Origin of the sequence: Bacillus sp. bc15, assembly GCF_900142585.1 — a bacterium.
GTDB lineage: Bacteria > Bacillota > Bacilli > Bacillales > Bacillaceae_G > Bacillus_A > Bacillus_A cereus.
On sequence record NZ_FRBJ01000001.1, the window covers coordinates 1 to 56,802 of the forward strand.

The following is a 56,802-nucleotide window of genomic DNA, read 5'->3' on the forward strand; positions in this document are numbered from 1 at the left end:
AAAGTAGATGAAGCGAGTAAGCCCGAAGAAAAGGGTGAAACGAAGAAAGCAGATGAAGTGCAAGTTGCGCAAAAAGAGTTTGAACGACGTTTCCCAGAAACGAAAAATGAGGCCGCTGATACGTGGGGATTAACGAAGAAGTATAATATTCAAAAAATACGTTCTTCCAATGAAGGGAAGTATGAGGATATTATTGATCGAGTAAGTCGTACATACGGAATTCCGAAAACGTTAATTCAAAAAATGATTGAAGTGGAGTCTAATTTTAATCCGAAAACGGTGTCACATGCCGGTGCGATGGGACTTATGCAACTTATGCCAGCAAATGTGAAGGAGATGGGTGTGAAGAATCCCTTTTCACCAGCTGAAAGTATTGAAGGTGGCGTGAAGGAGTTAAGCGGTTATTTAAAGAAAAATAACGGCGACTTAGTATTGGCACTTGCTTCTTATAATGCTGGTCCTGGTAATGTGAGAAAGTACGGAGGCGTACCGCCATTTAAAGAAACGCAAGGATATATTAAAAAAATATTAAATATCGACGTTTCAAAATAAGAAGTTTCATATATAGAGAGAACATGAAATTTTCGTGAACATGATATGGGAGTTGGCTAGATTTGAAATTACAAGATGATATTCCGTTAACAATTTATTTTGAAATCGGAAATACGAAAAAGAAAATTGAAGATCTGCTTCATATTACGAAAGGTACATTGTATCGTCTTGAAAATTCAACGAAAAATACGGTGCGTCTTATGCTTGAGAATGAAGAGATTGGAACCGGAAAGATTTTGACGAAGAATGGAAAGATGTACGTTGAAATCGTTGAATTAAAAAGGTAGGGAAGGGGATTGTCATGAGTGGCGAAAAGTTAAGCCAAGAGCAAATTGATGCCCTGCTGAAGGCGGTAAATGAAGGCGAGGAAATGCCAGCTTTCGCACAAGAAGCAGGAAAGCAAGAGAAATTTCAAGAGTATGATTTTAATAGACCAGAGAAGTTCGGTGTTGAGCATTTACGTAGTTTGCAAGCGATTGCTTCTACGTTTGGGAAACAGACGTCACAGACGTTATCAGCGCGTATGCGTATTCCAATTGAACTAGAGCCTTCAACAGTTGAGCAAGTTCCATTTACGAGTGAGTATGTGGAGAAAATGCCGAAAGATTATTATTTATATTGTGTAATTGATCTCGGTTTACCAGAGCTTGGAGAAATTGTTATTGAGATTGATTTAGCATTCGTTATTTATATTCATGAATGTTGGCTTGGCGGAGATAGTAAGCGTAACTTTACGATGCGCAGACCGTTAACAGCATTTGAGTTTTTAACGCTTGATAATATATTCTTGCTTCTTTGTAAAAATTTAGAGCAATCATTCGAAAGTGTTGTTGCGATTGAACCGAAATTTGTAACGACGGAAACAGATCCGAATGCACTAAAGATTACGACAGCGAGCGATATCATTTCATTACTTAATGTAAATATGAAAACAGATTTCTGGAATACGACGGTGCGTATCGGGATTCCGTTCTTATCTGTTGAAGAAATTATGGATAAGTTAACGTCTGAAAATATTGTCGAACATTCTTCGGATAAACGTAGGAAGTATACGTCTGAAGTGGAAGTGAAAGTAAATCAAGTGCACAAACCTGTTCATGTTGCGATTGGTGAGCAGAAAATGACAATGAGTGAGATTGAACAAATTGAAGAAGGCGATATTATTCCGCTTCATACGAAAGTTTCGGATGAATTACTTGGTTATGTAGATGGAAAGCATAAATTTAATTGTTTTATTGGAAAAGATGGAACGCGTAAGGCGCTCCTATTTAAAAGTTTTGTAGAGTAGGAGGATCCATATGAAGCATGAAGTATCTCCTGTGTCATTAATGGGATTAGAAGATTTTGCAGGAAAGCGAAATGAAGCAGGTAAAGCACATATTGATACTGTTTCAGATATTTCGATTGAACTTGGTGTAAAGCTTGGAAAGTCATCTATTACGCTCGGTGATGTAAAGCAGTTAAAAGTTGGCGATGTTCTTGAAGTAGAGAAAAACTTAGGACATAAAGTAGATGTGTATTTAAGTAATATGAAAGTCGGCATCGGTGAAGCAATTGTAATGGACGAGAAATTCGGTATTATCATTTCTGAAATTGAAGCTGATAAGAAACAAGCGGCGCTTATGAAAGCGCAAAGTCAAATGCAAGATAAAGAGTAGAGGAGGAGTCATATGTCGTATATGACGACCTTATTTCAAGTCGTTTTACTGTTTGGTGCGCTCGGTTACGGTGCATATTATATGACGAAAAAGACGCGCAAACAGCAGTTTTTTAAGCAGGGTGAAAATGGCCATATTCAAGTAAAAGACGGCGTGTATTTAAATCATCAAACGAGTGCCTTTTTATTTGAAGTGGACGGAAAGCAAGTGTTCACTGTTATTAGTAATAACGGTGTACAGTCTGTGCAATTAACCGGAACAGGAAATCAGTTTCAACAAGCACTAGAAGACGCGGTGAAGACTGAAACGAAAAAAGTAGAGGATCCATCATGAGAATAAAGAAACAGTTATCATTATTAGTCGTTATTTTCGTATTTTCTATCGTTTTTTCAATTATTTTTGTAAATCCAGCGTATGCGGCCCCGAACGGTTTTATTAATTTCGAAAATGGAAAAGAGTTTACGAGTAATTCAAGTGTACAACTATTTGCGCTCGTTACCCTTTTATCATTATCTTCTTCTATCGTTCTATTATTTACACATTTTACTTATTTTATGATCGTTCTTGGGATTACACGTCAAGGACTTGGGGTAATGAATTTACCACCAAACCAAGTGCTTGTTGGACTTGCATTATTTTTATCACTCTTTACGATGCAGCCTGTACTCGGGCAACTGAAGAGCGATGTGTGGGATCCGATGACGAAAGAGAAAATAACAGTAAGTCAAGCTGCGGAAACGACAGCTCCTATTATGAAAGAATATATGTCAAAGCATACGTATAAGCATGATTTGAAAATGATGCTGAAAGTACGCGGAGAAGAGTTGCCGAAAGATTTGAAAGATCTTTCCTTATTTACACTTGTACCATCCTTTACGTTAACGCAAATTCAAAAAGGTTTACTAACAGGGATGTTCATTTATTTAGCGTTTGTATTTATAGATTTGATTATTAGTACACTTTTAATGTACCTCGGGATGATGATGGTACCGCCGATGATTTTAAGTTTACCGTTTAAAATACTCGTTTTCGTATATTTAGGTGGATATACAAAAATCGTCGATATTATGTTTAAGACGGTCGCCTGAAGCGCTTGATGCTATGTGATAGGAGTCATATAAATGAATACGTCACCAATTATAGATATTTTCCAAACCTTTTTTTATAAAGGGGTTATGATTTTAATGCCGATTGCCGTTGTAAGTCTGATTGTCGTTATTATTATCGCGGTTATTATGGCAATGATGCAAATTCAAGAGCAAACGCTGACGTTTTTACCGAAAATGGCGAGTATTGTGCTCGTTATTATCATTTTAGGTCCGTGGATGTTCCAAGAGCTAACGATGCTTATTTTAGATTTATTTGATAAAATCCCATCGCTATTGCGTTCGTACTAAGATAGGTGAACTGAAATGAATATGGAATTATGGGCGGCGACGTTTTTTGCGTTTTGTCGCATTACTTCATTTTTATATTTTCTACCGTTTTTCTCAGGCCGATCCATTCCAGCAATGGCGAAGGTTACAGTTGGACTTGCTCTTTCAATTACAGTGGCCGATCAAGTGGATGTCTCTCAAATCAAGACAGTTTGGGACGTTGCAGCTTATGCAGCAACGCAAATTGTAATTGGTTTATCACTTTCAAAAATTGTAGAGATGCTGTGGAACATTCCGAAAATGGCAGGGCATATTTTAGACTTTGATATCGGTTTATCACAAGCAAGTTTGTTTGATGTAAATGCGGGCTCACAGTCTACTTTACTATCAACCATTTTTGATATATTTTTTCTCATTATTTTTATTTCACTTGGCGGCATTAACTATTTCGTTGCCACGATTTTAAAGTCGTTTCAATATACAGAGGCGATTTCAAAATTGTTGACGACTAGTTTTTTAGATAGTCTACTCGCAACGTTATTATTTGCGATCACATCAGCGGTTGAAATTGCTCTGCCGCTTATGGGAAGTTTATTCATCATTAACTTTGTTCTTATTTTAATTGCAAAAAATGCTCCGCAATTAAACGTTTTTATGAATGCATACGTAATTAAAATTACATGTGGTATTTTGTTTATTGCGATGAGTGTACCGATGCTCGGTTATGTGTTTAAAAATATGACGGATGTATTACTTGAAGAGTATACGAAACTATTTAACTTTTTCTTAACGAAGTAGGGGGACGCGCATGGCAAAGGATAATAAAACAGAAAAGGCCACCCCGCAGAAGCGTAAAAAATCGCGTGAAGAAGGGAATATTGCCCGAAGTAAAGATTTAAATAATTTATTTTCCATTCTCGTATTAGCAGTTGTCGTTTACTTTTTCGGAGATTGGCTAGGGTTTGAGATTGCGAATTCCGTAGCGGTGCTGTTTGATCAAATTGGAAAAAATACAGATTCAACCGAGTATTTTTATTTAATGGGGATTTTATTACTGAAAGTATCGGCTCCGATATTAATACTCGTATATGCTTTTCATTTATTCAATTATATGATTCAAGTCGGCTTCCTATTTTCTTCTAAAGTCATTAAACCGAAAGCGTCACGTATTAATCCGAAAAACTATTTTACGAGATTGTTTAGTCGTAAAAGTGTAGTAGATATTTTGAAATCACTGTTTTATATGGGATTAATCGGTTACGTTTCGTACGTTCTTTTTAAAAAGAATTTAGAGAAAATCGTCAGTATGATTGGATTTAACTGGACTGCGTCACTTACTGAAATTATTAGGCAAATTAAATTTATCTTCTTAGCAATTTTAATTATTTTAATCGTTCTTTCTATTATCGATTTCATTTATCAAAAATGGGAGTATGAACAAGATATTAAGATGAAAAAAGAAGAAGTGAAACAAGAGCATAAAGATAATGAAGGGGACCCGCAAGTAAAGGGGAAACGAAAAAACTTTATGCATGCGATCTTGCAAGGGACAATCGCGAAGAAGATGGATGGTGCAACGTTTATTGTAAACAACCCGACGCATATTTCAGTGGTGCTTCGGTACAATAAACAAGTTGATGCGGCGCCTATTGTCGTTGCAAAAGGGGAAGATGAGCTCGCATTATATATACGAACGCTTGCCCGTGAACATGAAATACCAATGGTGGAAAACCGTCCGCTTGCTCGTTCTTTATATTATCAAGTCGAGGAAGATGAGACAATTCCTGAAGATTTATACGTAGCTGTAATTGAAGTTATGCGCTATTTAATTCAAACGAATGAACTTGAAGTATAATAGCGCGTTTGGAGGGGATCTCTTTGTTTAAGATGGATTCTGCAAGAACCTATTTTTCTATCTTTTTAGCAGCGTCATTCGTTGTGGCGCTCTTAATTCCACTTCCACCATTTATACTTGATATCGTTATCGTTTTTCTACTAAGTATGTCAGTGCTTATTTATATGCGAGCGACAAGTATTAACGAGTGGGATGAGTTAAAGTCATTTCCGACGATGTTGTTATTAATCGGGATTTTCCGCGTATCGATTAACGTTTCGACGACGCGAGCGATTTTAACAGACGGAAATGCGGGTCATGTTATTGAAGAGTTTGGCCAGTTCGTAATTGGCGGGAACTTATTAATTGGTATCGTTATTTTTATAGTTTTAATCATATTCCAGTTTATCGTTGCAAACGGTGCATCTCGTACAGCTGAAGTAGCAGCTCGTTTTACACTTGATTCTTTACCAGGGAAACAAATGTCTATCGATGCTGATTTAAACCAGCGTATTATTTCAGAAAAAGATGCACAGGCAAAACGTAAAAAATTAAATATGGAAACAGAGTTTTACGGAGCGATGGATGGTGCCGGGAAGTTCATTAAAGGGGACGTTATTTTCGGGATTGTCATTTTATTCGTAAACATTATTTTCGGTTTAATTGTCGGCATGATGCAGCAAAGAATGAGCTTTGCAGATGCAGCTCTTCATTATACACAGTTAACTGTCGGTGACGGAATCGTAAACCAAATCGGTTCATTAATGCTTGCAATTTCAACAGGTATTATCGTAACGCGTGTATTTGACGGCTCACCGGATACAGTAACAGAAGGTATCTTTAAAGAGTTATTAGCGCATGAAGTCGTTGTATATGCACTAGGTGGTTTATTTATCGCAATGGGTATTTTTACTCCGCTACCGTTTCTACCATTCGCACTCGTTGGTGGAACGATTATCTTCTTAGGCATTCGTAATAAAAATCGAATAAAGAAAGAAAAAGAAGACGAGCTTCAAAAAGAATTAGAAATGATTCAAGGCGAAGATGAGCAATTACAACAAGTGGAAGATTCATTCGGAGTATTTACGGATAAATATCCGATTATTGTAGAACTCGGTTTAGATTTAGCAGCACTTGTAAAGCAGAAAATTAACGGGGAAACAGCTCGTGATAAAGTTGTTCTTATGAGGAAGTCAATTATTACTGACCTCGGTATTAACGTTCCTGGAATTAACTTTAAAGATAATACGAGCTTTAGACCACGTGGTCGTTACATTATTCGTATTAAAGGTGCTAAGGCGGCTGAAGGTGTTTTAAAATCAGGTTATTTATTAGCACTAAAAACACCGAACGTAATGGCTGATTTAGATGCAGAACCAGCGAAAGATCCAATTTTCGGCGAAGATGGATATTGGATTTTAGAGCATATGGTGCAAGATGCACAAATGAAAGGCTATCAAGTGTTAGAGCCACTTAGCATATTAATTACACATTTAGATGTTGTCGTAAGGCGTAATCTGCATGAATTAATTCAGCGCCAACATGTAAAAGACTTAATTAACTCGCTTGAAAATGATAATGGCATTCTATTAGAAGAGATTAAGAAGAAAGAAATTGATTTATCACTCGTTCAAAATGTTATTAAACAACTTCTAAAAGAAGGTATTTCTATTCGTGATTTACCAACAATTATTGAAGGTATTATTGACGGAAAAGAAGTGTATCAAAATCACGTTGATGGTGTGACATCATTTGTTCGTGAATGTATTTCAAAAGTTATTTGTGAAAATGCGAAAAATCCGGACGGAAAAATTTATGCAGCGCTCTTCTCTGATTCAATTGAGTTAGATGCGGATGTTGTGAATAATTCATATCAAGGTTACTTGTTAAACTGGGATTTAGATTTAGAAACACGTGTCGTTGAGCAAGTGCAGCGCGTCTTTAAGCAAGCACGTTTAATGGGAAGAGAACCAGTGTTATTAACACGTAGAAAAGATTTTAGATTTGCAATTGTAAGACTGCTAGAACGTTATCAAGTAGAAGCACAAGTACTTTGTATTAGCGAATTAGCACCAGAAATTGTTGTGGATCAAATTGCCTATATTGAATAGTAGGGGGTGAAGTAATGGAAAGTACAGAAAAGAAAGAAGCGTTAATGCGAATAAAAGCAGCTTCGAAAAATGAATTGTATCGAAAGTTATTTGACCAATATGGTACAGATTATTATTACGTTGTCGATGAAAGTGTAAAACGAAATATACCGTTTTTCTGGAAAAAGGATTATGAAATGTTAGTTGCTTTTCCAGAAGACAAACAGGAAGAAGTGAATGAAGGTACAGCTCAATTTCATGAACAGTTAATGGATGTTGTGAATGATCCTTCAGAACAAATTGTGAAGGCGAATGGAATTCAATCAGTACTGCACAATTTAGAAAACGTAACGACTTCTATGTCATACGCGGCAATGCAAACAGGAAATAGTGAAGAATGGGCAAGAAAAAAAGAAAAACTATTAAAGCTGTTTGAAAAAGGAATTGTCGTGGTGAAACAGACGAAAGAAACGAAAGTACCGAAAAAGAAAAAAGTTGTGAAACAAGTCGTTCCGGTAAAGAAAGAAGAAGTAGTTCCAAAGAAAGAAAATCAAGAATCTGTACCGTTTATTATTCAAAAAGTAATTCGGATGCTAGAACAAAACGATGTGGAACAATATTTCATTTATGCATATGCTGAAAAGTTAAAAATAAAGTTTGAAAATGCAACGATGATTACGGAAGAAGAAGTTATCAGGTACATATTGGAAGATATGAAATCTCATTTCAATACGGAAAACGTCTTTGAAAAAGAAGTACAAACAATTGCATTAATCGGTCCAACTGGCGTTGGTAAAACGACGACGCTTGCAAAAATGGCATGGCAATTTCACGGTAAGAACAAAACAGTTGGTTTTATAACGACAGATCATTCACGCATAGGGACAGTGCAGCAATTGCAAGATAACGTAAAGACAATTGGATCTGAAGTAATTGCTGTGCGTGATGAAGCTGCAATGACAAGAGCGCTTACGTATTTTAAAGAAGAAGCACGCGTCGATTATATTTTAATTGATACAGCAGGGAAAAATTATCGTACGTCAGAAACAGTGGAAGAAATGATTGAAACGATGGGACAAGTAGAACCAGATTATATTTGTTTAACGTTATCAGCTTCAATGAAAAGTAAAGATATGATTGAAATTATTACAAACTTTAAAGATATTCATATAGATGGTATTGTGTTTACGAAATTTGATGAAACAGCAAGTAGTGGCGAATTGTTGAAAATTCCAGCAGTATCATCAGCTCCTATTGTATTAATGACAGATGGCCAAGACATAAAGAAAAATATACATATCGCTACAGCTGAACATTTAGCAAAACAAATGTTACAAACATCGTAGAAAAGAGGTGAAGAATAAGGCGCTTGCCTTATTCAAACGAATATGAACGGTCTTTATATAGGTTCTATGGGCATGATGAATTACATGCAGCGCATTAATGTTCATTCGAATAACGTTGCAAATGCTCAAACGACAGGATTTAAAGCAGAAAATATGACGTCTAAAGTATTTGATGTACAAGACACATATCGCCGCGGAGATGGGGCGGTAACAAATATCGGTTCGGTCGATTACGCTGTAGTACCAGCTGCAACGCATGTGAATTTAGTACAAGGAAATATACAAATGACAAATAGCGCTACAGATTTCTTTTTAGATGACGGCGCGGCCGGCACAACATCATTTTTCGTTACTTCTAAAAATGATGAAACGTTTTTAACGAGAGATGGTAGTTTCACATTAAATAGTGATCGTTATTTACAAACGTCATCTGGTGCTTTCGTAATGGGGGAGAATAATGAGCGTATTCGTATTCCAGAAGGAGCAAAGGTTGCTGTACAAGCAGACGGTACATTATATGATGAAGTAACACAAAATAATATTGCTCGTTTACAAACAAAAACAGTAGATGCAGAAACGAATGCTCGTCTCGTACAACGTGAAAATAAAAGCTTTACACTAGCAGAAGGAAACATTGCTAATTTACCGAACGGAACAGGAATAGTAAAAAATCATATGCTAGAAAATTCAAATGTTGATATGACGAAAGAGATGGCAGATCTTATGACAGATCAAAAGATGATTCAAGCATCACAGCGTGTTATGACGTCATTTGATAAAATTTATGAAAAAGAAGCGAATGAAATATTGAGATAAAGGACTTCCAAAAGTGGGAGTCTTTTTTGTTATTGCTTTTATTACAGTTACATCATAAAATGATAATGATTATCAATATCACCTTATCTGTTTTCATAAGAATAGAATTTCATAATGACAGCAACATTTGTTTAACTAAGTGAATTAAAAACAAGGGGATGGTGTATATATGTCTACAAATAATCAACTTTGCATTGGATTATGTTTAATTTCTAGAAAGAAAGAACAAGAGAATGAGTTTAATTCCGGAATTGATGAACAAGTAGAGTTGGCACTACAGGCAGAAAAGGCTAAGTTAGATTTTGTTTTTAAAGCCGATTATTTAGTGGCGCACCCAGATTTAATTGCTCGTAATAAAGGGAGTGTCATTTTAGACCCGACGTTACTGTTTACTGCTATTGCTTATGCGACAGAAAAAATTGGAGTCGTTACAACTGCTTCAATTTCGTTTTATCCACCATATATATTAGCAAGGCAATTACAATCGTTACACTGGATTAGTAACGGCCGAGTAGGGTGGAATATTGTTACATCCATTGACGGTGCTGAAAACTTTGGTGAGGAAGGGATGCCATCATCTGAGGAACGATACGCGAAAGCGGCAGAATGTACAGAGTTAGTAAGAAAACTTTGGAGGAGTCACCCTAATGAAGTATTGAAAGTAGATAATCCTGATGTTATTAGAGAGATGGTAAAGCCTATTGAGCATAATGGTGAGTACTTTAAGGTAAAAGGTCCACTTAATATTCCGCAGCATATATCAGGAGAAATGCCATTATTTCAAGCCGGTGCTTCAGAGTCTGGTCGGAATTTTGCTGCTTCTGTTGCTGATGCAATTTTTGCTGCAACGCCTGATATAGAGTCAGGTATTGAACTTCGTCAAGATTTAAGAAGAAGAGCAGAAAAACATGGCCGAAAGCAAGATGCTATACGCGTATTACCTGGATTATATTTCTTTATAGGTGATACATATGAAGAAGCGTTAGAAATGCATAGGCAAGCTCATCAACATCTCACAAAAGAGAAGAGATATGCGTTACTTGAAATGGTTCTCGGATTAGATGCGAGAGGGATTCCGCAAGAAAGTAAAATTACAGAAGAGATGCTGCCGAGTCGGGATCAAACTGTACGTAGTAAAACTCATGCCGAGTTATTACGGAACTTCATTATTAAAAATGAACCAACAGTTGAACAAATACTAGAACGACCAGAAGTTGTTGGATCGGCTCATTGGGTTGCGGTTGGTACACCACAGGACGTTGCGAAGCAAATTATGGATAGGTTTGAGGCAGGGGCGTTAGATGGATTTATTGCTATTCCAGGAGGACCTCCAAAGTCACTAAATCTATTCTTTAGTGAAGTCATCCCTTTATTTGTGAAGGCGGGTGTATTTAGGGAAGAGTATACAGGTTCTACTTTACGGGAGCATTTGGCGGGGAACATATTAAATACTTTACAGTTAAAATAATAGCATGTAGAAAAAAGCCTTATTGTAAAAGGCTTTTTTTGTTTAAAATTAAAAATTCTGAAATATAAGTTGACTGTATGAATGTTATTTTTTATATTAGTAGGTATAACTATAACTACTAAAGAGGTGAGAGTATGACAACGGCATTATATTTAGAAGATGCATACAAAACGAGTTGCGAAACAGAAGTGATAAAAGTAGAAGGGAATAAAGTATTTCTAAAAGAAACAGTTTTTTATCCAACTGGTGGAGGGCAGGAATGTGATACGGGTGTCATTGTACAAGATGGGTCTGTATTTGAAGTTGAAAAAGTAAAGAAGGAGCAGGGAGAAATAGTTCACTATATAAAAGATGAAGCTCAAGTAAAATTAGGTCCAGTTAAATTAGAGATGAATTGGGAAAGACGTCATCACTCGTTACTGCATCTTATCGGAGCTGTTGTTTATGAAAAGTATGGAGCACTATGCACCGGAAACCAAATTTATCCTGATAAAGCCCGTATCGATTTTAATGAGTTACAAGAGTTATCAAGCGTGGAAGTAGAAGAAATTGTTGAGGAAGTGAATAAGCTTATTGAGCAAAATAAAGAAATTTCCACTCGCTATATGAGCCGCGAAGAAGCAGAAAATGCTGTAGGAATGATTAAAACAGCAATAAATCTCCTGCCAACTACTATCCAAGAAATCCGCATTGTTACAATTGAAAATTTAGACGAACAAGCTTGTGGAGGCACACATGTGAAAAATACGAGTGAAATAGGAACACTTGTTATTGATAAAGTAAAAAGTAAAGGGAAGCAAAATCGTCGTTTTGAAGTAAGGGCGATTTAGATTGTGAGGGGTTACCGATGGATGAAATTATAAAGGAATTACAAAAGTTAGGATTTTCCCAGTATGAATGTAAAGCGTATATTGGATTGTTAAAACACTCCCCAGTAACAGGCTATGAAGTGAGTAAACAAACAGGAGTACCTCGTTCTATGATTTACGAGGTACTCGGTAAGTTAATGGATAAAGGAGCGGTGCATATTGTACCTTCTGAACCAGTTAAATATGTACCAGTACCAGCTACCGAATTAATGAATCGAATGCGAAAAGACTTTGAAAAATCCTTTGAATTTTTAGATGAGAAACTAAATTGTTTAGAACAAGAGCGACAAATAGATGTAATTTCGCATATTCGCTCAAATGATCGTGTTTTAAAAGAAATATGCAATATAATTAATAGGGCAAAGGAAGAATTATGGATTTCTGTATGGGAAGATCAAGTGCATGAAATTGAGCCATACATTCATCAAAAGGAAGAGGAAGGCGTACATATATTTTCAATCTTATTTGGAGCTACAGAAACAAAAATAGGAGCCACGTTTCATCATAATTATATGACGCCCCACGTTGTTGAAAAGAGAATGGGTGGTCATTTAACTGTTATTGCTCGTGATGGAGAGGAAGTATTAATTGCGAACTTCTCAAATGATAGCACTTCATGGGCTGTTACAACGTATGACCCAGCGCTAGTTCTCGTTGCTACAGAGTATGTGCGCCACGATATTATGGTTGAGGAAATCACAAAGGAATTTGGAGCTGATAAGTTAGATACGTTATGGCGTGAAAATATAGATTTAGTTCATGTCGTAACAGGAAAACGAACTTTAGAAGGAATGGAGGATGATAGAGATGAGTAAAGCTGAGGCACATGTAGCTTTGCAGAGCGATGATACATTTCAGCAAGGAGTAAAAGATTGTTTACCAACTGTATTTGGTTACTTGAGCATCGGTATAGCAGCTGGTGTAATTGCAAAAACAGCAGGTTTTTCTATCATTGAAATTGCATTTATGTCCACTTTAATTTATGCAGGTTCTGCCCAATTTATATTAGCTGGTATGTATGCAGCCGGTGCTCCTGCTTCCGCAATTATTTTTACTGTATTTTTTGTTAATTTACGCCATTTATTAATGAGCGCAGCGCTTGCACCGTACTTTACGAAAATTCCTCTATTTAAAAACTTAATCATCGGTTCGCAAATTACAGATGAAACTTTCGGCGTTGCAGTGCAGCATGCAGCGCAAAAAGGATATTTAGGTGAAAGATGGATGATTGGGCTTAACGTAACAGCGTATTTAAATTGGATACTTGCTACCATTATTGGTGGGCTATTTGGTGAGTGGATACCAGATCCACATACATACGGGATGGATTATGCATTACCAGCGATGTTTATCGGATTATTTGTTCTTCAGCTCATAAGTAGTAAACCAAAACTAGTAATTCATTTAAGTGTTGCAATTGTATCGATTATTATCGCATACGTTTCACACCTATTTATGCCAGATAGTATAGCGGTTATTATCGCAACATTACTAGCTGCGACGATTGGAGTGGTGATTGAAAAATGGAAATGAGATTAGATGTATTATTACTTTTACTAGCAGCAGGAGCTGTTACACTCGTGCCACGTATTTTACCTCTACTCGTATTTAGCAAACTACAAATTCCTGACTGGGGTTTAAAATGGTTAAATTACATACCAATTGCGATATTAGCAGCGCTTTTAGCACAAGTTTTATTTATGCATGAGACGATGCAGTGGGATTATCTTATTACAGCAATCCCAACATTTCTTGTTGCAATATATACTCGTAGTTTATTAGGTACAGTATTAACGGGAGTGGTTGTGATTATTTTGTTACGTTTCTTTTTCTAAAAAGGATTACGCTCATATAATAGCGAAAAGTGTAATAACATGAAAAATATAGGGGTGGTGTTATGATACTTTTAACGATAGGAGCAATTTTGTTAACGTTGTTTATTTTCTTTATTCTCGGTTTTATTACATTTATGATGTTTGTTGATAAGGCGACGCCTCAAATATATTATACACCTTGTGAATCAGTGACAGTGAAAGCTAAAGGTAAACATAGAAGGAAGAAAAGTTGAAAGTTGGCTTTTCTTCCTTCTTCTATTACATCCCCGAAAGAACTAACAACAATAACCAAAATAGAAAACTAATAAAGGAAAGAAAACCAATACATATCGAGAACACACGATTATTTCTCCATTCGTGCCAAAAAGCGATAAATCCTAAAATACAAAGGAAAAACCAAATGGGCAGGAATATGAACTCGCTAACTTTCTCGGGGAGTAACGAATAAGAAGTTGTTACATATAAGATCCAATTAGTAAAAAATAAAATGCAAATGATAATAGATTGTAGGTAGGGGCGGTTGAAAAATCTCCCTTTTTTTACGGTTTTAAAAATGATAGTTAGCGCTGAGATAAAGGCAATGAGTATGAAAATAAGTAAGAGTAATGTCAGCGTCATTTGATTCTCCTTTATAAGATTGTTTTTATCACGCATGGGCAGTAAGACCCACACCTTAAAACTCAACGTAAGAAAAGAGATTAGGTGGGGGATGAACATCCCCCATTGATTGAAGTTTTACTTTACAAGAAATAAATCTATTAAATTGTATGCTTGTTTTGTAGAGTGCCTGTTATATTTTTCAGTGTACGGATTTAGAAATCCATGTTCACCGTGTAGTTGTTTTATTTCTAATAAAGGATTTTTTTGTTGCTGCAATGTTTGAATTAAAGAGGATACTGAAAAACTAGCTTCTTTTTCAGGAAATATAAGTAGTGTAGCGCATGTAGGCTTTATGTGAACATAGTCGCGTATACGAGAACCGTAACATCCGATAATAAAATCTATTTTCGGATTGTTACTACATAGCCATGAGACGGTAGCTCCAACGCTAAAGCCGATAAGACCAATATGTGTATAACTACTAGAAAGATGAGAAATGAATTCTTCAATTTGCTTTTTTCCATAATCAAATCCAATATGATTTACAAAATGTTCATATGCTTTTTCTTCATCACTATAATGAAATGCATGTTGCGATTGTAGAAGGTTAGGACAGAATACGTCTATATGAGATGAAGTAAAGTGGTTGGTAACGTGATGCATATGGTCGTTCACACCATATATTTCATGAACAATAACGAGAGCTACTTTTTTCTTCATAGTTATATTGTGCCTCTTTGAAACTTAAATTCTTTCTCAACAAGGCAGATACGCAGGTGGAAGTTTTCATACCATTGCTCACGACCTCTTTTTTTCGCTTCTTTATGTAAGGCGTTCTTTTTCCAATTTTCAATCGCATCAAGTGATTCCCAATAAGAAATTGTTATTCCGATTCCAGAATTACCTCGTGCACTTTCTACACCTAAAAATCCAGATTGTTGCTTTGCAAGTTTCTCCATTTCTTCGGCAACGGTATTATAGTCAGTTGTATCATTTGATAAATTAGAAGTGAATATAACTGCATAATAAGGCTTGTTTTTTTCTAAATTAGATGCCATTATTTTTCCTCCTTAATGTATAGTACGAATAATTAATCCATAGTTTGTATTTTAGCAGGTCATAAAAAGAAAAGAAGTAGAAAATTCTTATTTTTTCAGCTCATGTAAAATAAAAGATTGAAGAAATTTATAATAAGTAATCTGAAATAAGAAAAATGCCACTTCAAAAGAGAAGTGGCATTTCTTATATTTCCTCTAAGCTATTAACTGGAACAGTTAATTCGCGTCCTGGGTTTTTTACTTCATATATGCGGGCGGTTTCATTGCTTTCATCGACGTGTTGAATCATAACAGGCATGCCTTGAAAACTGACATTGGCTTGTTCCGCTGACACAGAAAGCTCTATTGCACGTTGTATATTCATTTATATTCCTCCCATCATTATTATCTTTGCTAAAAAAGAGGAATAATATACCATTTAGAGACATTCTTAAAGTTTTTGTATTATTTGTAATGTTTCTTTAATAAATGAAGAAAAGATGGAATCAGGATAACCATCTATCGTTTGAACTGCTTCTTTTGCTTCTTTCAGAGCAGCTGGTTTATCTTGAAGTTCTATATGACACAGGGCACGATATGAGCCAGCTGTTAATAACCATGACTGATCAAGTGGATGACTCATATAATCTGGAATATTAGCACGTTTTAATGTTTCCAAAGCTTCCTCGTAACGTTTTAAACCATACAGAGATTTTCCTTTTTCAAGATAATACAATCCATCTTCTTGAAAAATCGGTACATCTTTTAGTTTTTCTCGGAATTGTTCTAAATGTTCTAATGCAATTGTATATTCGTTTGTAACGGTATTGTAGTAATAAGCTTTTAATATATCTATATTTGCAGCGGATAAAGTATCTTCTGTAAAAATGGCAAATTGCTCCGATTTTTTTATGTAATATAAATATCGTTCTTTATCGGTTGTAATGATTTTTTGATAAGATAAAATACGGTAAAATTCATCTGTTTTATAATACACTTGATGTTTTTTTGAAAATGCAAGTGCATCTAAAATGGTTTTTTCACATTTTTCATAATTACCATATGCGAGTAAAATAATTGCTTCTTTTAAGTATAATTGTATATGTGTAATAAGATCCATTTCTAAATTCTTCGTTTTATATTCATCGCGAATTCTGCTAATCAACTGTAAACATTCTTTATATTTTTTCCGTTTGTAGAGCATATAGTAAAACAGTAGTTTCGTTTCAGTACTTTCACGATACAAAGTATATTTTTCAAATATAGAAACAGCTGTTTCAACGTAATATTCAATATTATAATCGTTCATAATGGCCGCTCCAGTTATGAACTGTTTATATAAACGTGCTGTGTTTAAAGTAAGGGGTAGTTCTTTTTGAACGATAGGTAGTAAAGTCTTGTATACTTCATCGCATTTATTTGATTTTATTAATGGCTCCATTTTTTGAATGAGTTCCACAATTTCTTCTTCATCTTCTTCTAATAAAAAGCTCGTTTCACATTCAAGTTTTTCCGCAATATATTGTAATGTTTTCATAGAAGGTGTAGCTTTTCCATTTTCAATTTGACTAAGCATACTTTTTGTCAGTTCCGAACCTGCCAGTGCTGTTTGCGTAAGCTTTTTATCTTTTCGTAATGCTTTAATTTTTTCACCGAGAGTTGCCATATTATTGCTCCTTTATATTTAAAAAGTTTAATTGTATTTAACTTTTTGTTGTGAAAATTGGAAAGTTGATTATATAATAAGTTTAACACAATTTAACTTTTAAGGGGAGAGAGTCAAAAATGGGAGATATAAGTATAGGAAAACATGATTCAAGAATGAAGATTGCAACTAGAAATATCATTTTAATGATGATTGGAAAAATGACGTCTTTATTAGGCGCAGGTATTTATACGTTCGCAATGGGGTTATATGTATTAAAGACTACTGGTTCAGGGATGGGTTTTGCAATTACGCTCGTTTGCGGATCACTTCCAAGGATGATCTGTGGCCCAATTGCTGGTGCTGTAGCAGACCGTGTGAATCGAAAATGGCTTGTCATTGGTACTGATTTATTAAGTAGTTTAACGATGCTTAGTATGTTTATTCTTGCTACTATATTTGGGCCATCACTTCTTTTTATTTATATTTCAGCAGCATTATTATCAATTTGTGCAAGTTTTTATTCTGTTGCATTAACTTCGTCTATTCCGAGTTTAGTAGATGAAGGACGTATTCAAAAAGCGAGTGCTTTAAATCAAACGGCGGCTTCTTTATCAAATATTTTAGGACCGATTATTGGCGGAGTTGTATATGGTTTCTTTTCAATTAAATCGTTTTTCCTATTAAATAGCATTACGTTCTTTTTAGCGGTTATTTTGCAATTATTTATCGTATTTGATTTATATAAAAAAGAAGCGGCTGAAAGTACAGAGCATTTCTTGACGAGTATAAAAGAAGGTTTTTTATATGTAAAAAGACAACGTGAAATATATGGTTTAATGAAAATAGCATTGTGGGTAAACTTTTTTGCGTGTGGTCTAACAGTTGCACTTCCGTACATTATCGTCCATACATTGCATTTATCTTCAAAGCAACTCGGTACTGTAGAGGGAATGTTAGCAGTCGGGATGCTAATGGGAGCGATTGCTTTATCAGTGCGTAAAGAAGTGAATAATCCGTTTCGTTCTATTTATACTGGACTGTTTTTGTTTGCAGGTTTAAGTTTATGTACAGTCTTTCCGTTGTTAGTTATCATTCCAAAAGTAGCAAGTTTTATTTACTATATTGCTTTTATGATGTTAACTGGTATAGCAATTATGATTGTAAACATTCCAATGCAAGTACATATGCAAAAAACGACAGATCCGAGCTACCTAGGGCGTGTGTTTGGCCTACTTGAAACAATTGCGACTGCAATCGCACCACTTGGTATGATTGTATATGGACTACTATTAGATATGTTGCCAACTAGCATTGTTATGATGACAATAGGCGGAGGGTTATTGTTAGTTGTATTAGTTGGAGTAAAGCAACATATGGCGAAAAAACAAGTAGATGTGTCCGCTTAAAAATAATAAAAATTTGACTTATCATTATAAAAATGACTAAATTAGTATTTTAGTTTTTGAAACTCTTTTTCATGTATGTTAAAGTAAAGTGAGCTTGCAAAGAAAAGGAGACAACAGCATGAAAAAATTAAGTTTTGTTATGCTTTTTCTATTAGTCGTAATGGCTGGATGTAGCAATTATGACACATATATTGAAACAGGTATGCAATCATTGAAAGATGAAAAGTATAGTGATGCAACAATGTGGTTTGAAAAAGCAGAAAAAGAGAAATCAGGAAATGAAGCGAAATCATATAAAGAAGTTGCTGAGAAAATGGATCACGGAGCAACAGCATTAAAAGATGGTAAGTATTTAGAAGCGAAAGACATTGCAAATGAAGTGTTACAAAAGAAAAAAGATGCTGAACTTGAAAAAGCTGTAACATCAAATGCAGAGAATATGCTTCAAAAAGCAAAAGATGTGGAAGAGAAAGTAAATGAAAGAGTGGCAAAGCGTAGAAAGGTAGAAGAAGAAGGAATCGATAAAATTATTAAAGCTGTCGATAGTATAGATGAAGTGAAAGAAAAAGAGAAGAAAGTATCAGAAGCATTAGATAAGGCTGAAGAGGCGCAAGCAAAAATTGAGGCAAAGAAAAATAAATAGATTTATAGTTTGAAAGGCTGTCGTGCATAACGACAGCCTTTTAATTTTTTGTTGCAAATGAAGTGATGCTCTGTAGTAAAAAAGAAATGATTTTAGAATTCCATCTGTCCTCATGATGAATCGTATAAATGTTACGCTGAAATTCAAATTCAGGGATTGGTATATAGCATAGCTCATTTCGTTGTATTTCTTGCTCGATAGCAAGTTTAGAAATAAAGGCAATTCCATTACCATATTTTAAAATTTGTTTCATCGTTTCTAATGAGTCTAATTCAATTTCAGATTGGAATGTAATGTTGTGCGCCAACGTCCATTGTGTAAGTAAATCTCTCGTTGTAGATGGATTACGATGCAATAGTATGCGTTCCTTTTCGATATTTTGTAACGATACATTGTCTTTCTTTGAAAAATGATGTTCTTTGGAAAAGGCAAGAACAAGTGTATCGGGCATTATATTCGTTTGTTTTAAAAGTGGTTCATCAAATGGAGCAGCGGAAATTATCCCAAGATCGATTTCGTGATTTTGTAGCATCATTCGAATTTCAGGGGCTGTTTTCACTAGTAGCGTTATTTTTATATTGGGAAATTCACATTGAAATTGATGAACGACTTCTGGTAAAAGATAAGTCGCTGGTACATAACTAGCGCCGATTGTTATAGCACCTTTATGAAAATCTTTAAACTCTTGCGTGACACGTCTGGCTTCTTTCATAAGTGCATCTATTTTAGAAGCATAATGATGCAAAGCCTCACCAGCCTCTGTTAAGAAATACCTTCCAGAACGTAATTCGAATAGAGATACACCGAGTTCTTCTTCTAAGCTTTTTATATGAAATGTAATAGTTGGTTGTTTAACGCCAAGTTTTTCTGCAACGATTGTAAGCTTTTTGTATTTCTTAATAAGTACTACAATTTCTAATTTTAAGAGATTCATTATGAATTGCCGCCTTTTTTATTTTAACTATAGAAAAAATCTATAGAAATAAATAGTTTATTAGAAGTTTTTTAATTTAATCTTTACAGTACATTAACATTCAGTATAAATCTTCCATATAGAATGAAAGCAGGTTAAGAATGAGGGGAGAGAGGTGAAGCAATGGATATTACAATTAGTGGATTAGAAAAGACATTTGGAAAAATACAGGCGTTAAAGCCGTTGCAGATTGTAATGAAACAAGGGGAATTTACTACACTTTTAGGACCTTCGGGGTGTGGGAAAACAACTTTACTTAGAATGATAGCAGGGCTTGAAGAACCGGATAAGGGAGAAATATATTTTGGAGACCAGTGCATGTATTCTGCTGCAAAAAAGATAAAGACATCTCCTCATGAACGGAATATCGGTATGGTATTTCAAGATTTTGCTTTATGGCCGCACATGACTGTTTTTGAAAATGTTGCATTTGGTTTAAGAGCTACAAAGCAAACGAATCAATTGCGAGAAAAAGTAGAAGATGCGATAAAGCGAGTTCGCCTGCAAGGTATGGAGAAAAGGTATCCACACGAACTTTCTGGTGGACAGCAACAACGTGTCGCATTCGCTAGAGCAATTGTAACAAAACCTCATTTTATTTTGTTTGATGAACCGCTAAGTGCACTCGATGCAATTTTGCGAGAAGAAATGAGAATAGAGCTTATGGATATCGTTCATTCCATTGATTTAACTGCACTGTATGTCACTCACGACCAAACAGAAGCAATGTCAATGTCAGACCAAATTATTGTCATGAAACAAGGAGAAGTATTACAAAAAGGAACACCGGAAGATATTTATGTGAAACCGTCTCATGAATTTGTTGCCAAATTTGTTGGTAAGGCGAATTGGCTTGTAGAGGGTAAAAAAATGGTTCGTCCAGAGCATGTGAGCTGGACGAAAAATGAAGTGTGCGAAATGTATACAGGTGAAATTAAGCACGTTACATATGTAGGAGAACGGTATGAAATAAAAGTAAACATGGGGGCACTCGGAATATGGACAGCTTATCACAATAGTAAATTAAGCATCGGTAAACCAGTATCGTTATATGTGCCAAAAAAATGTATTCATCATATAGGGGGAGAATCATATGAAGAAATTCAGTTCGCTTAAGTCTTTATTTGTATGTACTTTATTATTTTCGGCTGTAGTAACAGGGTGTAGTTCAAAGACAGGCAATGCAGATGCAAAAAGTAAAAATACGACTGAAAAGAAAATTGTTGTATATAGTGCAGGGCCAAAAGGGTTAGCAGAAAAAATTCAAAAAGACTTTGAAAAGAAAACTGGTATAAAGGTGGAAATGTTTCAAGGGACAACTGGTAAAATTTTAGCGAGAATGGAAGCTGAAAAGAAAAATCCAGTCGTTGATGTAGTCGTACTTGCATCATTACCAGCGATGGAAGGATTAAAGGAAGAGGGTCAAACGTTAGCTTATAAAGAAGCGAAACAAGCTGATAAGCTGCGTTCTGAATGGTCAGATGATAAAGGACATTATTTCGGGTATAGTGCTTCAGCATTAGGGATTGTGTACAATACAAAAAATGTGAAGACAGCGCCTGAAGATTGGAGCGATATAACGAAAGGGGAATGGAAAGGAAAAGTGAATCTTCCAGATCCAGCACTTTCAGGTTCAGCTCTAGACTTTGTAACTGGATATGTGAAAAAGAATGGAAAAGATGGATGGAATTTATTTGAACAACTTAAGAAAAATGAAGTTACAGTAGCAGGAGCAAATCAGGAAGCGTTAGACCCAGTTGTAACAGGTGCGAAAGATATGGTAATTGCGGGTGTTGATTATATGACGTACAGCGCAAAAGCAAAGGGTGAACCTGTTGATATCGTATATCCAAAAAGCGGAACAGTTATTAGTCCACGCGCAGCGGGGATTATGAAGGATAGTAAAAATGTAGAAGGCGCAAAAGAGTTTATTGATTATTTATTATCCGATGATGTACAAAAACAAGTTTCTAAAGCGTATTTATTGCCTGGTAGAACAGATATAAAAGCTGAAAATAGACCAAATGTAGAAGAGATTCCAGTATTAAATATTGATTGGAAAACAGTTGAGAAAGAGCAAGATGAAATAGGAAAACAATTTAAGAAAGTATTTCAATAAGATGGTGATTCCATGGTAAATCGATTCGTATCAGTAAGACAAGTTGGAATGACGGTAGCGTTATTGCTTGTGGCGATGTTAATCGTCATTCCCCTTTTTCTTATTTTATTTTCTAGTATATATGAAAATAGCAGTTGGAACTTTTTAAAGCCTTTTGAAGTGATGCAGAGTGGTGGATTAGCTGGGATTTTTCTGAATTCGCTGCTTCTAGGTGTACTCGTTGTAATAGGAGCTACAATATTTGCATTTCCATTGGCGTTTATTATGAGCAAAACAGATGTAGGAAAGTATAGTAAGTTAGATATTGTTTTTATGATTCCATTTATGACACCGCCGTATATTGGATCAATGGGCTGGATTTTGTTCATGCAACCTAACGGCTATTTTGAACAATTTTTTCCGATGCTAAAGACAGTTTCATCATTGTTTTTTAGTTTAGGAGGTATGGTCTTAATTATGAGTCTGCATTTATTCCCATTCCTGTATTTCATGCTGAAAAACACGTTACTTCAGATTGGGAGTAGTAAAGAAGAAGCTGCAGCAGTTCATGGCGGAAGTTTTTTCTATCGTTTAAGAAAAATAATATTGCCGTTATTAGTATCAAGTTATGTAATGGGTGCTTTACTCATTTTCGTAAAGACGATTGCTGAATTTGGAACACCGGCTACATTCGGACGTAGAATAGGATTCCACGTGTTAACATCAGAAATCCATAAATTTATTTCGAGTTGGCCAATTGATTTTAGTAGTGCAACAGCATTATCTTCTTTATTACTTAGTGCTTGTATGCTTATTTGGTATATGCAAAATGTATTGAATCGAAAGTATTCATATGCAATGGTTAGTGGAAAAGGTGTGAAATCTAAAAGATATACTTTGTCTATATTTACGCGCGTTGTAGCATGGATGTATGTAATTGGTTTATTAATCGTATCAATTGGAATTCCATACTTTTCTATACTTATTGCTTCTTTGTCAAAATTAAGAGGCGGCGGATTACATGTAAGTAACTTTACAACAAGCCATTATGAGGCATTGTTTACAATGGGATCTCCGGGATTAGAGGCTTTATGGAATAGTTTTCTTTTTTCGCTCGTAACAGCGATTATTGCGGTAATGATTGGAGTCTTTTTGGCACTTATGATTCGAAAGGGGAAAAAAACCTCTGAAAAATGGCTTGATATGTGCGGTATGTTACCGAATATGGTACCAGGAATCGTTATGGTTGTAGGTCTTATTCTATTTTGGAATTCACCATATATGCCTATGTCAATTTACAATACACCAATCATGGTTATCGTAACGTATGTTGTTCTGTTTTTACCTTACACGGTGCAATATGTAAAATCATCACTCGGACAAATTGATGATTCTCTCATGCAGGCAGGAAGTGTTTTTTCTGGAAATTACATTTATATTTTTAGAAAAATAATATTGCCTCTTATTATCCCAGGCATTCTTGCTGGATGGGCGATGACATTTACAATTTCGATAAGAGAGTTAGTAGCATCGCTTCTCGTATTACCTCCATCAGTAGAAACGTCAGCAACTTTTATTTTCGCTCAATTTGAACAGGGTGAAGTATCTATAGGCATGGCGATGGCCGTTGTTTCTGTTGGACTTACAACAATGTGCTTATTACTGCTGCAACATATGGAGCAAAAGCGAAAAGGGGTAGCATGATGAGAGTGGAAGTGTGGGGAGGAGCAGGAGAGTACGGTCGCTCCTGCTATTTTGTAAAAAATAAAGAGGCGAAAATAGTATTTGATTGTGGTATTAATCGATCTTATGAGGATAGTTATCCAAAAATAGAGAGAGAAGCTGTTCCATTTTTAGATGCGGTATTTTTATCACATATTCATGAAGATCATACGATGGGTTTACCTTTATTAGCGAAGTATGGCTATAAGAAAAAAATTTGGACGACTCGTTATACGAAGGAGCAACTGCCGTTATATTATGAAAAATGGAGAAACTATAATGTGATGCAAGGGTGGGATTTACCTTATAGCGACCAACAAATAAAAGATTTAAATTATGTATGTATTGATGAGATTAGCAATCCAAATGAATGGGTACAAATTACTCCTATATTGCGGTTTCAATGGGGATATAGTGGGCATGTATTGGGAGCTGTTTGGTTTTTAGTTGATATGTGTAATACATACGTATTTTATTCAGGCGACTATTCAGCAGATTCTAATATACTACGAGCTAATTTACCTGAGAAATTGGGTCACAATATAAAAGTTGCAATTGTAGATGCCGCTTATCACACAGATGATGTTTCGCAAAATGAAAGATTAGACGATCTATGTGCAGAAATTGAACGAGTTATGCAAAATAAAGGAATAGCATTATTACCGCTGCCACAACTTGGTAGGGCGCAAGATATAGTATTGTATTTATATGAACGATATAAAGAATTTCCGCTTATAGTAGATAAAGAAATTTTGGCTGGATTTGAAGAGATGTTCGTATATAAAGATTGGATAAAAAATAATGAAGAATTTAAATGGATTATGGAGAGTTTAAAAAGAAACATAATAGTGATGGATAATGACATTAGTATGCAAAATAGTTACGGAATAGTTGTAATGAGTGATGCGAATATGCAAACGAAACGAGCACAGTTATGCTATGAACAGCTTCGGAATGAAAAACGTAATTCCGTTATTTTTACTGGGCATATTGCGAAAGGGAGTTTTGCAGAAAGAGTTATGAAAGAACCTGTAAGGAGTACATGTAGGGTGAAGCGAGTTCCGTATAAAGTTCACCAAAGTATAAGAGACGTTAAAGAGATGTTAAATACATTATTACCAGAACATACGGTGCTAGTACACGCTTTGAAAGAGGATACAGATCGATTACAACAAAAGCTAAGTACAGCAGGATATGAAAATGTATATTCACTTGCAATGGAACGTATAGAAGTCATTTAAAATACAAAGGGGATAGGTATATGAAAAAAGTATTTGTATTCGTAAGCATTTTCTTTTGTTGTTTCCTTTATAACGTTAAGGAAGGGTTTACTGCTAGTCCAATGAAACCTAGTTTTGAAGTGAAGTTATTATTAAAGCCAGAACAAGTATTAGGTTATAACAAAGAGATGAAGCAAGAGGTGCTAGAACATTTCCAGGCTGGTACAAAATATGAAAGAATACAAGTGCAATTTTTAGATACTGCAAATAAAAGTTTAAGTGATGAAGGTTGGTTTGCTAGAATTCGAAAGAAAGAATTTAGTAAAGATTTTGAACTAACATATAAAAAAAGATATCCTATTCAAAATGGTGTAATTCAAGATGCACTAGAAGTAGCTAAAAAAGAAGGATTCGATAGTAATACGGATAGTTATGAGGCGGAAATAGATTGGGGATTTGAGAAGAAAACATTAAGCATTTCAAATAAGAAAAGTTACAGTGCTAAAGGATATGGGATACTTGATTTACCAAATGAACAAGCTGCTCAAAACATGTTAATAGAAAAATTACCAGGGAAAATGAACAAATGGTTGTATACAAATTGGGGAGAAGAGATGTTAAAGAATTCCCGTATTTACGGTCCTGTATTAATGAAGCGATATACAGGAGAGTTTGAAAACATAAAAGCAAATATTGAAATTTGGCCATTAAGTAATACTGGGAAATTAGAAGATGACTTCGTAATAGAAGTGTCATTTAAAACAAATGAAGAAAGTATTGCGACAAAACAAAGGGAATTATTAATGGCGAGTTTAGAGAAAAAAGGCTGGTTGTTACCGAAAGATAGTTTGAAGACAGAGCTTATTTTTCAGTAAATGAGAAAAAAGGAATCCATATTTCGTGGATTCCTTTTTATATATGAGTATTAAGCTAAATCATGTACAGAGATAATAAAGTTGTTTAATTTACAATAAAGTCATTTAAAAAATAATATAGTTGTTTAAAAATCCTTCTTCTACTAACGAGGCAGGTTAGTGGAAGAAATAGCAAGTGGGTTTAACTAGGAGAAGTGTCGATGACATTAAAGAAGACACCGAGGTGTCTTCTGTTTTTTAAATTAAAAATATCGATAAATTAGGATTTATTTACTTAACATTATACTTATTTTCGGACCGAGGCATCTAATCGGTGAGTATATACAAACCAAGTAATGCTTGCTGTTAATAATGTTGACGAAATTAAAGCTGTAAGAACACTATATGTTTGCCAAATAAGTATCGTTGACCAATCGAGGGCAAAAAACATTATACACTGGGCAATCGTAGCGATTAGGAAAATAATTGTTACGATTGTTCTCTTTTTTGTCATTGGCTGCTGCTCATTCGTTTTCCTTTTTCTTAATCCTAAGAAAAATAACAGAACGGCTAATAGGCAAAGAATAATTGTGGTAGACGACAAAATGATGTCCAAAAGCTGTGTGCCGCTTATCTCATATGACTGAGTTAGATTGCCGTTTAATATATTTTTAACTTTTAGTACCAGATTTATATTGGTATTTGCGCCGTTGCTCAGTAAGCAGATGGCTGTTCTTTCATTTGGCAGTATGGCTACTTCGGTACTAAAATTTGGATTACCCCCAGTGTGTTCTATAAACGTTTGTTCGGCGTTTACCGACCAACCTGCCGCATAATACATATCATTGACAGCCGAAACAGACATATCACCCCTATGTGATTTTTCGATAGCCCTGTGAAATATTTCGGGTATGTCCTGCACAATACCCATCTGTATGCCCATCCAACGCGCCATATCTTTTGTATTAGAAATGATATAGCCGGCAGGTTTATTCCCAGCATAATCCGGAGCGTTAAATGGAGTTGTTATAAAAAAGGAAGAACGGTAGCCCTGTGCTAACTGTCCAGTGGCTTGAGCATCTTCTTTATAAACATACGTCTGGTGAAGACCTAAGGGTATAAATACCTGCTCCTTCATAAAGTCTTCATAGCTTTGTTGTGATATAATCTCAATAACCAAACCCAATACGTCATAATTAACGGTTCCATAGTTATATTGTTCACCGGGAGAGAACGCCAATTCTGCATCTACCAGCGTTTCCACGGTCTTTTGCAACATATCAGGCGTATTACCTTGTGGAATATTTTGAAGATGTCTAATATTTGTTAGGCCGCTGGTATGGTGAAGAAAGTTATTTAGTGTAAGGTTTTGCATATCAACAGGTTTACCTTGATACTTTAACGTAAACCAAGGTAAATATTTTTGGATAGGGTCAGTCATTGATAGCAGCCCTTGCTCTTCCAATAGCAAAATCCCCATACCAGTAAAAGCTTTACTCACCGAGGCCAACTCATAGAGTGTATTTTCACTTGCAGACAGTCCCTTTTCAAAATCTGCATACCCAGAAGAAAAGTAGAACACTTCACCATCAGCAAGTATTGAGAGTGACATTCCAGGCACACCTGACGTACGACAGGCATCATCTAGCAATGCTTGTATTGCCACAGATTTCGAATCTGACAACGCATAACTTTGTGTTGCGAATCCTGAGAATAATATAAATATCGTTAATACAAAAACAATAGTCTTTTTCATACACTCTCCTTTTTGAAGAATTATAAGGGTATAAATAACTTATTTTTATAACTATAAACTAAATTCTGATTTATATTTCTATTTATCTATATAATATCAAATAATTGTGAAGAGTTACACTTAAACTAACGGGGGCGTTAGTTTAATAAGAAGTAAACAACTTTATTATTCATTTTTTAAGCATTACATAAGCAGATGGATATAATTTGAAACAACTTTAAAGAGCCTTGCTGCATATAGAATGTAGTAAGGCTCTTATCTTTTTTAGTCAAAATTCAATAACTTTATTATCACTATACAAATCAGCTGATACGAACATATCACTGTTTTGAAGATTTTTAGAGCGTAAACTATAAGCAACTACCTTCTTTTTATATTGTTTTACAACATCAACATGCTCTTCATGACTGTAAATATAAAATGTGAAATCTTTTTTACCACGTTTTGCATTGATAATTAAAGGAGTGCCTTCATTATGGGGTGGTGCATAATAGCGATCTAAAAATAAACCTTCGTTAAAATCATGAATAATTTTTGATTTCTTTTCGCCTTCTACGTTATTTCCGTGAATTGTAATAGTCACATTCTCTTCGTCAAGTTGTGGATGTGTTTCGTACTTGCTAATAATGGATTCAATAACAGTGTTAGGAAGGCTAGAAACGATAATTTTAAATGCTCCAAATACAACTAACATCACAATAAACCAAGTCGTCATAGTATATCATCCCCTTTATTCTATTTAATAATATAACTCATATGGTAATAGTACATATGGTGAAGTTTTGTATAATTTGTGAAAAATATGCCATTTTTACGAACGAAATGTTAGAAAAATCAATTTTGTTACAAAAAGTTGAAATTGAAGTATTTTAAAAGAAAAAGGTTTATAATAAAAATATAACTAATAACCACATTACTAATTATAAGGAAGTGTAACTATGAGTACTGTAGCAATCGTATATGGTATTATTCTTTCCACAATTATTGTTTTGTTTTTCGTTGGGGTCTCACGTTATATTCATAAATGGAAAGAAGGCGTTGCGAAATTAAATCACATTGAAGAAGAACTTAGTGATTTAATGTTACATCATGGTAAGTAAAATTTTTCAACTAAACAATGTGAAGAATATCACAAAACATGCTCTCATCATGAAAGCATGTTTTTTTGTTGTTTAAGAAAAGAAGTGTTTTTTGTATAAATAATCTAATTATTACTTAAAAAGGGAAATTTATTTAGTATAATATATAATATGTTTATTTTAGGGGGAGTATCATGAGGGGATTAAAAGTTGTTGGAATTATAGCTGGAATTACTATAGTAGGCTGTATAGCTTTCTTTTCAGTGAAGGAATATGTCAATTCCAAAGAAGACTCTAATTATGTGCTAAATTACATAAAAGAACATAAGGATGATAAAACAACTTCTTTAATTGTTAAAAGAAATGGTGAAACATTGACATCAATAAATGAAAAAGAAAAACTACCGCTAGCAAGTATGTCGAAAATCGTTATAGCAATTGAATATGCTAAGCAAGTAGCTGAAGGGAAAATAAGAAAAGACGAGCAAATTTCATTGAAAGAATTAGAAAAATACTATGTGAAAAATACTGATGGTGGTGCACACCCTGCATGGCTAGATGATGTAAAAGTTAAAGAGTTAGTGAAGGGTGGTCAAACTTCTTTAGAAGAAGTAGTGAAAGGAATGATCCATTATAGTTCGAATGCGAATACATCATATTTATTGGACAAGCTTGGAGCAGCGCGGATAAATGAAAGTTTGAAAGAGTTAGGCTTAAATAGTCACGATGAATTTTATCCAACGTATACAGGGGCATTATATATGAGGGGCTATGTTGAAAAAGAACTGCATATTCCTCAAAATAAAGCATTGGACAAGCTACGTAATATGTCTAATGATGAATATGTTAAGCATGTATGGCAAATACATGAATGGATGAAAGACGAGAAAGAATGGACAAAACGCGAGATATCGTTAAAAGCCGATATGGACTTTCAACGTATTTGGTCAGATCGGTTTATAGGTGCAAATGCGAAGGATTACATGAGTTTACTGGAAAAGATAAATAGCAGAAATTATTTTACACCACAAATGCAAGGTGAGATTGAGAATATATTTAAAGGAACCGTAGGAGAGGGTATGTTCGAATTTGCTGGACAGAAAGGTGGTTCTACGGCATTTGTATTAACAAATAGTTTCTATGGTACTGATAAAAAAGGGAATAAGATTGAGATTGTCTTTATGATGAACAATTTGAGTGAAAAAGCATTTGAAAAACTTCTAAGTAATATGGATTACTTTATTCGAGATATTGCCATAAGTGAGGAATTCAGAAATAAATTATAATGAAATAATTTTATTATGTAAACAAAAGAGCGCTTATGCAAAGTGCTCTTTTTTAATACAGGATTTTCCAATCTTGTTATTGAATATAAATTGAAAATAAGAAAGAAGGTTGAAAAATGACAACAATCTATTTCGTTCGCCATGCCCATTCTACCTATACAAAAGAAGAACGGGAGCGACCTTTATCTGAAAAAGGGTACTTAGATGCAGAGAATGTAACACGCTTATTAAAAGATAAACATATTGATGTTGTGATTTCTAGCCCATATAAAAGAGCAATCCAAACTGTACAAGGAATTGCGAATACATATAAATTATTAATACAAACAGAAGAAGATTTGCGTGAAAGATTATTGAGCACAGAACCGGTATCAAATTTTAATGATGCTATGCAGAATGTGTGGGAAGATTGGAGTTTTGCATACGAAGGCGGAGAATCGAATGATGTCGCACAAAGGCGCGCTGTAATATGTATGCAAAATATATTAAAACAATATGAAGGTAAGAATATTGTAATAGGTACGCATGGAAATATTATGGTATTACTCATGAATTATTTTAATTCGAAATATGATTTAGAGTTTTGGAAAACACTTCATATGCCTGATGTGTATCAATTAAATTTTGATAAAAATCGTTTCATTTCTGCTGAAAGAATAGAGAAAACAGGTCATCGGTTAAATATTTTGTAAAAGTTTATCAAAAAAAGAGGAAAGAGAGAAGTTATTGTAGAAGTATGACTTTGTAACATAAAAAATATATGTTAAAGGAGGCTGTTTACATGTTTGAGAAAGAGAAAGAAGGGCTTATTGAAGTTCAAAACGTATATGAAATTGCACCAGAAGATGGAACAATTATTGGTATGGCAACGGAAGAAGAAATGGAAATTGCTGCTGAACTAGAGTTACAGTACTATGCCCATTCTCGTTTGTTAGAAGCAAATATTCAGTTAGACGGTTCCTCCTACAAAGAGTTACTTCAGGAGTTCCAGGAGTACGAAAGAAAATCAATGAGCTTTTGGCGAGCGATACATAAACGTTTAGCTGTGCCATGGGCGTGGGTACTACGTATTGATGTTGCGAATGGCCCTATATATGTAAGTAATGGAAGTTCATATTACGAAGAAATCGATGATGAAGAAGATTATGAATAGATAAGTAAGGAAGCAGCTTTAGTTGCTTCCTTTTTTTATTTGTAAGAAATGAATCGCCTCAATAATAATATCTGGTCGATCATTTTCTATACCGTGACTAGCATGTTCGGCAAGAATATATTGGTTGTTAGTTGAGAGGTGTAATTGTTCGTGAATTAGTTCTTGCCACATTGCTTCAAGTTGTGTTGCTTCCTCTTTTGGCATGCCGCCATTAGTCAATTGAGTAATAGAATATTGAGGATCTCTACCGATAACGATTAATGGTATTTCTAATGTTTTACATAGCTCTTTTAGTGAGAGAGCACAGTTTTTCCACTCCGATAGTTCAGAAGCTGTCGCTTTATATAATGAAGGCGAGGTAGAGAATTCAATTTGCTGTTTTGATTGATCGGTGAGAATAGGTTTTAGTTCATTATAAAGTGTGTCTACATCCATTTTGGAATATATATTATATTTTTGAAACCAAACATCATCAGAATCAGTTTGATCAGAAATTGGTAAATGAAGTTCATCTAAACGGTGTAAGTTCATCGAAGTAGAATCAACTAAAATAAGTGCTTGCAGCTTATCTTCATGTAACATCGCAAAATGTTGTGCACATAATCCTCCATAGGAATGACCGATTAGAATAAATGGTTCTTGAATAGCTAGTTTGTTTAGTAACATATGTAGCTCTTTTGTAACTTGCCTTATTGTACGCGGCTGATTGCCTAAATCACTTTTTCCGTAACCTGGGCGATGGTATGAAACAACTGTAAAATGCTCTGAAAGCTTTTCTATAATAGGAAACCAATCATAAAATGAGCAAGTCATTCCAGTTTGAATGACTACAGTTTGTTTACCATCTCCTTTTATATGTACTTCATATTTTGCCCCATTATTTCTACAAATTTATGAATGTTAATTCCTCCTAAGCTTGAAATAATTTTTGACAAGCAAAAACGATACACCAAACACCTATACCAAGTAGGACAGATGTACTAAGTGTAAATGAATTTTTTAAACCAATATAGACAATAAATAATAGTAGTGCTGATGCGGGGAATCCATATAATACCCCTAAAGCAAATTGACTCAATTCTTGTTTATTTCCGCCTTCGAATGAAATCCAAAATAAACTAAGTAAACTCACGAGAGGAAGGGCAGCAATAAAGCCACCTATCGTACTGTAATGTTTAGCGACTTCAGTGATAATGCCGATAATAAGTGCCGAAACGATTACTTTAACGAGGAAATGCATATTTTGCCTCCTTCGCTAATAACGAAAATGCTTTTTCAATTAATTGTTGTTCTTCTTTTGATAACTGTAATTCTAATATTTTTATCTTTTCTTTATCTAGTAAAGTATGTTTTTCTAATACTTCAATTCCTTCAATTGTTAATGTAAGATTTACAACTCTTTCATCTTTTTTATTTCGCTCTTTAATGATGAAGCCCTTTTGAATAAGGCGCTTTATGTGTTCAGACGCTGTGTTATGAGAAAGACTAAGCTCAGTAGCGACTTTTCCAATTGTTATACCTTTCTCACGAGAAACGATTTGTAAAATACGAATTGCTTGGTGGGAAAGGTTGTCCTCGTATTCGTATCGTAAGTGATAATAAATGCTCTCCCAATGTTGATTAATGTTGTTCATAATAATAAATCCCCTTTTTTATATCGTATAGTAAGATATATTCGTTGTTTTAGAAATAAAATCCTTTTATTTGGATAAAAAATGTTGAAAAAGTTTATTTTTATTGAAATATAAGGTAATCTATGTGTAAAGGTATACATTTAGCAAGAGAGAGGATGATAGCTGTGAATACATTCAAATGGATTAGTCATGAACAGATGTATGTAGATGAAATACATGTTGAAAAATGTGGTCCTCTTTCAGTCGGCGTATATGGGGGAAATCAAGAGAGTGATGCATATGAACGAGGAGATGCGGTGCTGGCTTGGTGGGATCCTGAATTACAATTTGAATTTGTTATGATTTTTGATACACATCACAAAACAAAAAATATAGATTATATAATAGAAGCGATTTCGGAAAGAAAAGAAAAACTAAAAGAGTTATTCTCATATCCAATACATTTAGCTTTCCATCATACACATATGTACCTATTAGCGTTATTTACAGATGAGTTATTTATTAAAAAGTGTGATCAAGATGATGAGGAACTCGCTTGCTTAATTTGTTTACGAAAAGGCGAATTTTTATATTGGTTATCAGTTGGTGATTGTTTCGCGTATTTATTCCATTCTGAGAAAACGAAAAATGGAAAAGGACGATTAAATAAACGGAAAAATTACGAATATATTGGCAGGAAAAATATTTTTGCAGCAAATACACCTTGCTTTACGTCAGGTGTAAGAGGATTAGAAAAAGGAATGAATCACATTGTAATGGCAACGGACGGTATTTTAGAGTGTGACAAACGAAGGTTTGATGATGATCAATCTTTAGTAGAAATATTACACGACGGAAATAGCTTGCAGATTGAGCCCGTATTAACAAATGTACTGCAGTGGAAAGGTAGAGACTGTGCCACGATTATTGGATGGTCTATTGATACTGATAATAAACAATGTACTAATTAATATAAAAGGAGTTCAAGGTTTTTATCCTTGAACTCCTTTTTGTTAAGCAATATGGATGTGATATGTTTTCAACCATTCATTTACTTGTAGCATATACTCCATGGCACTTCTTGCCTCAAAATTGTTAATCTCTTTATTACTTTGATCAGCAATTGAAAGTAAGATGGAATGGTTAATAAGTGAGAAAATAGGATTGTTTTTATTGTTACACATATCAAGTGTTAAATTACGGATTGTTTGTAAGTAGAGTGGATCTTGTGAAGTTGGATAAGCGCTTTTTCTTCTATTGCGTACATCGTCAGGTAAAGCTGGTTGTAGTGCTCTACGTAAAATGCCTTTTTCAATATTATCAATACTTTTTATGTTGAAAGGAACATTCCATAAATATTCAACTAATCTATAATCACAAAACGGTACACGAACTTCAAATCCAACAGCCATACTCATGCGATCTTTACGGTCAAGTAAGAAAGGAAGGAATCGTGTTAAAAATAAATAAAACATTTGACGTTGTTTCGCGGATTTTTTACTTTCGCCTTCAAGAGTAGGTACTTCAAGTATCGCCTCTTGGAATCGTGTATCAATATAGTCTTCTAGATTACATTGGTTACTTACTTCATTTAGTAGAAGAGGAGATGTATTTTTCCAATTTTTTAGCCAAGGAAACTTATCTACATATAGTAGTTCTTCTTGATGAAACCAAGGATATCCACCGAATACTTCATCAGCCGATTCGCCGGATAAAGCTACGGTCGCATCTTTTTTCATTTCGCAAAATAGTAAATATAGTGAAGTTTCCATTTCACCAGCACTCGGTAAATCTTTTGCATGAAGGGGAACGAATAATTGATTTGCTAATTCTTCAGCATTCACAATAATATCATGATGCGCTGTCCCGACATGTTCAGAAACGCGTTTTACCCAAGGTGCGTCTAAACCAGTGCGAGCAAATGTCAGTTGGAAATCTTTTGCGCTATTTACAAAGTCAACAGAATACGTATGAAGTGTTTTATTTTCAGCAGCAAATTCTTTACCCGCAAGTGCAGTAATACCGCTAGAGTCTAATCCGCCTGATAACATACAAACGAGAGGAACATCGGCAATTAATTGTCTTTTTACTGTATCTTGTAAAATAGATAAAATATGCGAAGATGTATCTTCTATAGAGTCTGTATGGAACTTACTTTCTAAATTCCAATACTTCGTAACTCCTTTTTTATGACGTGTAAATGTTATAGAATGTCCAGCACGTACTTCTTGAATATGTTTAAAGACGCCACATCCTGGAGTGCGAAATAAGCCTAATCCAAATATTTCATTTATTCCATCCGCATCAATTTCAGCAGGGACAGATGGATGCGCTAATAATGCTTTAATTTCAGAGCCGAAAATAATACTGCCATTTCTTTCTGTAAAAAAGAGTGGTTTTACACCTAAATGATCTCGTGCTAAAAACAATTGTTGCTTCTGATCATCCCATAAGGCAAAAGCGAAAATTCCGTTTAAATGTCGTACGCAGTCTTCTTTCCATTCTAAATAAGCATGTAGTAATACTTCTGTATCTGAATGGGTTTCAAATGCATGCCCACATTTTTGAAGCTGCTCTCTAAGTTCACGGAAATTATAAATTTCTCCATTATAAGTAAGAGCATACGTATAATCACCAGCACGAAATGTTTTTGGCTGCGTTCCTCCTTTAGGATCTATTACGATTAATCGGCGGTGTGCAAAAGCTGCGCGAGGTGAAAACCAAAATCCTTCAGCATCCGGACCACGATGCTGAATACTATTTGCCATCTTTTTTAAAATAACATGTTGATTTGAAAGGTCTTCTTTCCAATCTACCCAACCTGTAATTCCACACATACATATCTCATCTCCTAATTTAAAATAGTAGATTAACGAAATAAAATGTACACCAAGTTAAAGAATGACTATATAAATAGTGTACTACATGAACCAAATTGTAGACTTGAGAAAATTTTCTTTGAACGCATAGTTATGTGAGACAATGGCTAAGGAAAAGTATTCCATTACATACAAAAAATAAAAAAGATGAGAGAAAAAATTTTCTCAGACGTTATATAGGGTGTAAAAGCTTTTACAAAACAATAAGGGGAATCGCTACATGAAATCAAATGAGAAAAATTTTATAAAAAGATTACAACGGCAAAAAGAAGACGCGTTAGAATTTGTTGTCGATACATACTTACCACTCATAAAGGGGATCACGCATAAAGTTCTACTTCCAATTCAAAATGATGGACTCATAGAGGAATGTATAAACGATATATTTCTTTCCATTTGGAATAACGCAAATAAATTTCATGGAGAGCCGAGCGATTTTAAAAAGTGGATTGCAGCGATTGCGAAGTTTAAAGCAATTGATTATTACCGGAAATCGACTAAAACAGTAGAAATCATTTCAGATGAGTTTCATATCAGTACAGAAAAATCAGCAGAAGACGAATTAATCGTTATGGAAGATAGGGAAGAATTATTGAAGCTCATTAATCAATTAGAACCGCTAGATCAAAAGGTGTTCATTATGAAATATTTACTTGGTATGAAGACAGAGGAAATAGGTGACAAGTTAGGATTAACTCGGGCAGCAATTGATAATCGAGTGTACCGGGGGAAAAAGAAACTACAACAAAATGCTACGAATATTAGTTTTGGAGGTAGTGCAATATGAAAGACATTTATGAACTATTAAATGATATTGATATAGACGAAAAAGAACTAGAAGAAATTGAGGCTTCTGAAATTGAAAAAGAAAAAGTAAAACGAAATGTAAAACAATCGATACGTACGAAGAAAAAGATGAAAAGTTGGAAAAAAGGTGTCGCTGCTGCATCTATTTTAGTAGGATTATCAGTTGCAACACTCGGTATCGGATTTCCTACATATGCTGGGGGATTGCCAATTGTAGGTGACATATTCCGATTTTTAGATAATGGTAGAACAGGGTTATATGAAAATTATAAAGAATTTTCGACTGAGTTGAATATGACGAGAGAGAGTAATGGAGTTAAGGTTACAATTAATGATGTAATTTCTGATGGCAGAACATTATCTATAACGTATTCACTGGAAAGTGAGCAGGACTTAGGGGAGGATCCTATCATATTAGGTGGATTGGATATAATGGACGCTCATGGTAGTTCAGGCAGTGGTAAAATGACTAAAGTTACTGAAAAAAAGTATGTAGGTATGGTAACAACGACGCATCATGATAGCAATAAAAAGGACAAAGTAAACTTTAGATGGAATATAGAGAGAATAGAGATGCCAGATAGGAAAAAATCAATACAAGGTAATTGGAATTTCGCCTTAACTGTAAAATCAGTGGATAGTAAAGAGAGAACAATTGGTGGGAGTTCGGAAAAAGAAGGTATAAAAGCAAATATGGAAAAGGTCGCAATATCGCCAGTTTCATTTATTCTTTATTACAATCAAGAGGTTTCTAAGGGCACGAGGAAAGAATGGGATAGTGTAGATGTTGAATTGACGGTTAAGGATGATTTAGGGAATATTTATTCGGGTGAAGGAAATGGGGGAAGTGGCAACGATCCTTACAATATCCATTGGAGTGCCACCTTCCAAAAACTAAACGAAAATGCAACAAAGCTTATCGTTACACCTCGCGTGCACTTGCGAGTACATACACCTGAAAATCATGGTGGAGTAGAGTATGTGAATGGGAAAGAGAAGAAAATAGAAGTGCCGAAAAAAGAAGCGAAGAGTAAAGATATTGTGTTAGATGATATTGTCATTGATTTAAAGAAATAAAAGAGAGACTGCCTAAAACCATTTAGGCAGTCTTTTTTTCGTTAAGAACTAGTAACGAGCAATGCATGCGGATGCTGCGTTTTATATTCATCTTTCCACGGAATATTTAGTTGTTCCCACGATTCGCCGCTATCATTGGATTGAAAGACGCCATTGTTATTTAACGTGTAAAACGTATGTGGTTCAGCCTTGTTTGTCGCAAACATCGAAATGACTGTACCGATTGCAGATGGTAGTCCTTGTTGTACTTGCTGGAACGGAGTATCTTTCGTTTTTCGATAAATATAAGATTCATAAGGGATACGGTGATGAGCCAGATCAGCACTTGGCGCGGCAGAAACTAGAATCGTATTACAATCAGCTGGATCAATTGCCATGCTGTATAAATAATGATGTTCAAGTCCTTCACTACATGAGATCCAGCTGTTTCCATTGTTATAACTTTCAAGATAAGCACGATCAGGTCCGCCCATAAATCCGTCACCACATGATGCATAAAGACGATTTGGTGCTTCAGGGTGCATAAGTAATTGATGAGCATCGATAGGAGCACCGAATTTTTTATCAATCCATGTATGCCCTTTATCATTACTTTGAATAACAGCACCAGCTTCGATTGAAACGTGTATTGTATTAGGGTTGTTTGGATCAACTGTAATCCAGCGTACGTGATGGGTAAAAGGTCTAGGCGGGAAAGCCCACGTATAAGAAGATAATAATGATTTCATATTTTTAAGTTCAGTCCACGTTTCACCACCATTTTCAGAGCGAAATAAAGCGCTCGGTTCTGTGCCGACATAAACGACCCCATATCCGTTCACTTGTTCATTTGAGCTTATTGTTATGGAAGTGATAGAGGAGTGTAAAATACCATCTTCTTTAGGGAAATCAAAGTAACGATAAGAATCTCCAATTGGTCTCCATGAATCCCCGCTATCGTCACTTAACCATAGACCTCGTCCAAATGTTCCGCAATATACACGGTTTGGGTGGAACGGATCAACAGCGATACAGGTAGGTTGCATATTTTGTAAGTGGTAAGTCGTTTCATAGTTATCATATTGTTCTTTCACTACAACAAGTTCACGTTCCATACAGAGAAATAAACGTTTCATTTAAGTAACCTCCTTAAAATTCTTTCATTAGTAAACAATATGAAAATAAAAAAGAAGTAGTCTTGTTTTATTTGAGAAAAAGGGATTGTCTAAAAAATAGCGAAGTGTGTATACAGAGGAAGCGGGCGTTTACAATCAGTCGATTCGGGATAAAGATGGGGAGTTTGTTTCATACTAACATACAGATATTGTACTTAAAGGAGTATAAGTATGGGACATTCGCATGATCATGGTCATTCAAAAAATAAAAAGGCGTTACTAATTGCCTTCCTACTAACAACAAGTTTTATGATTGCAGAAGTTGTTGGTGGATTTGTAACAAATAGCTTAGCACTACTATCTGACGCGGGGCATATGCTAAGTGATGCAGTATCTTTAGCTTTAAGTTTACTTGCGTTTAAGCTCGGAGAAAAAACAGCAACAACTGTGAAAACATATGGATATAAGCGAGTCGAAATGTTAGCAGCATTATGTAACGGTGTCGTTCTTATTGTCATTTCGGTATACATTTTTATTGAAGCAATCCGTCGTTTTAAAGAACCAGTTGAGATTGCTAGTAATGGGATGCTCATTATTGCAGTCCTTGGTCTGCTTATTAATATTTTATCAGCTTGGATATTAATGAGAGGCGGAGATGTGAAAGGTAATTTGAATTTAAGAAGTGCTTTCCTGCACGTACTAGGCGATCTATTGGGTTCCGTCGGAGCGATTATTGCTGCGTTACTTATTAAATTTTTCGGATGGACTGCTGCAGATGCGATTGCTAGTATTCTTGTGTCTATTTTAGTCATTATTAGTGGATGGCGTGTAACACGTGATACGGTTCATATATTAATGGAAGGTGCACCACAGCACATAAATGTTGAAGAGGTAAAAAGTACGTTATTAAATATTCCGATTGTCAAAGAAGTTCATGATTTGCACATATGGTCTGTCACATCAGATTTTCAAGTATTAACATGTCATCTTATTATTAAAGGGAATGAAACGCAAAGTGTATTAAAAGAGGCTACGTATGTATTAAAGGAGAAATTTCATGTAGAACATGTCACCATTCAAGTAGAAATAGATGGTGAATTTAATCATGATGAGACAACTTGCAAAGTATGAAAGAAAAAGGATAAGAAAAAGTGTCATAACATTTTTCGCACGGCATACATATATATAATGTGGCCACAAATACTTTGCAAGGTAAATATTTCATGAAATTACTTTACTTATAAAGAGTCATCTTTTATAATCAAAAGTGGTAATTGATAAAGATTATCATTTTCAATGATCGTAGAAAGGAGTTTTTTAAAAGATGAGTAGTCAACTCCGTTTTGCTGTTGAAAATCGTAAGAGGCATTTAATTGATGAGTTAATTGGAGCAGGTGTGTTTAAGATTCGCGACCGACAATTATACGAGCTGTCTTTAGAGGAATTGGAAAAAGAGTACGAAGATATGGAAGATTATGCAAATATTCAGGCGTAGCTATATAGATTAGTAAAAGGAGAGCTGGTTACGATTTTGTGTAACCAGCTCTCTTTTTATTTCGTAGAAATTATTTTTTGTATTTCTTTCATAGGACGGAGCCAGTTTTGAGTCATTATTTGTTCCATTTGTTTTTCGTCCTGCTTCTGCAATGCTTGAATGATAGAGTGATGTTCTTCAATAGATTGACTTGCTGGAACAAAGTTTTGGAAAAACAAATATTCAAGACGTAAAACGTGAAGTTGCATATTTTCTAGAAAGGGTTCAATATATTGATTTTTAGCAATAGAAGAAATTGTATTGTGGAATTGTATATCTAATTCTAAAGCTTGTTTTGCGTTTTTTTTCTCTATAGAGTGCTGAAAATGATCATTTATTTCAGAAAGTAGTTGAATATCAGCGTCTGTAATGTTTTGAAGAGCTTGCTTTCCTATAATAGAGTGAAGACCAGCCATCGTTTCATAAATGATAGATACGTCGTCTAACTTAATAGGAGCAATTTTTGTTTTTTGCCCTGGTACCATTTCCACTAATCCAGAAAGCTCTAATATTTGAAGTGCTTCCCTTACAGGTGTTCTGCTTACTCCTAGTGCCTCAGCCAATTCCCCATCATTAATTTTTTCATTGGGCTTCAGTACACCTTCAATAATCCAATTCTGTAGTTGATTTAAAACGAGTGATTTTGCTGAAATTCTTCCTGGTTTTTTATAATTTTGAGGGACAGGCATAGTGAATTCAATCCTTTCATTGTATATTTTCCTTTTTTGCATGAACAAGCTTTAATTTTTGTTTCCCTTCATCCGGCTTTTGGCTTAAGATGAGCACCATTACAATGACACAAAAAGCGCCTAATAACTGAAAAGATTGAAATGGCACGTGCAATATAAGTACAGAAGAAATAATAGCTGCGAGTGGTTCTGTGCAACCAAATAATGTTGTTTCTTTCGGAGTCAGGTATCGTATGCTGTCTAAGTATAAATAAAAGGCAATAAGTGTCCCGAAAATGACGACAAATGTGATGAGCGGTAGGGTACTTAGTTTTACATATTTCATAGTTGATAATAAAATGAATTCGTTTGTAGAAATAAAGTGTACAATCGTTACACCAATACCCCCAATAATCATGCCCCATCCAACGATAACGGAGGAAGACCATTTTTCTAACAATTCCTTTGAATATAAACTATAAAAAGCGAGAGATAATCCAGATAAAACACCCAAAATAATAGCTGGTGTAGAAACAGCCAAGTTATGAACAGACCCGTTTGTTAGTAAGAGAAAAGTGCCTACTAATGAAAGGGTAATTGAAATGAAATCAATTTTTGATGGACGAACGTTCCATTTGAAAAGTAAGTATACAGTGATGAATATAGGAGCTAAATATTGTAATAATGTTGCCACGGCAGCATTTCCTTCTTTAATTGAAGCGAAATACGTATACTGTACAGCAAGCATACCGAATAGACCAAACAAAATCATTTTAATAGCATTAGATTTTTGTTTCCAAATGCCAAATATCTCTTTTTTTCTCGTTCCGAATGAGGAAATAATGAGCAAAATAATTCCAGATATAAGTAAACGGATCGTAACTAACCATTCGGTTGAAACATTGTCATATTGAAAAAGTTGTTGTGCAGCTGTACCAGACAAGCCCCATAAACAAGCACCGATTATGACCATTATAATTCCTTTTAATCGATTTGAATCCATATGATCTAAAATTCTCCTTTCTAAAAATATAAATTGAATACAATATGCAATATATCACAGAATGACTCATTAATAAACTGAAATTTCTAATTTGTTTTTTATGTATAGTAAAATATTGTAGAGGAGGGGGAGTATATGTTAGCTGGATTTTTAGTTTGTTTATTTGTTGGGTTACTTATCATTTTTTTAGTGTATCAAATACATGTGAAAAAGAGGTTGTTTTTGTTGGCAGGATATCAAGAAGAAACGTTTGTTGGAGATAAAAATAAATTAGCGAAGCTTTCAGGAGCATTTTCTTATATAGTCGGAGTTGCTACTATAATATTACCGCTTAGCTTAGAAAAAATAGGTGATGTAGTTGGTATCATATATGCTATATTAATTGTTTTAGGTACAGTTGTATTTATAATTAAAGCAAACCTATTAAATAAGAGTGCTATAAAATAAAAAGGCTTCATTCTACTGAAGCCTTTTATTAATTATTATGAAGTATAAGTAAAAGCCGGAATAGGATCAATAAATGTATTCCACTTTTGTCCCATTTCCTTTTCTGTTAATAGACAATCATCTAATGATTGTTCAATCACAGAACGATTCATATCAATACCGATAAATACGAGCTCAGTTATTCGATCTCCATATCGCTCGTCCCAGTTTTTTAATACTTCTGGTTCTTCTGCAATCATTTGATTTCTTTCAGTTTCAGGTAATGCGGCTATCCATTCACCGGCTCCTTGAATTGTAATAGAGGAACCTGCTTGAGATAGAAGCCCTATCATATTATTACGAGATGCGAGCCAGAAGAATCCTTTCGCTCTTACAACATCTAAAGGCCATTTTTCTAGCCAATTCATAAGGCGCTCGGGATGGAAAGGATATTTGCGACGGTAAACAAAGGAATTGATACTGTATTCTTCCGTTTCCGGTGTATGATGTTCACTATTTAATTCTTGTATCCAGCCGGCCGATTGACTAGCTTCTTCATAATTAAATAGATTTGTGTTTAAAATTTCTTGTAATGGTACTTTGCTAAACGAAGCTTCAAGAATTTTTGCATAAGGATTTAATTTTTTTAGTAAATGATGAAGCTCTATCACATCTTCTTTTTCTAGCAAATCTATTTTATTAAGAATAATTACGTTTGCAAACTCAATTTGATCTATTAATAAATCAATAACTTCCCGGGTATCATTCTCATCGATTGCTTGTTTTCGGTCTAATAAACTTTCTCCGTCTGCAAAATCATCCCAAAACCTATTTGCATCTACAACTGTAACCATCGTATCGAGGCGACAATTTCTCGTTAAATCAATGTTAAGAACTTCGTCTGTATAAGTAAATGTTTGAGCAACTGGAATAGGCTCACTTATACCAGAAGATTCAATAATAATATAGTCAATATCACCATTTTCAACAAGACGATTCACTTCTATCATTAAATCTTCTCGTAGTGTACAACAAATACAGCCATTTTGAATTTCTACTAGTTTTTCCTCCGTACGTGAAAAACCACCCTTTTTTATAAGAGATGCATCAATGTTTACTTCGCTCATATCATTAACGATAACAGCTACTTTTAAGTTATTCTTATTCGTCAAAATGTGATGTAGTAAGGTAGTTTTTCCAGATCCTAAAAAACCACTTAATACAGTGATAGGTACTTTTTTCATGAAATGATCTCTCCTTTAAATCGTAATGATTACGTTTTATATTAAACGATAGGAAAAGAAAAATCAATAATAAATCATAATGATTACGATTTAAGAATAGAAATAGACTATAAAATTTGTGCTGTAGTATGAAGCATTTGGACAAGCACATGTTTACATATAAATAAAATGGAGGCGAGAAGCTTGGTCTTTAATAGAGTTTCAAAAGAATTAGTAGGCATAGCTCTTATCGCTATGTTTCTCTTTTTATTATTTTTTGTAGATTTTACAAGTCTAGCAAATTTGCACAAAAATATGCCACAGGAATGGTTGAATGTGAATACAGTATTTTTAAGTATCATTTTTGAAGCAATACCCTTTATTTTATTAGGGGTAATTGTTTCTTCATTTATTCAAGTGTTTGTGACGGAAGATATGATTCAAAAAGTAATGCCGAAATCTCCAATTGTTGCAATGATTCCGGCAGTATTTGTGGGAGTTCTTTTTCCAATGTGTGAATGTGTCATTATACCAATTGTAAGAAGGCTCATTCAAAAAGGGCTACCACTTCATGTAGGCATTGTTATTTTATTGAGTGCACCCATTATGAATCCAGTTGTTCTTTTATCTACTGTATATGCGTTTCCCAAAAATGATTACGTTGTATATGCACGCTTTGGGATAACAATTTTAGTTGCTCTATTCATAGGGCTAATTGTGTATTACTGCTATCGCGAAAGAAATGTTTTAAAAGACGTAGAGGTTTCAGTTCAAATAAGCAAAAAAAAGAGTTGGAAAGATGTTATGAATCACATTGTAGATGAGTTTTTTGATACTGGTAAATATTTATTGATAGGTGCTTTTTTAGCAAGTGTATTTCAGACGTTTTTTGATCGGAATATACTGGATGCAGTAGCACATAACGAAGTAATTGCCCCTTTTATTATGATGGGATTTGGTTATGTTTTATCAATTTGCTCTGCAGCCGATGCTTTTATAGCTGCATCTTTTGGACATGTTTTCTCGGTAAAGGCACTTCTCGCATTTCTTGTGTTTGGGCCTATGCTTGATATGAAAAATACGTTAATGCTATTTGCGTATTTTCAAAAGAAATTTGTATTCTTTTTGATGGGAATTGTCATTGTATCTGTGTATACCATCCTGCAAATCATAATGTTATAGGAGGTGAGAAAGAATGGAGAAAGAGGAGCAGAAGGCGTATCATCGCTATATACGTGGCATTATTTTAATTGGTTTAGCAATGCTCTTATTTAAACTACTTGTAACAGGAAATATTTATAATTTTATCGCTCCAAAAATGATCAAATTTACGTATATAGCTTTTGTAGTAATTTTAATTTTTGGTATTGTACAAGTTTGGGGAGATGGAAGAGAAAAACAGCATGATTGTAATTGTTGTAAACATCATACAACATCAAAATCAGGGATAAAAAGTTTCTTTGTATATGTTTTATTTGTTGTTCCGATAGTTAGTGCTTTTCTCTTTGGAAGTGTAACAATTGATGGAAGTTTAGCAGGAAAAAGGGGTATGAATCAAAGTGTACAGGCGAGAAGTCTGGAAAGAAACGAAAAAGAGGGGAAACAGGTTAAGTTTGATGAGCGAGAAGTATTAGTTGATTCAGAAGAAACATCAAATTTAGCAACGACTTATAAAACGGAAGAGCAAGTAGTAAAAAGTATGTTAGGACAGCGTAAACTACAAGTAAAGGATAAGGATTATGTTCAAACAATGAATGTAATTGGTCAAAATGTTAATTGGTTTAAAGGGAAAGAAATTACATTTTTAGGGTTTATATATAAGGATAAAGATGTGACGGGTAATAAAGCAGTAGTGGCTCGATATGGCATAACTTGTTGTATTGCGGATGCATCAGTCTGGGGGATGATTGTTACCGGGAAAAATATTGAAAAAATTCCAGAAGAAACATGGGTGAAAATAACAGGATTATTAGATGAAACGACATATAAAGGAACAGTCTTTCCACTTGTAAAAGTAAACAAAATCGAGAAAATTAATAAGCCAACTGACCCATATGTATATGATGCTTTACCTCAATAGAAAAGAATAAATTCTTCATATTTTCATGAAATAGAATCATAATCAAGGCGATAAAAAAATAAAGATAAGAGTAATTTGGTTTGTTAAAAATATGTGCAGAAGGAGTTATGCGATGAACTGGGTTACTCATAAACCATCATTTGAATTTGAAACATTTAGTCCTATTATTCGGTCACAATCTGCGTGGAGTGGACATTTAGATTTTGCATATGACTTAGTACGATTTGAAAAACCAGAAACTTTAGTTGAGTTAGGTACACATTTAGGAGCTTCCTTTTTTAGTTTTTGTCAGGGAGTAAAAGATGGAGGGTTATCGACTAAATGCTTTGCAGTAGATACTTGGGCTGGAGATGGGCATACAGGTCCATATGGAGAAGGGGTTTTTCAAATAGTAGAAAAAGTAGTGAGCGATAACTACCTTAATATAGGAAATTTAATTCGATCTACTTTTGATGATGCTGTAGACCGGTTTCAAGATGAAACGATAAATCTTTTGCATATTGATGGCTATCATACGTATGAAGCTGTTTCTCACGATTATAATACATGGCTACCGAAAGTCGCGAAAAACGGTATTGTATTATTTCATGATATTGAAGTTAGAAGTGGTGATTTCGGCGTGTATAAGTTTTGGGATGAGGTAAAAGCGAAGTACCCTCATTTTCAATTTGCACATTCATATGGACTGGGAGTGTTATTTCCAAAGGGTTGTAGTGATAAGTTTGAGGAAATACTTAAAAATAAAGAAGAAATACAAAATATGTATAAATAAAGATAGGGCATGCATCATTTTAATGATGTGTGCCCTATTTTTTATGTAGAAAATAATGGTGTGAATTAAAAAGTGAAGATAGTTGTAAAAAGTTTTGTTGCAGCAAATATTAAAAAAGTTAGTATGGGATTGTTCCTTGTAAATAAAGTGAAGCTTTAATACGTTCATATCAATCCGGGATTTTACAGTAGTTAATTTCTTAACTAGGTACTTTGCACTTACTAAATTTTGATACAAGGGTCTTATTGACCGAAAATATCGGGATAAATAAAAATACAACATTTTTTATATTTTTCATTGCGAAAAACGTAATCTACTTTTACAATAGAAAGGGTTGTGAATATATTATACTGGAAAAATAAATCGAAATAATATGAAAATTTTGTTTTGTCTTCGCTAATTGTATATTACATACATGTAAGACGACATACGTCATGTTATCGACTTGTAAGGAGAGAAAAAAATGAAAAGTGTAAGATTACCATCGATGCTAGAAATCATAGTTCTTTTATTACTATTTCTTGCTGTTGTCTTTTCCTTCCAAACGATTTTTGATCTCCCAATTCAATTAGCGCTATTTATTTCATGGTTTTTAGTAATTGCGCTTGGATTAAGATTAGGATTTCGTTATCAAGAATTGCAAGATGCAATTACGAAAGGGATTTCTAACGGATTAGAAGCAATACTGATTTTAGTTGCAGTAGGTGCTTTAATTGGAACATGGATTGCTGGTGGGGTAGTACCAACATTAATCTATTATGGATTAGAATTTATTCACCCTAGCATATTCCTATTAGCAACATTAATTATTTGTTCTATAACTTCTATCGCAACAGGAACGTCTTGGGGAACAGTGGGAACAGCAGGTATTGCTATGATGGCGATTGGTGAAGGACTTGGTTTACCACTTCCGCTTGTTGCTGGTGCAGTTCTTTCAGGAGCTTATTTCGGCGACAAATTATCACCACTTTCTGATAGCACAGTTCTTGCAGCTTCTATGGCGAAAGTAGATGTTATTGCCCACGTTCGAGCTATGCTCGTATTAGATGTTCCGGCTTATATTATTACTAGTATTATGTTTACTGTAGCTGGTTGGATGTATGGCGGCGATAATGTAGATTTGAATCGAGTAGAATTTTTAAAAGAAGCTTTATTAAAGCAATTTGATATTAAAATATGGATGCTTGTTCCGGCGGTCATTGTTATCGTTCTATTAGCGATGAAGAAACCGTCTATGCCAACAATTGCAATGGGAGCTTTAATTGGTGCAATTTGGGCAACTCTTTTCCAAGGGATGAACTTTGGAGAGGCGATTGGAACAGCTTATAACGGATTCTCCATTCAATCTGGTGTTGAGTTTGTTGACAAGTTATTAAACCGTGGTGGAATTAACGGCATGCTTGGCTCAGTAGCCGTTATTATTTTCGGTTTAGGATTTGGTGGATTACTTGAAAAACTAGGTGTTTTAAAAGTGATCGTATCAAAATTTGAGAAGAAATTAAATTCTGCAGGTAATGTAACATTGTCTACATTAATCGTGGCATTCTTAGCTAATATATTTGGTTGTGCGATGTATGTATCACTAATTTTAACACCAAAAATTATGGAAGATAGCTATGATAAATTAAAAATAGACCGTCGTGTATTAGCGCGTAACTCAGAAGTAGGTGGAACGTTAACTTCAGGTATGGTTCCATGGTCTGATAATGGTATTTTTATGGCTGGTATTTTAGGTGTAGCAACGTTCTCATATGTTCCGTTTATGTGGTTAAGTTTCGTATCGTTAATTTTAGCAGTTATTTATGGATATACAGGCAAATTCATCTGGTATGTAGATGATGCAGATAAAGGAAAGCAAGCATCATAAAATAAAAATCACCTTCTACAATATGTAGAAGGTGATTTTTTTATTTTTTAATAGCATTTGCTGAAGTTATTTCATTCTCATATTTAGCAATTTTTTGTTGTATCTTTTTTAAGTTTTTTTCAGTGTCTTGAATGAGCTGTAAGACATTGGTCTCCTGTTGTTTCATTAATTCTAACCTTTGAAGGATGGTAGATTCTCCTTCCATAGACCAGTCGATAAATTGTTTTATTTTTTGAATTGGCATACCCGTGTTTTTTAAACACAAAATCATCTCTAAATATTTCAGTGCTTCTTCATCAAAAACTCGATCTCCTTTTTCGTTTCTTTGTAGAAAAGGAAACAGTCCTTGTTTATCGTAATAACGTATTTGAGAAATAGTTAAGTGTTGCATTTTGGCGACTTGCCCAATTGTATAATACATATCATTCATCCTTTTATTACCAAGGTATAATGCCATCTTTGTTAAGTATTTTACCATTATAGTTTGTTTCATTTAATGCATATTTAATAATAATTTTAGCACTTTCAGTGGTTGTATGGCCACCGGGGGAATTTCCATTAAGATCCGTAGTTGTAAAACCAGGAGTTACTCCAAATACTTCTGGACCGTTAGTGGCAAATTCTTTACTAAAAGCTAATGTTAAAGCATTAATAGCTGTTTTGGAAGAATTATATCCTAGTGTATTAATTGGATGTGTTTCACCATTAGCAAACATTGTTAGTGAGGCCATGTCAGTTGTTACATTTATGATTTTACTGTTGCTTGATTTCTTTAATAATGGTAAAAAGGCTTGCATCATTTGGAAAGTTCCAAAAAAGTTAACTTCAAATCCTTGGCGTAAAGTTTCAATATTTAATTCACTAGGTAGCGTATTGAAGTCTAGCGCTATGCCTGCGTTATTAATTAATAAATGTAAGTGGTCAGTCGTTTCGTAAATTTTCTTTGTTGCTTCTTGAATGGATTGTGAATTTGAAATATCTACTTGAATATAGGAAACGTTTGAAACATTTAAAGATTCTAAGGCTTGTTGTCCAAGTTGTTCATTACGAGCACCTAAAAATACGTGATAATCTTTTTCTGCTAATTGACGAACAAGTTCATATCCAATTCCTTTATTCGCACCTGTTATAAAAGCATATTTTTTCATATTGAATTCCTCCAGTAGTGTTATAGTAGGTTACAATGGAAAGGATACAGCCTAAACTTAAGTTTAGGTCAAGAGGAATTTTTTAAAATAAATATAGAATATCTATATATAAGAGTGAGAATTCTTATCATTTAAGAGAAAGTCTGTTATTATAAGAGATGTAGGTATTATATTTTCAAGGGGATGAAAACATGGAGTACAGAATTGAAAGAGATACATTAGGAGAAATAAAAGTTCCAGCTGATAAATTATGGGCAGCACAAACACAGCGTAGTAAAGAAAACTTTCCAATTGGAACAGAGCAAATGCCGCTTGAAATTGTAAAAGCATTTGCAATTTTAAAGAAGAGTGCAGCGCTTAGCAATCAAAAATTAGGAAAGCTATCAGAAGAAAAAGCAGAAGCAATTGTAGAAGCTGCGGATGAAGTGATTGCAGGGAAATGGAATGAACATTTTCCGCTTGTCGTATGGCAAACAGGTAGTGGTACACAGTCAAACATGAATGTGAATGAAGTAATTGCAAATCGTGGGAATCAAATTTTGAAAGAGAAGGGATCTGACGTACATATTCATCCGAATGATGATGTGAACATGTCACAAAGTTCAAATGATACATTTCCAACGGCGCTTCATGTAGCTTGTGTAATCGCAGTAGAAAATCACGTATTATCAGCAATTACGAAATTAAAAGAAACTTTAGCAGAAAAAGTAACTGCATTTGAACATATTATAAAAATTGGTCGTACACATTTACAAGATGCAACGCCGTTAACTTTAGGGCAAGAAATTAGCGGATGGCACCGTATGCTTGAAAAAACAGAGCGTATGATTGCAGAGAGCAATACATATATGAAAGAGTTAGCAATTGGTGGAACTGCGGTTGGAACAGGTATTAATGCTCATCCTAAATTTGGTGAGATGGTATCAGAGGAAATTAGTCAATTTACAGGTAAACAATTTGTTTCTGCACCAAATAAGTTCCATGCATTAACGAGCCATGATGAAGTTGTATATACTCACGGTGCATTAAAAGCATTAGCTGCGGATCTAATGAAGATTGCTAACGATGTACGTTGGCTTGCAAGTGGTCCACGTAGTGGTCTTGGAGAAATTATTATTCCAGCAAATGAACCAGGGAGCTCTATTATGCCTGGTAAAGTAAATCCAACGCAAAGTGAAGCATTAACGATGGTTGTAGCGCAAGTGATGGGGAATGATGCAACAATCGGATTTGCTGCGAGCCAAGGTAACTTTGAGTTAAATGTATTTAAACCTGTTATTGCTTATAACTTCTTACAATCAGCTCACTTATTAGCGGATGCAATTGTTTCGTTTAATGACAATTGTGCAGTTGGTATTGAAGCAGATGAAGAAGTAATTAATGAAAATGTGAATCGTTCACTAATGCTTGTAACAGCGCTAAACCCACATATCGGATATGAAAATGCAGCGAAAATTGCGAAGCATGCTCATAAAGAAGGATTAACTTTAAAAGAAGCAGCGTTGCAATCTGGACTACTAACAGAAGAGCAATTTGATGAAATTGTAGATCCAAAGAAAATGATTGCTCCAAAAGAGTAATAGAAAAAGCCAAGATTCTTAGTATAGAATCTTGGCTTTTTTGATGTTCATTTTTAAGTTTCATCTACTTACAATAATGCAAGCTTCAAAATATATTAATTGTTAGCAGGCGTATTCATTACTTTCATCTGTGGGCAGTTCTCTTTTAAGAGTGAAATGAATTTTTCTTCTTCTTGTGGTACGAAAGTGGTCACTGAGTCAAATAAATTATAATTAATTTCTAATTGTTGCCTAGTCCATTTTTTTGAACGAAGTTTTTTGCCAGAGTACTTAATATGGCGAATGTCTTTAAATGGGATTTCAGTACGAAGTATGAAACCGTGTTTTACAACAAGAGATGATTCCGTTACGTTGTAGTGAGAGAAATAGAATGAAGAAAGATTCACGATATTTAATAGCATCATGAGAGTGAAAAAAATAGAATTTTCATTTTGGAAGAATAACGAAACGAAAAAAATAATTATAAATAATGTAATGAAAATGACGTGGAATGGATTTTTTTTCGCTTTAAACTTCAAGTTAGTCACCTCGGTATACTTGTTCTTTAACTAAATTAAATCATAACATTGTAATAAAACGTGCGAATATGCAGAATTGCATATTCGCACGTTTTATTATTCATGTAAAATTTCTTGATGGGATAAATTCAAAAGAAGTTTTGTAATAGTGGAGTGGCATGAAGTGACTTACAAGAATAGAAAGATAGCGTTAGTCATAATTAGTTGTATGATGATTATGAGTAGTTGTGCTAATAAATTTGTTGAAGATAGAAATCGAAAGCATACATTTGTACAAGCAAGTAAGGTTTTAGTAGAGACTGTAAATAGAATATATAAAAAGTAAAGGATGTTTTCTTATACGAAAACATCTTTTTTGTAGTTAAAATTGAATACTGAAGTTTTGGAATGAGTGAATACCAGTTCCATATTCACTAATCGCATATGTATTCTGTGCGATTTGTTTAACGGTAAACTAAGGGTCTTGAAGAATATTTATGTTCTATTTCACATCCTATAAAATGAATTTGTATAAACATATTCGCTTTTCGTTGTATTAAACCCTTTTGTTAGATGTTTTTATAAAAGTTTATAAAATGGGTAAACGAAACATTGAAATGTTTGTTTGCGTTGTGATAAGATGGTGAAGTGATAATAAACGTTATGCTGATTTGTTTGGTTTTAAATAAACATTTTAAAGGAGTGTTTAGTATGAGTGATGTTTCAGAGAAGTTTTGGGATGCGTCAATAGAGGAATTAAAGAAAGGGTATGTGTTTGATGAAGAAAAAGAGGAGTACATTTGCTTAGCTTGTGGTGAAACATTTATTAAAGGTGTTATTTATCAGGATAACCAAATTTTGTATGAAGCAGAGAAGTTCGTCCAATTGCATATTCAAAATGAGCATACGTCTATGTTTGATTATTTGTTAAATATGGATAAGAAATTTACTGGTTTAACGGATTTACAAAAGAAAATGGTTCAGTTTTTCCATATGGGACTGAATGATAAAGAAATTGTAAAAGAGATGGATGGCGGAAGTACATCAACCATTCGCAATCATCGATTTACACTTCGAGAGAAAATGAAACAAGCGAAAGTGTTTTTAGCGTTAATGGAATTATCAGAAGAAAAATCAAAAGTACAAACGAAATTTGTACCAATTCATAGAACAGCAACGATGGTGGATGATCGATACAATATTACGGAAGAAGAAAATGATGAAGTATTAAAAGCTCATTTTACAGAAGGGTTAGATGGACCTCTTTCTAAATTTCCGAAGAAACAAAAGCGTAAATTAATTATATTACGTCATTTAGTAAAGAAGTTTGATAGTAATAAAAAGTATACTGAAAAAGAAGTAAATACAGTGATAGAAAATGTATACCCTGATTTCGTAACATTAAGGAGATATTTAATTGAATATGGATTTTTAGATCGAACAGCCGATGGAAGTCAATACTGGGTGAAGTTATAATCATACGAAAAGAAAATGAATAGAAGCACAGTATTATAACAACTATACAAACAGATAGATATTGAAAATAGATTTTTAATAAAAGGAGAAATGAAATTTGAAACCACCTGCAGATAACAAAAAAGAAGGTGCGGAGTCACATGAGTTGGAAAGTGAGAGTAAACCGATTTGGAAATCGATGTCGATGTTTTTAGTACCGTTATTATTAAGTAATGTACTACAATCAGTTGGACAATTATTTGGTATGGTAGTAGTAGGAAGATGGCTTGGAGTTAATGATTTAGCGGCCATATCAGCATTCTTCCCGTTATTTTTCTTACTCGTTTCATTTGTAATTGGTATCGGTTCAGGAAGCTCTATTTTAATTGGTCAGGCGTTTGGTGCTAAGAACGAAGATCGTTTAAAAGCTATCGTTGGTACGACGCTGACATTTACCTTTATTATTGGAGTTGTGTTGGCGATAATAGGCAGTATTTTTGCGATGGATATTATGCGTCTAATGGGAACGCCAGAAAATATTATTGAAATAAGCGTACATTATGCACGAATTTTATTTATATCGATGCCAGTATTATTTTTATATTTCGCATACACAACATTTATGAGAGGTACAGGAGATTCTAAAACGCCATTTTACTTTTTAATTGTAAGTACAGCGCTAAATATGATCTTATTACCGATTTTTATTTTTGGATGGTTAGGAGCTCCGAAATTAGATGTGTATGGAGCAGCCTATGCCTCTGTTATATCTACAGTTATTACGTTTATTGTCATGCTGGTGTATTTAAAGAAGAAAAATCACCCATTACAACTAGATGGCACGGTTAGAAAATACCTTCGAATGGATGGGGAGTTATTAAAGTTATTGCTAAGGCTCGGTATACCAGCAAGTATAAATATGATATTAGTATCATTATCTGAGATTGCCGTAATCGCATTTGTAAATCGTTACGGTTCGGATGCAACAGCTGCTTACGGCGTTGTGAATCAAGTTGCAAGTTATGTACAAATGCCAGCAGTTAGCCTTGGTATTACAGTTTCCATTTTTGCGGCACAATCGATTGGTGCGAATCAATTTGATCGATTGCAGAAAGTTGTGAAGGCTGGAATTATTATGAACTACGTCATCGGTGGTGTGTTAATATCTCTTATTTACTTATTCTCAAGAGACATCTTATCACTATTTTTAACGAGTCAAACTACAATTGAAATTGCTCATAGCTTAGTTATGATTACGTTATGGAGTTATTTAATTTTCGGTCATGCACAAATTATTAGTGCGACAATGCGAGCGAGCGGTACAGTACTTTGGCCAACTGTTATTGGAGTTGTTTCAATTTGGCTTGTAGAAGTACCCGTAGCATATTATCTTTCTTACCATACAAGTCTTGGAATAGAAGGCATTTGGATCGGGTATCCAGCAGCATTTATTGTCAGCTTAATATTACAGTATGCATATTATAAGCTTTCATGGCAAAAGAAACGAATTACACGATTAGTTAGTTAAATAGAAAAATGTCCCTAAGTTATTAGACTTAGGGACATTTTTTCGTAAGTTCAGGTTTATAAATAGCTTTTTAAAGTTATATCAAAATGTTGTCTAATGAGTGTTTTATCACTCATATAAAACTCCCACGCTTTTTCCGGTTCACCGATAATCTCAAAGGATTCTTCTGTAATATATAAAGCGCAATTATCCTCGAGTGCAATTCCTTCTATATTCCCTTGATGATTTTGTAAAAAGGAATGGAAGGCGTTCATTCTGTTTAATTGATTATAATGTGGACAAAATCTTTTATTAACAATCCCCCATCCGTTACTTTCTATATAACCAGAACCTTCATAATCTGATCGGATACTAGACGTGAACCAACACATAGCACCAGCGCTATAACCAGCAATAAGTGTTCCTTGTTGCAGAGCCAATAATAATTTTTCATCGAGTCTATGTTCTTTCCATTGCGTAAGCATGTGAATATAGTTCCCGCCACCTAGATAAATTAAATCGGCTGAATGAATCATCTCGTCTATTTCATACTTAGAAGGTGAATCTGTTGTAGTACGTAAAATTTGTACTTCGCAATGTAATTGTTTTTCAAACGTGTCTAAAAATAATTTTATATAGCTTTCATCATCATGACTAGCCGTTGGAATAAACAATATTTTTGGGTACTGTTTATTTGTTAATTCTATAAGGCGTTCATTAATAGGCAAGTGATTTGAATCTTGTAAATCACCGCCACCAATGACAGCTAATTTCATAGTAAAGCACCACCTAATCATTTTTGTTATATAAAAATTCGATAGAAGAGAGTTACATTCCTTCCGTAATGTAATCAATAATTAGAAAATATAGCTTAAGTATATCGGAATAGTAAAGAAACTACTGACTATATATACCAATGCATTAGAAACCATTCATTGATATATAATATTTCATACTAATGTTTCAAAATATGGAAAAAATATGTTTAAATAGATATAATGACGCATTCATTCATATTGAATTCATACTTATATTTTAAAAGGGTATCGGAAATAATAGCGATTTTCTAAAACAGTTTTTACTTTTAATAGGAAGTTTTATTACAATATGGTAAAATTATTTTAATATATTTATTTAATATGAAATACAAAGAAGGAGCGTGAAAAAAGTGGATTTTCGATTTGAATTTACAACGAAGCTGAAAGAATACTTAGACGATGAGAAGGATGAAAAAATAATAAAAGATGGACATAGAGATGTAATTTTTCACTATTTATATGCGTTAGAGACTGAAATTGGCGTTGTTAAAAATCCTAATTTTACTTTTTTTGCATCAGGAAGACGTTCACATATAGTGTTAGAAAACGTTGAATTTAAAACAGAAGTGAATGTGAAAAGTAATATAATCGAAATTGTAAAAATAGTGGATAATGTAGTTATTCCGTTAGATACTATCGTAGCGAAAGATCGGGAATTATTTGCCCTTGGGCGTAATGAGAAGTTTAGTGTACAAATATTAGAGCAGTACCTTTTTGATACATTTGGAGAAAAATTAGGTTTAAAATGAATGGAATAGCCTATGTATTTATAGGTAGTTAATTTTCGTATATATCATTTACGTTTGACCTTTCATTTAATTTATACTACAATTCGTAGTGTGAAAGGAGTTGTACAATGTTTACTCAAAACTATAAGTTAAATGAGCACGGGTTAAATCATTTCTTTGGACCGCTTGAAGCAAAAATTATGGAGATTGTTTGGTCTAGCGATGGTATTACGATTAAAGAAGTGCAGCAGAAATTAAGTGAAGAATCACCTGTGAATTTTAACACTGTTATGACAGTTATGAACAGGTTAGTAGAGAAATTACACTTAGAAAAACAGACTGTGAAAAGAAGTGGCATATATCGTGCTGTACAAACGAAAGAAGAATTCTTATCCAATCAAACGAAGAAAATGACACAGGAATTGATGGGGGAATTTGGAGATTTAGTTGTAAATCATATGTTAGATGAGTTAGAGCAGGCTGATCCGACTTTAATAAAAAAGTTAGAAGACAAATTGAGTCAGTTAAAAAAAGAGGATTAATGAAATGAAATGGCAAATGCGTAAAATCGTATTGTTAGCAGTAATTGTTAGTACCCTCTTTTTCAGCTTGTTACTGTATTACGTTACATATCCATTTCTGTTTCAAAATAAGATGTTCCTTCTTTCAAAATTTTGCTTGTTCCAGTTAGAAAAACATATGAAAGA

The 56,802-nt window shown here is 34.2% G+C and carries 67 protein-coding genes (1 of these 67 only partly in view); 47 read left to right on the forward strand and 20 right to left on the reverse strand.

What is annotated here, in order from left to right; all coding sequences use genetic code 11:
• The 18 genes from BUA87_RS00005 to BUA87_RS00090 form a co-directional block, all read left to right on the forward strand.
• Positions 1-552, forward strand: a 552-nt coding sequence (locus BUA87_RS00005; RefSeq protein WP_072938152.1) for a lytic transglycosylase domain-containing protein, incomplete at its 5' end; no start/stop codon positions are given.
• Positions 553-614: 62 nt separating this feature from the next.
• Positions 615-839, forward strand: coding sequence for a flagellar motor switch protein FliN (locus BUA87_RS00010; protein WP_000775712.1), 225 nt, complete (start codon positions 615-617; stop codon positions 837-839).
• A gap of 14 nt (positions 840-853) precedes the next feature.
• Positions 854-1,840 (forward strand): flagellar motor switch protein FliM, encoded by a 987-nt coding sequence (fliM, locus tag BUA87_RS00015; RefSeq protein WP_071714491.1) that lies wholly within the window; start codon positions 854-856, stop codon positions 1,838-1,840.
• Between the two features lie 10 nt (positions 1,841-1,850).
• The gene (gene fliN / locus BUA87_RS00020; RefSeq protein ID WP_000680010.1) at positions 1,851-2,210 is read left to right on the forward strand and encodes a flagellar motor switch protein FliN; all 360 of its coding nucleotides are present in this window, start codon (positions 1,851-1,853) and stop codon (positions 2,208-2,210) included.
• A 12-nt stretch (positions 2,211-2,222) separates the two neighbouring features.
• A complete protein-coding gene (locus BUA87_RS00025; protein WP_000121178.1) occupies positions 2,223-2,543 on the forward strand; it encodes a hypothetical protein in 321 nt (106 codons plus the stop codon).
• Positions 2,540-3,298 (forward strand): flagellar type III secretion system pore protein FliP, encoded by a 759-nt coding sequence (locus BUA87_RS00030; protein ID WP_071714490.1) that lies wholly within the window; start codon positions 2,540-2,542, stop codon positions 3,296-3,298. Before BUA87_RS00025 ends, BUA87_RS00030 begins: the two co-directional genes overlap by 4 nt.
• 33 nt (positions 3,299-3,331) lie before the next feature.
• Entirely contained in the window at positions 3,332-3,607 is a 276-nt protein-coding gene (locus tag BUA87_RS00035) for a flagellar biosynthetic protein FliQ (protein WP_001098080.1), read from the forward strand.
• 15 nt (positions 3,608-3,622) lie between these two features.
• Entirely contained in the window at positions 3,623-4,384 is a 762-nt protein-coding gene (locus BUA87_RS00040) for a flagellar biosynthetic protein FliR (RefSeq protein ID WP_071714489.1), read from the forward strand.
• A 10-nt stretch (positions 4,385-4,394) separates the two neighbouring features.
• Positions 4,395-5,441: a flagellar type III secretion system protein FlhB gene (locus tag BUA87_RS00045; protein WP_071714488.1), complete on the forward strand. Its 1,047-nt coding sequence runs from the start codon at positions 4,395-4,397 to the stop codon at positions 5,439-5,441.
• 23 nt (positions 5,442-5,464) lie between these two features.
• Positions 5,465-7,531 carry a flagellar biosynthesis protein FlhA gene (gene flhA / locus BUA87_RS00050; RefSeq protein ID WP_071714487.1) on the forward strand — a complete coding sequence of 689 codons (2,067 nt, stop codon included), beginning with the start codon at positions 5,465-5,467 and terminating at the stop codon, positions 7,529-7,531.
• A 14-nt stretch (positions 7,532-7,545) separates the two neighbouring features.
• Positions 7,546-8,856: an ATP-binding cassette domain-containing protein gene (locus BUA87_RS00055; RefSeq protein ID WP_071714486.1), complete on the forward strand. Its 1,311-nt coding sequence runs from the start codon at positions 7,546-7,548 to the stop codon at positions 8,854-8,856.
• A gap of 42 nt (positions 8,857-8,898) precedes the next feature.
• Complete coding sequence (locus BUA87_RS00060) at positions 8,899-9,672, forward strand: flagellar basal-body rod protein FlgG (RefSeq protein ID WP_001013934.1); 774 nt, start codon at positions 8,899-8,901, stop codon at positions 9,670-9,672.
• Positions 9,673-9,841: 169 nt separating this feature from the next.
• Positions 9,842-11,140: an NtaA/DmoA family FMN-dependent monooxygenase gene (locus tag BUA87_RS00065; RefSeq protein ID WP_071714485.1), complete on the forward strand. Its 1,299-nt coding sequence runs from the start codon at positions 9,842-9,844 to the stop codon at positions 11,138-11,140.
• Between the two features lie 134 nt (positions 11,141-11,274).
• Positions 11,275-11,970: an alanyl-tRNA editing protein gene (locus BUA87_RS00070; RefSeq protein ID WP_072938156.1), complete on the forward strand. Its 696-nt coding sequence runs from the start codon at positions 11,275-11,277 to the stop codon at positions 11,968-11,970.
• A 17-nt stretch (positions 11,971-11,987) separates the two neighbouring features.
• The gene (locus tag BUA87_RS00075; protein WP_071714483.1) at positions 11,988-12,824 is read left to right on the forward strand and encodes a TrmB family transcriptional regulator; all 837 of its coding nucleotides are present in this window, start codon (positions 11,988-11,990) and stop codon (positions 12,822-12,824) included.
• Positions 12,817-13,542 (forward strand): AzlC family ABC transporter permease, encoded by a 726-nt coding sequence (locus tag BUA87_RS00080; protein WP_016082166.1) that lies wholly within the window; start codon positions 12,817-12,819, stop codon positions 13,540-13,542. Before BUA87_RS00075 ends, BUA87_RS00080 begins: the two co-directional genes overlap by 8 nt.
• The gene (locus BUA87_RS00085) at positions 13,533-13,844 is read left to right on the forward strand and encodes an AzlD domain-containing protein (protein ID WP_023521614.1); all 312 of its coding nucleotides are present in this window, start codon (positions 13,533-13,535) and stop codon (positions 13,842-13,844) included. Before BUA87_RS00080 ends, BUA87_RS00085 begins: the two co-directional genes overlap by 10 nt.
• Positions 13,845-13,906: 62 nt before the next feature.
• On the forward strand, positions 13,907-14,077 hold the full coding sequence (locus BUA87_RS00090) for a DUF3951 domain-containing protein (RefSeq protein WP_000602245.1): 171 nt from the start codon (positions 13,907-13,909) through the stop codon (positions 14,075-14,077).
• Between the two features lie 25 nt (positions 14,078-14,102).
• Here BUA87_RS00090 and BUA87_RS00095 read toward each other — a convergent pair whose 3' ends face one another.
• From BUA87_RS00095 to BUA87_RS00115, 5 genes are all read right to left on the reverse strand, one after another.
• Entirely contained in the window at positions 14,103-14,462 is a 360-nt protein-coding gene (locus BUA87_RS00095; RefSeq protein WP_071714482.1) for a hypothetical protein, read from the reverse strand.
• A gap of 117 nt (positions 14,463-14,579) precedes the next feature.
• On the reverse strand, positions 14,580-15,164 hold the full coding sequence (locus BUA87_RS00100) for a dienelactone hydrolase family protein (RefSeq protein WP_072938159.1): 585 nt from the start codon (positions 15,162-15,164) through the stop codon (positions 14,580-14,582).
• A 2-nt stretch (positions 15,165-15,166) separates the two neighbouring features.
• Positions 15,167-15,502 carry an antibiotic biosynthesis monooxygenase family protein gene (locus tag BUA87_RS00105; RefSeq protein ID WP_071714480.1) on the reverse strand — a complete coding sequence of 112 codons (336 nt, stop codon included), beginning with the start codon at positions 15,500-15,502 and terminating at the stop codon, positions 15,167-15,169.
• 184 nt (positions 15,503-15,686) lie between these two features.
• Positions 15,687-15,866 carry an H-type small acid-soluble spore protein gene (locus BUA87_RS00110; RefSeq protein WP_001025734.1) on the reverse strand — a complete coding sequence of 60 codons (180 nt, stop codon included), beginning with the start codon at positions 15,864-15,866 and terminating at the stop codon, positions 15,687-15,689.
• Between the two features lie 66 nt (positions 15,867-15,932).
• The gene (locus tag BUA87_RS00115) at positions 15,933-17,147 is read right to left on the reverse strand and encodes a helix-turn-helix domain-containing protein (protein WP_071714479.1); all 1,215 of its coding nucleotides are present in this window, start codon (positions 17,145-17,147) and stop codon (positions 15,933-15,935) included.
• A gap of 119 nt (positions 17,148-17,266) precedes the next feature.
• Here BUA87_RS00115 and BUA87_RS00120 point away from each other — a divergent pair, with 119 nt between their 5' ends.
• Positions 17,267-18,535 (forward strand): MFS transporter, encoded by a 1,269-nt coding sequence (locus tag BUA87_RS00120; RefSeq protein WP_071714478.1) that lies wholly within the window; start codon positions 17,267-17,269, stop codon positions 18,533-18,535.
• A gap of 118 nt (positions 18,536-18,653) precedes the next feature.
• A complete protein-coding gene (locus BUA87_RS00125; RefSeq protein ID WP_000736436.1) occupies positions 18,654-19,178 on the forward strand; it encodes a DUF4398 domain-containing protein in 525 nt (174 codons plus the stop codon).
• A 40-nt stretch (positions 19,179-19,218) separates the two neighbouring features.
• On the opposite strand, the gene BUA87_RS00130 is transcribed toward BUA87_RS00125, so the two are convergent.
• Positions 19,219-20,112 (reverse strand): LysR family transcriptional regulator, encoded by an 894-nt coding sequence (locus tag BUA87_RS00130; RefSeq protein WP_043936912.1) that lies wholly within the window; start codon positions 20,110-20,112, stop codon positions 19,219-19,221.
• A gap of 162 nt (positions 20,113-20,274) precedes the next feature.
• Between BUA87_RS00130 and BUA87_RS00135 the strand changes: the two genes are divergently transcribed.
• From BUA87_RS00135 to BUA87_RS00155, 5 genes are read left to right on the forward strand one after another with little or no spacing between them, the layout of a single operon-like run.
• On the forward strand, positions 20,275-21,267 hold the full coding sequence (locus BUA87_RS00135; RefSeq protein WP_000355536.1) for an ABC transporter ATP-binding protein: 993 nt from the start codon (positions 20,275-20,277) through the stop codon (positions 21,265-21,267).
• Positions 21,245-22,270: an ABC transporter substrate-binding protein gene (locus BUA87_RS00140; RefSeq protein ID WP_071714477.1), complete on the forward strand. Its 1,026-nt coding sequence runs from the start codon at positions 21,245-21,247 to the stop codon at positions 22,268-22,270. The genes BUA87_RS00135 and BUA87_RS00140 overlap by 23 nt, the downstream gene beginning before the upstream one ends.
• Positions 22,271-22,282: 12 nt before the next feature.
• The gene (locus BUA87_RS00145; protein WP_071714476.1) at positions 22,283-23,953 is read left to right on the forward strand and encodes an ABC transporter permease; all 1,671 of its coding nucleotides are present in this window, start codon (positions 22,283-22,285) and stop codon (positions 23,951-23,953) included.
• Positions 23,950-25,212 carry an MBL fold metallo-hydrolase gene (locus tag BUA87_RS00150; protein ID WP_071714475.1) on the forward strand — a complete coding sequence of 421 codons (1,263 nt, stop codon included), beginning with the start codon at positions 23,950-23,952 and terminating at the stop codon, positions 25,210-25,212. Before BUA87_RS00145 ends, BUA87_RS00150 begins: the two co-directional genes overlap by 4 nt.
• Before the next feature lie 20 nt (positions 25,213-25,232).
• Positions 25,233-26,066 (forward strand): hypothetical protein, encoded by an 834-nt coding sequence (locus BUA87_RS00155; RefSeq protein ID WP_000755327.1) that lies wholly within the window; start codon positions 25,233-25,235, stop codon positions 26,064-26,066.
• 286 nt (positions 26,067-26,352) lie between these two features.
• Here the strand turns inward: BUA87_RS00155 and BUA87_RS00160 are convergent, their stop codons facing one another.
• Positions 26,353-27,801 (reverse strand): serine hydrolase domain-containing protein, encoded by a 1,449-nt coding sequence (locus BUA87_RS00160; protein ID WP_071714474.1) that lies wholly within the window; start codon positions 27,799-27,801, stop codon positions 26,353-26,355.
• Between the two features lie 268 nt (positions 27,802-28,069).
• Positions 28,070-28,516, reverse strand: a complete 447-nt coding sequence (locus BUA87_RS00165) for a YfmQ family protein (protein WP_029441929.1) — start codon at positions 28,514-28,516, stop codon at positions 28,070-28,072.
• A 41-nt stretch (positions 28,517-28,557) separates the two neighbouring features.
• Between BUA87_RS00165 and BUA87_RS00170 the strand changes: the two genes are divergently transcribed.
• The 5 genes from BUA87_RS00170 to BUA87_RS00190 all read left to right on the forward strand — a co-directional run bounded on the left by BUA87_RS00170 (position 28,558) and on the right by BUA87_RS00190 (position 31,319).
• Complete coding sequence (locus BUA87_RS00170) at positions 28,558-28,674, forward strand: hypothetical protein (RefSeq protein WP_001987133.1); 117 nt, start codon at positions 28,558-28,560, stop codon at positions 28,672-28,674.
• 65 nt (positions 28,675-28,739) lie between these two features.
• Entirely contained in the window at positions 28,740-28,901 is a 162-nt protein-coding gene (locus BUA87_RS00175) for a hypothetical protein (protein ID WP_000108701.1), read from the forward strand.
• Between the two features lie 173 nt (positions 28,902-29,074).
• A complete protein-coding gene (locus tag BUA87_RS00180) occupies positions 29,075-30,166 on the forward strand; it encodes a serine hydrolase (protein WP_001214676.1) in 1,092 nt (363 codons plus the stop codon).
• A 116-nt stretch (positions 30,167-30,282) separates the two neighbouring features.
• Entirely contained in the window at positions 30,283-30,858 is a 576-nt protein-coding gene (locus BUA87_RS00185; RefSeq protein ID WP_065228587.1) for a histidine phosphatase family protein, read from the forward strand.
• Between the two features lie 89 nt (positions 30,859-30,947).
• A complete protein-coding gene (locus tag BUA87_RS00190) occupies positions 30,948-31,319 on the forward strand; it encodes a hypothetical protein (RefSeq protein WP_000461779.1) in 372 nt (123 codons plus the stop codon).
• Between the two features lie 18 nt (positions 31,320-31,337).
• Here BUA87_RS00190 and BUA87_RS00195 read toward each other — a convergent pair whose 3' ends face one another.
• From BUA87_RS00195 to BUA87_RS00205, 3 genes are read right to left on the reverse strand one after another with little or no spacing between them, the layout of a single operon-like run.
• Positions 31,338-32,210 (reverse strand): alpha/beta fold hydrolase, encoded by an 873-nt coding sequence (locus BUA87_RS00195; RefSeq protein WP_071714473.1) that lies wholly within the window; start codon positions 32,208-32,210, stop codon positions 31,338-31,340.
• Positions 32,211-32,229: 19 nt separating this feature from the next.
• Positions 32,230-32,559, reverse strand: a complete 330-nt coding sequence (locus BUA87_RS00200) for a DUF3147 family protein (RefSeq protein WP_000545616.1) — start codon at positions 32,557-32,559, stop codon at positions 32,230-32,232.
• A complete protein-coding gene (locus BUA87_RS00205; RefSeq protein ID WP_053564811.1) occupies positions 32,543-32,953 on the reverse strand; it encodes a MarR family winged helix-turn-helix transcriptional regulator in 411 nt (136 codons plus the stop codon). The genes BUA87_RS00200 and BUA87_RS00205 overlap by 17 nt, the downstream gene beginning before the upstream one ends.
• A gap of 122 nt (positions 32,954-33,075) precedes the next feature.
• Here BUA87_RS00205 and BUA87_RS00210 point away from each other — a divergent pair, with 122 nt between their 5' ends.
• Positions 33,076-33,903 (forward strand): PP2C family serine/threonine-protein phosphatase, encoded by an 828-nt coding sequence (locus BUA87_RS00210; protein ID WP_071714472.1) that lies wholly within the window; start codon positions 33,076-33,078, stop codon positions 33,901-33,903.
• Between the two features lie 42 nt (positions 33,904-33,945).
• Here the strand turns inward: BUA87_RS00210 and asnB are convergent, their stop codons facing one another.
• Complete coding sequence (gene asnB, locus BUA87_RS00215; RefSeq protein WP_072938163.1) at positions 33,946-35,769, reverse strand: asparagine synthase (glutamine-hydrolyzing); 1,824 nt, start codon at positions 35,767-35,769, stop codon at positions 33,946-33,948.
• A 262-nt stretch (positions 35,770-36,031) separates the two neighbouring features.
• Here asnB and BUA87_RS00220 point away from each other — a divergent pair, with 262 nt between their 5' ends.
• Both BUA87_RS00220 and BUA87_RS00225 read left to right on the forward strand, forming a co-directional pair.
• Positions 36,032-36,598, forward strand: coding sequence for a sigma-70 family RNA polymerase sigma factor (locus tag BUA87_RS00220; protein ID WP_000840007.1), 567 nt, complete (start codon positions 36,032-36,034; stop codon positions 36,596-36,598).
• On the forward strand, positions 36,595-37,695 hold the full coding sequence (locus BUA87_RS00225) for a DUF4179 domain-containing protein (protein ID WP_071714470.1): 1,101 nt from the start codon (positions 36,595-36,597) through the stop codon (positions 37,693-37,695). Before BUA87_RS00220 ends, BUA87_RS00225 begins: the two co-directional genes overlap by 4 nt.
• A gap of 41 nt (positions 37,696-37,736) precedes the next feature.
• Here BUA87_RS00225 and BUA87_RS00230 read toward each other — a convergent pair whose 3' ends face one another.
• Positions 37,737-38,810, reverse strand: a complete 1,074-nt coding sequence (locus tag BUA87_RS00230; protein ID WP_000825318.1) for a WD40/YVTN/BNR-like repeat-containing protein — start codon at positions 38,808-38,810, stop codon at positions 37,737-37,739.
• Positions 38,811-39,020: 210 nt separating this feature from the next.
• Here BUA87_RS00230 and BUA87_RS00235 point away from each other — a divergent pair, with 210 nt between their 5' ends.
• Both BUA87_RS00235 and fbpA read left to right on the forward strand, forming a co-directional pair.
• Positions 39,021-39,920: a cation diffusion facilitator family transporter gene (locus BUA87_RS00235; RefSeq protein WP_000510039.1), complete on the forward strand. Its 900-nt coding sequence runs from the start codon at positions 39,021-39,023 to the stop codon at positions 39,918-39,920.
• Positions 39,921-40,113: 193 nt separating this feature from the next.
• Positions 40,114-40,284: a Fur-regulated basic protein FbpA gene (gene fbpA / locus BUA87_RS00240; protein WP_000098302.1), complete on the forward strand. Its 171-nt coding sequence runs from the start codon at positions 40,114-40,116 to the stop codon at positions 40,282-40,284.
• 56 nt (positions 40,285-40,340) lie between these two features.
• On the opposite strand, the gene BUA87_RS00245 is transcribed toward fbpA, so the two are convergent.
• Positions 40,341-41,012, reverse strand: coding sequence for a GntR family transcriptional regulator (locus BUA87_RS00245; protein ID WP_002023787.1), 672 nt, complete (start codon positions 41,010-41,012; stop codon positions 40,341-40,343).
• Between the two features lie 16 nt (positions 41,013-41,028).
• Positions 41,029-41,994 carry a DMT family transporter gene (locus tag BUA87_RS00250; protein ID WP_071714469.1) on the reverse strand — a complete coding sequence of 322 codons (966 nt, stop codon included), beginning with the start codon at positions 41,992-41,994 and terminating at the stop codon, positions 41,029-41,031.
• Between the two features lie 135 nt (positions 41,995-42,129).
• Between BUA87_RS00250 and BUA87_RS00255 the strand changes: the two genes are divergently transcribed.
• On the forward strand, positions 42,130-42,441 hold the full coding sequence (locus tag BUA87_RS00255) for a DUF3784 domain-containing protein (protein ID WP_061660317.1): 312 nt from the start codon (positions 42,130-42,132) through the stop codon (positions 42,439-42,441).
• 35 nt (positions 42,442-42,476) lie between these two features.
• Here the strand turns inward: BUA87_RS00255 and BUA87_RS00260 are convergent, their stop codons facing one another.
• The gene (locus BUA87_RS00260) at positions 42,477-43,664 is read right to left on the reverse strand and encodes a GTP-binding protein (protein WP_065228594.1); all 1,188 of its coding nucleotides are present in this window, start codon (positions 43,662-43,664) and stop codon (positions 42,477-42,479) included.
• 168 nt (positions 43,665-43,832) lie between these two features.
• On the opposite strand from BUA87_RS00260, the gene BUA87_RS00270 reads away from it, so the two are divergent.
• The 4 genes from BUA87_RS00270 (at position 43,833) to nhaC (ending at position 48,362) form a co-directional block, all read left to right on the forward strand.
• The gene (locus BUA87_RS00270; RefSeq protein ID WP_170954601.1) at positions 43,833-44,825 is read left to right on the forward strand and encodes a permease; all 993 of its coding nucleotides are present in this window, start codon (positions 43,833-43,835) and stop codon (positions 44,823-44,825) included.
• A 13-nt stretch (positions 44,826-44,838) separates the two neighbouring features.
• Positions 44,839-45,723, forward strand: coding sequence for a TIGR03943 family putative permease subunit (locus BUA87_RS00275; RefSeq protein WP_000409934.1), 885 nt, complete (start codon positions 44,839-44,841; stop codon positions 45,721-45,723).
• 112 nt (positions 45,724-45,835) lie between these two features.
• Positions 45,836-46,495 carry a class I SAM-dependent methyltransferase gene (locus BUA87_RS00280; protein WP_001104670.1) on the forward strand — a complete coding sequence of 220 codons (660 nt, stop codon included), beginning with the start codon at positions 45,836-45,838 and terminating at the stop codon, positions 46,493-46,495.
• 463 nt (positions 46,496-46,958) lie between these two features.
• Positions 46,959-48,362, forward strand: a complete 1,404-nt coding sequence (gene nhaC, locus BUA87_RS00285; RefSeq protein ID WP_000843992.1) for a Na+/H+ antiporter NhaC — start codon at positions 46,959-46,961, stop codon at positions 48,360-48,362.
• A gap of 40 nt (positions 48,363-48,402) precedes the next feature.
• On the opposite strand, the gene BUA87_RS00290 is transcribed toward nhaC, so the two are convergent.
• Positions 48,403-48,783 (reverse strand): MerR family transcriptional regulator, encoded by a 381-nt coding sequence (locus tag BUA87_RS00290; protein WP_000291861.1) that lies wholly within the window; start codon positions 48,781-48,783, stop codon positions 48,403-48,405.
• Between the two features lie 16 nt (positions 48,784-48,799).
• Positions 48,800-49,510, reverse strand: a complete 711-nt coding sequence (locus tag BUA87_RS00295; RefSeq protein ID WP_065228596.1) for an SDR family NAD(P)-dependent oxidoreductase — start codon at positions 49,508-49,510, stop codon at positions 48,800-48,802.
• A gap of 191 nt (positions 49,511-49,701) precedes the next feature.
• Here BUA87_RS00295 and fumC point away from each other — a divergent pair, with 191 nt between their 5' ends.
• Positions 49,702-51,090, forward strand: a complete 1,389-nt coding sequence (fumC, locus tag BUA87_RS00300) for a class II fumarate hydratase (protein ID WP_065228597.1) — start codon at positions 49,702-49,704, stop codon at positions 51,088-51,090.
• 95 nt (positions 51,091-51,185) lie between these two features.
• On the opposite strand, the gene BUA87_RS00305 is transcribed toward fumC, so the two are convergent.
• Positions 51,186-51,608, reverse strand: a complete 423-nt coding sequence (locus BUA87_RS00305) for a PH domain-containing protein (protein WP_065228598.1) — start codon at positions 51,606-51,608, stop codon at positions 51,186-51,188.
• Positions 51,609-51,771: 163 nt separating this feature from the next.
• Here BUA87_RS00305 and BUA87_RS31135 point away from each other — a divergent pair, with 163 nt between their 5' ends.
• From BUA87_RS31135 to BUA87_RS00315, 3 genes are all read left to right on the forward strand, one after another.
• Complete coding sequence (locus BUA87_RS31135) at positions 51,772-51,933, forward strand: hypothetical protein (protein WP_000221432.1); 162 nt, start codon at positions 51,772-51,774, stop codon at positions 51,931-51,933.
• 365 nt (positions 51,934-52,298) lie between these two features.
• Positions 52,299-53,063, forward strand: a complete 765-nt coding sequence (locus BUA87_RS00310) for a DUF2087 domain-containing protein (RefSeq protein WP_065228599.1) — start codon at positions 52,299-52,301, stop codon at positions 53,061-53,063.
• A gap of 97 nt (positions 53,064-53,160) precedes the next feature.
• Entirely contained in the window at positions 53,161-54,570 is a 1,410-nt protein-coding gene (locus BUA87_RS00315) for an MATE family efflux transporter (RefSeq protein ID WP_072938166.1), read from the forward strand.
• Between the two features lie 56 nt (positions 54,571-54,626).
• Here the strand turns inward: BUA87_RS00315 and BUA87_RS00320 are convergent, their stop codons facing one another.
• Positions 54,627-55,325: a peptidase E gene (locus BUA87_RS00320; RefSeq protein ID WP_000762116.1), complete on the reverse strand. Its 699-nt coding sequence runs from the start codon at positions 55,323-55,325 to the stop codon at positions 54,627-54,629.
• A 392-nt stretch (positions 55,326-55,717) separates the two neighbouring features.
• Between BUA87_RS00320 and BUA87_RS00325 the strand changes: the two genes are divergently transcribed.
• The 3 genes from BUA87_RS00325 to BUA87_RS00335 form a co-directional block, all read left to right on the forward strand.
• Entirely contained in the window at positions 55,718-56,116 is a 399-nt protein-coding gene (locus BUA87_RS00325; RefSeq protein ID WP_000347529.1) for a DUF3942 family protein, read from the forward strand.
• Between the two features lie 107 nt (positions 56,117-56,223).
• The gene (locus BUA87_RS00330) at positions 56,224-56,637 is read left to right on the forward strand and encodes a BlaI/MecI/CopY family transcriptional regulator (RefSeq protein ID WP_000495052.1); all 414 of its coding nucleotides are present in this window, start codon (positions 56,224-56,226) and stop codon (positions 56,635-56,637) included.
• Between the two features lie 4 nt (positions 56,638-56,641).
• On the forward strand, positions 56,642-56,802 hold the 5' end (the start) of the coding sequence (locus BUA87_RS00335) for a M56 family metallopeptidase (protein ID WP_065228601.1). The gene runs 652 nt beyond the window's last position; the window shows 161 of its 813 coding nt (coding positions 1-161); the start codon lies at positions 56,642-56,644; its stop codon lies off the right edge, out of view.

Bases quoted from the DNA above. Each gene is read 5' to 3' on its own strand.
- fliM (WP_071714491.1), top strand. From the start codon at position 854: ATGAGTGGCGAAAAGTTAAGCCAAGAGCAAATTGATGCCCTGCTGAAG.
- fliN (WP_000680010.1), top strand. From the start codon at position 1,851: ATGAAGCATGAAGTATCTCCTGTGTCATTAATGGGATTAGAAGATTTT.
- BUA87_RS00025 (WP_000121178.1), top strand. From the start codon at position 2,223: ATGTCGTATATGACGACCTTATTTCAAGTCGTTTTACTGTTTGGTGCG.
- BUA87_RS00030 (WP_071714490.1), top strand. From the start codon at position 2,540: ATGAGAATAAAGAAACAGTTATCATTATTAGTCGTTATTTTCGTATTT.
- BUA87_RS00035 (WP_001098080.1), top strand. From the start codon at position 3,332: ATGAATACGTCACCAATTATAGATATTTTCCAAACCTTTTTTTATAAA.
- BUA87_RS00040 (WP_071714489.1), top strand. From the start codon at position 3,623: ATGAATATGGAATTATGGGCGGCGACGTTTTTTGCGTTTTGTCGCATT.
- BUA87_RS00045 (WP_071714488.1), top strand. From the start codon at position 4,395: ATGGCAAAGGATAATAAAACAGAAAAGGCCACCCCGCAGAAGCGTAAA.
- BUA87_RS00055 (WP_071714486.1), top strand. From the start codon at position 7,546: ATGGAAAGTACAGAAAAGAAAGAAGCGTTAATGCGAATAAAAGCAGCT.
- BUA87_RS00060 (WP_001013934.1), top strand. From the start codon at position 8,899: ATGAACGGTCTTTATATAGGTTCTATGGGCATGATGAATTACATGCAG.
- BUA87_RS00065 (WP_071714485.1), top strand. From the start codon at position 9,842: ATGTCTACAAATAATCAACTTTGCATTGGATTATGTTTAATTTCTAGA.
- BUA87_RS00070 (WP_072938156.1), top strand. From the start codon at position 11,275: ATGACAACGGCATTATATTTAGAAGATGCATACAAAACGAGTTGCGAA.
- BUA87_RS00075 (WP_071714483.1), top strand. From the start codon at position 11,988: ATGGATGAAATTATAAAGGAATTACAAAAGTTAGGATTTTCCCAGTAT.
- BUA87_RS00080 (WP_016082166.1), top strand. From the start codon at position 12,817: ATGAGTAAAGCTGAGGCACATGTAGCTTTGCAGAGCGATGATACATTT.
- BUA87_RS00085 (WP_023521614.1), top strand. From the start codon at position 13,533: ATGGAAATGAGATTAGATGTATTATTACTTTTACTAGCAGCAGGAGCT.
- BUA87_RS00090 (WP_000602245.1), top strand. From the start codon at position 13,907: ATGATACTTTTAACGATAGGAGCAATTTTGTTAACGTTGTTTATTTTC.
- BUA87_RS00095 (WP_071714482.1), bottom strand. From the start codon at position 14,462: ATGACGCTGACATTACTCTTACTTATTTTCATACTCATTGCCTTTATC.
- BUA87_RS00100 (WP_072938159.1), bottom strand. From the start codon at position 15,164: ATGAAGAAAAAAGTAGCTCTCGTTATTGTTCATGAAATATATGGTGTG.
- BUA87_RS00105 (WP_071714480.1), bottom strand. From the start codon at position 15,502: ATGGCATCTAATTTAGAAAAAAACAAGCCTTATTATGCAGTTATATTC.
- BUA87_RS00110 (WP_001025734.1), bottom strand. From the start codon at position 15,866: ATGAATATACAACGTGCAATAGAGCTTTCTGTGTCAGCGGAACAAGCC.
- BUA87_RS00115 (WP_071714479.1), bottom strand. From the start codon at position 17,147: ATGGCAACTCTCGGTGAAAAAATTAAAGCATTACGAAAAGATAAAAAG.
- BUA87_RS00120 (WP_071714478.1), top strand. From the start codon at position 17,267: ATGGGAGATATAAGTATAGGAAAACATGATTCAAGAATGAAGATTGCA.
- BUA87_RS00125 (WP_000736436.1), top strand. From the start codon at position 18,654: ATGAAAAAATTAAGTTTTGTTATGCTTTTTCTATTAGTCGTAATGGCT.
- BUA87_RS00130 (WP_043936912.1), bottom strand. From the start codon at position 20,112: ATGAATCTCTTAAAATTAGAAATTGTAGTACTTATTAAGAAATACAAA.
- BUA87_RS00135 (WP_000355536.1), top strand. From the start codon at position 20,275: ATGGATATTACAATTAGTGGATTAGAAAAGACATTTGGAAAAATACAG.
- BUA87_RS00140 (WP_071714477.1), top strand. From the start codon at position 21,245: ATGAAGAAATTCAGTTCGCTTAAGTCTTTATTTGTATGTACTTTATTA.
- BUA87_RS00145 (WP_071714476.1), top strand. From the start codon at position 22,283: ATGGTAAATCGATTCGTATCAGTAAGACAAGTTGGAATGACGGTAGCG.
- BUA87_RS00150 (WP_071714475.1), top strand. From the start codon at position 23,950: ATGATGAGAGTGGAAGTGTGGGGAGGAGCAGGAGAGTACGGTCGCTCC.
- BUA87_RS00155 (WP_000755327.1), top strand. From the start codon at position 25,233: ATGAAAAAAGTATTTGTATTCGTAAGCATTTTCTTTTGTTGTTTCCTT.
- BUA87_RS00160 (WP_071714474.1), bottom strand. From the start codon at position 27,801: ATGAAAAAGACTATTGTTTTTGTATTAACGATATTTATATTATTCTCA.
- BUA87_RS00165 (WP_029441929.1), bottom strand. From the start codon at position 28,516: ATGACGACTTGGTTTATTGTGATGTTAGTTGTATTTGGAGCATTTAAA.
- BUA87_RS00170 (WP_001987133.1), top strand. From the start codon at position 28,558: ATGGTAATAGTACATATGGTGAAGTTTTGTATAATTTGTGAAAAATAT.
- BUA87_RS00175 (WP_000108701.1), top strand. From the start codon at position 28,740: ATGAGTACTGTAGCAATCGTATATGGTATTATTCTTTCCACAATTATT.
- BUA87_RS00180 (WP_001214676.1), top strand. From the start codon at position 29,075: ATGAGGGGATTAAAAGTTGTTGGAATTATAGCTGGAATTACTATAGTA.
- BUA87_RS00185 (WP_065228587.1), top strand. From the start codon at position 30,283: ATGACAACAATCTATTTCGTTCGCCATGCCCATTCTACCTATACAAAA.
- BUA87_RS00190 (WP_000461779.1), top strand. From the start codon at position 30,948: ATGTTTGAGAAAGAGAAAGAAGGGCTTATTGAAGTTCAAAACGTATAT.
- BUA87_RS00200 (WP_000545616.1), bottom strand. From the start codon at position 32,559: ATGCATTTCCTCGTTAAAGTAATCGTTTCGGCACTTATTATCGGCATT.
- BUA87_RS00205 (WP_053564811.1), bottom strand. From the start codon at position 32,953: ATGAACAACATTAATCAACATTGGGAGAGCATTTATTATCACTTACGA.
- BUA87_RS00210 (WP_071714472.1), top strand. From the start codon at position 33,076: ATGTGTAAAGGTATACATTTAGCAAGAGAGAGGATGATAGCTGTGAAT.
- asnB (WP_072938163.1), bottom strand. From the start codon at position 35,769: ATGTGTGGAATTACAGGTTGGGTAGATTGGAAAGAAGACCTTTCAAAT.
- BUA87_RS00220 (WP_000840007.1), top strand. From the start codon at position 36,032: ATGAAATCAAATGAGAAAAATTTTATAAAAAGATTACAACGGCAAAAA.
- BUA87_RS00225 (WP_071714470.1), top strand. From the start codon at position 36,595: ATGAAAGACATTTATGAACTATTAAATGATATTGATATAGACGAAAAA.
- BUA87_RS00230 (WP_000825318.1), bottom strand. From the start codon at position 38,810: ATGAAACGTTTATTTCTCTGTATGGAACGTGAACTTGTTGTAGTGAAA.
- BUA87_RS00235 (WP_000510039.1), top strand. From the start codon at position 39,021: ATGGGACATTCGCATGATCATGGTCATTCAAAAAATAAAAAGGCGTTA.
- fbpA (WP_000098302.1), top strand. From the start codon at position 40,114: ATGAGTAGTCAACTCCGTTTTGCTGTTGAAAATCGTAAGAGGCATTTA.
- BUA87_RS00245 (WP_002023787.1), bottom strand. From the start codon at position 41,012: ATGCCTGTCCCTCAAAATTATAAAAAACCAGGAAGAATTTCAGCAAAA.
- BUA87_RS00250 (WP_071714469.1), bottom strand. From the start codon at position 41,994: ATGGATTCAAATCGATTAAAAGGAATTATAATGGTCATAATCGGTGCT.
- BUA87_RS00255 (WP_061660317.1), top strand. From the start codon at position 42,130: ATGTTAGCTGGATTTTTAGTTTGTTTATTTGTTGGGTTACTTATCATT.
- BUA87_RS00260 (WP_065228594.1), bottom strand. From the start codon at position 43,664: ATGAAAAAAGTACCTATCACTGTATTAAGTGGTTTTTTAGGATCTGGA.
- BUA87_RS00270 (WP_170954601.1), top strand. From the start codon at position 43,833: ATGGAGGCGAGAAGCTTGGTCTTTAATAGAGTTTCAAAAGAATTAGTA.
- BUA87_RS00275 (WP_000409934.1), top strand. From the start codon at position 44,839: ATGGAGAAAGAGGAGCAGAAGGCGTATCATCGCTATATACGTGGCATT.
- BUA87_RS00280 (WP_001104670.1), top strand. From the start codon at position 45,836: ATGAACTGGGTTACTCATAAACCATCATTTGAATTTGAAACATTTAGT.
- nhaC (WP_000843992.1), top strand. From the start codon at position 46,959: ATGAAAAGTGTAAGATTACCATCGATGCTAGAAATCATAGTTCTTTTA.
- BUA87_RS00290 (WP_000291861.1), bottom strand. From the start codon at position 48,783: ATGTATTATACAATTGGGCAAGTCGCCAAAATGCAACACTTAACTATT.
- BUA87_RS00295 (WP_065228596.1), bottom strand. From the start codon at position 49,510: ATGAAAAAATATGCTTTTATAACAGGTGCGAATAAAGGAATTGGATAT.
- fumC (WP_065228597.1), top strand. From the start codon at position 49,702: ATGGAGTACAGAATTGAAAGAGATACATTAGGAGAAATAAAAGTTCCA.
- BUA87_RS00310 (WP_065228599.1), top strand. From the start codon at position 52,299: ATGAGTGATGTTTCAGAGAAGTTTTGGGATGCGTCAATAGAGGAATTA.
- BUA87_RS00320 (WP_000762116.1), bottom strand. From the start codon at position 55,325: ATGAAATTAGCTGTCATTGGTGGCGGTGATTTACAAGATTCAAATCAC.
- BUA87_RS00330 (WP_000495052.1), top strand. From the start codon at position 56,224: ATGTTTACTCAAAACTATAAGTTAAATGAGCACGGGTTAAATCATTTC.